The organism is Clostridioides sp. ES-W-0018-02 (assembly GCF_020658175.1).
Classification (GTDB): Bacteria; Bacillota; Clostridia; order Peptostreptococcales; family Peptostreptococcaceae; genus Clostridioides.
In genome coordinates, this window is record NZ_JACVVY010000007.1 from 1 (window position 1) to 57671 (window position 57671).

At 29.1% G+C, this 57671-nt stretch carries 57 protein-coding genes (1 of these 57 running past the window's edge); 9 read left to right on the forward strand and 48 right to left on the reverse strand.

From position 1 onward, the window contains the following. Window positions 1-290 precede the first annotated feature (290 nt). The 29 genes from IC219_RS15015 to IC219_RS15155 form a co-directional block, all read right to left on the reverse strand. Complete coding sequence (locus IC219_RS15015; RefSeq protein ID WP_227483267.1) at window positions 291-485, reverse strand: hypothetical protein; 195 nt, start codon at window positions 483-485, stop codon at window positions 291-293. Between the two features lie 308 nt (window positions 486-793). After that, window positions 794-2326 (reverse strand): lysine--tRNA ligase, encoded by a 1533-nt coding sequence (gene lysS / locus IC219_RS15020; RefSeq protein WP_227437517.1) that lies wholly within the window; start codon window positions 2324-2326, stop codon window positions 794-796. Window positions 2327-2340: 14 nt separating this feature from the next. Then, complete coding sequence (greA, locus tag IC219_RS15025; RefSeq protein ID WP_021386470.1) at window positions 2341-2820, reverse strand: transcription elongation factor GreA; 480 nt, start codon at window positions 2818-2820, stop codon at window positions 2341-2343. Window positions 2821-2928: 108 nt separating this feature from the next. Beyond that, entirely contained in the window at window positions 2929-3897 is a 969-nt protein-coding gene (gene dusB / locus IC219_RS15030; RefSeq protein ID WP_227831462.1) for a tRNA dihydrouridine synthase DusB, read from the reverse strand. 136 nt (window positions 3898-4033) lie between these two features. Next, complete coding sequence (locus IC219_RS15035) at window positions 4034-4804, reverse strand: type III pantothenate kinase (RefSeq protein ID WP_227437521.1); 771 nt, start codon at window positions 4802-4804, stop codon at window positions 4034-4036. An 18-nt stretch (window positions 4805-4822) separates the two neighbouring features. Beyond that, entirely contained in the window at window positions 4823-5413 is a 591-nt protein-coding gene (locus IC219_RS15040; RefSeq protein WP_227483268.1) for an ECF transporter S component, read from the reverse strand. 196 nt (window positions 5414-5609) lie between these two features. Then, the gene (locus tag IC219_RS15045; protein ID WP_227831463.1) at window positions 5610-6569 is read right to left on the reverse strand and encodes a P1 family peptidase; all 960 of its coding nucleotides are present in this window, start codon (window positions 6567-6569) and stop codon (window positions 5610-5612) included. Further along, complete coding sequence (locus tag IC219_RS15050; RefSeq protein WP_227831464.1) at window positions 6562-7539, reverse strand: biotin--[acetyl-CoA-carboxylase] ligase; 978 nt, start codon at window positions 7537-7539, stop codon at window positions 6562-6564. The genes IC219_RS15045 and IC219_RS15050 overlap by 8 nt, the downstream gene beginning before the upstream one ends. A gap of 318 nt (window positions 7540-7857) precedes the next feature. Beyond that, entirely contained in the window at window positions 7858-9828 is a 1971-nt protein-coding gene (gene ftsH / locus IC219_RS15055; RefSeq protein WP_227437529.1) for an ATP-dependent zinc metalloprotease FtsH, read from the reverse strand. Between the two features lie 33 nt (window positions 9829-9861). Continuing rightward, window positions 9862-11250 carry a tRNA lysidine(34) synthetase TilS gene (gene tilS, locus IC219_RS15060; RefSeq protein ID WP_227437532.1) on the reverse strand — a complete coding sequence of 463 codons (1389 nt, stop codon included), beginning with the start codon at window positions 11248-11250 and terminating at the stop codon, window positions 9862-9864. A gap of 182 nt (window positions 11251-11432) precedes the next feature. Then, complete coding sequence (locus IC219_RS15065; RefSeq protein ID WP_413926953.1) at window positions 11433-11861, reverse strand: DUF1934 domain-containing protein; 429 nt, start codon at window positions 11859-11861, stop codon at window positions 11433-11435. Window positions 11862-11878: 17 nt separating this feature from the next. Then, the gene (gene murI, locus IC219_RS15070; RefSeq protein ID WP_227437535.1) at window positions 11879-12685 is read right to left on the reverse strand and encodes a glutamate racemase; all 807 of its coding nucleotides are present in this window, start codon (window positions 12683-12685) and stop codon (window positions 11879-11881) included. A gap of 201 nt (window positions 12686-12886) precedes the next feature. Next, complete coding sequence (locus IC219_RS15075; RefSeq protein ID WP_227483272.1) at window positions 12887-13393, reverse strand: cell wall hydrolase; 507 nt, start codon at window positions 13391-13393, stop codon at window positions 12887-12889. A 31-nt stretch (window positions 13394-13424) separates the two neighbouring features. Continuing rightward, window positions 13425-14084 (reverse strand): stage II sporulation protein R, encoded by a 660-nt coding sequence (gene spoIIR / locus IC219_RS15080; protein ID WP_227437539.1) that lies wholly within the window; start codon window positions 14082-14084, stop codon window positions 13425-13427. 135 nt (window positions 14085-14219) lie between these two features. Continuing rightward, window positions 14220-14900 (reverse strand): GntR family transcriptional regulator, encoded by a 681-nt coding sequence (locus tag IC219_RS15085; RefSeq protein ID WP_227437541.1) that lies wholly within the window; start codon window positions 14898-14900, stop codon window positions 14220-14222. Further along, complete coding sequence (ispE, locus tag IC219_RS15090; RefSeq protein WP_227437544.1) at window positions 14884-15774, reverse strand: 4-(cytidine 5'-diphospho)-2-C-methyl-D-erythritol kinase; 891 nt, start codon at window positions 15772-15774, stop codon at window positions 14884-14886. The genes IC219_RS15085 and ispE overlap by 17 nt, the downstream gene beginning before the upstream one ends. A gap of 117 nt (window positions 15775-15891) precedes the next feature. Beyond that, window positions 15892-17442, reverse strand: a complete 1551-nt coding sequence (locus tag IC219_RS15095; protein ID WP_227437546.1) for a DUF3794 and LysM peptidoglycan-binding domain-containing protein — start codon at window positions 17440-17442, stop codon at window positions 15892-15894. 92 nt (window positions 17443-17534) lie between these two features. Beyond that, the gene (locus tag IC219_RS15100; protein WP_009892135.1) at window positions 17535-17801 is read right to left on the reverse strand and encodes a Veg family protein; all 267 of its coding nucleotides are present in this window, start codon (window positions 17799-17801) and stop codon (window positions 17535-17537) included. A gap of 147 nt (window positions 17802-17948) precedes the next feature. Further along, a complete protein-coding gene (gene yabG, locus IC219_RS15105) occupies window positions 17949-18809 on the reverse strand; it encodes a sporulation peptidase YabG (protein WP_227437548.1) in 861 nt (286 codons plus the stop codon). 83 nt (window positions 18810-18892) lie between these two features. Then, the gene (locus IC219_RS15110; RefSeq protein ID WP_227483273.1) at window positions 18893-19831 is read right to left on the reverse strand and encodes a dipeptidase; all 939 of its coding nucleotides are present in this window, start codon (window positions 19829-19831) and stop codon (window positions 18893-18895) included. Window positions 19832-19940: 109 nt separating this feature from the next. Next, window positions 19941-20102 (reverse strand): hypothetical protein, encoded by a 162-nt coding sequence (locus tag IC219_RS15115; protein WP_227437552.1) that lies wholly within the window; start codon window positions 20100-20102, stop codon window positions 19941-19943. Window positions 20103-20111: 9 nt separating this feature from the next. Beyond that, window positions 20112-20609, reverse strand: a complete 498-nt coding sequence (locus tag IC219_RS15120) for an SEC-C metal-binding domain-containing protein (protein ID WP_227437554.1) — start codon at window positions 20607-20609, stop codon at window positions 20112-20114. Between the two features lie 117 nt (window positions 20610-20726). Next, the gene (locus tag IC219_RS15125; RefSeq protein WP_227437556.1) at window positions 20727-21437 is read right to left on the reverse strand and encodes a UPF0489 family protein; all 711 of its coding nucleotides are present in this window, start codon (window positions 21435-21437) and stop codon (window positions 20727-20729) included. A gap of 159 nt (window positions 21438-21596) precedes the next feature. Continuing rightward, on the reverse strand, window positions 21597-22145 hold the full coding sequence (locus IC219_RS15130; RefSeq protein WP_227483274.1) for a hypothetical protein: 549 nt from the start codon (window positions 22143-22145) through the stop codon (window positions 21597-21599). Then, window positions 22132-22374: a hypothetical protein gene (locus tag IC219_RS15135; protein WP_227483275.1), complete on the reverse strand. Its 243-nt coding sequence runs from the start codon at window positions 22372-22374 to the stop codon at window positions 22132-22134. The genes IC219_RS15130 and IC219_RS15135 overlap by 14 nt, the downstream gene beginning before the upstream one ends. A 16-nt stretch (window positions 22375-22390) precedes the next feature. Then, on the reverse strand, window positions 22391-23785 hold the full coding sequence (locus IC219_RS15140) for a sodium:solute symporter family protein (RefSeq protein WP_227437563.1): 1395 nt from the start codon (window positions 23783-23785) through the stop codon (window positions 22391-22393). Between the two features lie 213 nt (window positions 23786-23998). After that, on the reverse strand, window positions 23999-25252 hold the full coding sequence (locus tag IC219_RS15145; RefSeq protein WP_227437565.1) for an MFS transporter: 1254 nt from the start codon (window positions 25250-25252) through the stop codon (window positions 23999-24001). 48 nt (window positions 25253-25300) lie between these two features. Continuing rightward, a complete protein-coding gene (locus tag IC219_RS15150) occupies window positions 25301-26455 on the reverse strand; it encodes a trans-sulfuration enzyme family protein (protein ID WP_227437567.1) in 1155 nt (384 codons plus the stop codon). Between the two features lie 478 nt (window positions 26456-26933). Then, window positions 26934-27503, reverse strand: coding sequence for a recombinase family protein (locus IC219_RS15155; protein ID WP_227831493.1), 570 nt, complete (start codon window positions 27501-27503; stop codon window positions 26934-26936). Window positions 27504-27704: 201 nt separating this feature from the next. Between IC219_RS15155 and IC219_RS15160 the strand changes: the two genes are divergently transcribed. Further along, complete coding sequence (locus IC219_RS15160; RefSeq protein WP_227437569.1) at window positions 27705-27932, forward strand: single-stranded DNA-binding protein; 228 nt, start codon at window positions 27705-27707, stop codon at window positions 27930-27932. 225 nt (window positions 27933-28157) lie between these two features. On the opposite strand, the gene IC219_RS15165 is transcribed toward IC219_RS15160, so the two are convergent. Continuing rightward, window positions 28158-28901 (reverse strand): RsiV family protein, encoded by a 744-nt coding sequence (locus IC219_RS15165; RefSeq protein WP_227831466.1) that lies wholly within the window; start codon window positions 28899-28901, stop codon window positions 28158-28160. Between the two features lie 168 nt (window positions 28902-29069). Here IC219_RS15165 and IC219_RS15170 point away from each other — a divergent pair, with 168 nt between their 5' ends. The 6 genes from IC219_RS15170 to IC219_RS15195 all read left to right on the forward strand — a co-directional run bounded on the left by IC219_RS15170 (window position 29070) and on the right by IC219_RS15195 (window position 32905). Beyond that, window positions 29070-29942: a class I SAM-dependent methyltransferase gene (locus IC219_RS15170; protein WP_227437573.1), complete on the forward strand. Its 873-nt coding sequence runs from the start codon at window positions 29070-29072 to the stop codon at window positions 29940-29942. Next, on the forward strand, window positions 29942-30607 hold the full coding sequence (locus tag IC219_RS15175) for an RluA family pseudouridine synthase (RefSeq protein ID WP_227437575.1): 666 nt from the start codon (window positions 29942-29944) through the stop codon (window positions 30605-30607). The genes IC219_RS15170 and IC219_RS15175 overlap by 1 nt, the downstream gene beginning before the upstream one ends. A gap of 20 nt (window positions 30608-30627) precedes the next feature. Beyond that, window positions 30628-31485 carry a MerR family transcriptional regulator gene (locus tag IC219_RS15180; RefSeq protein ID WP_227437576.1) on the forward strand — a complete coding sequence of 286 codons (858 nt, stop codon included), beginning with the start codon at window positions 30628-30630 and terminating at the stop codon, window positions 31483-31485. Between the two features lie 175 nt (window positions 31486-31660). Further along, a complete protein-coding gene (locus IC219_RS15185) occupies window positions 31661-31990 on the forward strand; it encodes a PadR family transcriptional regulator (protein ID WP_227437578.1) in 330 nt (109 codons plus the stop codon). Between the two features lie 4 nt (window positions 31991-31994). Continuing rightward, on the forward strand, window positions 31995-32444 hold the full coding sequence (locus tag IC219_RS15190) for a permease prefix domain 1-containing protein (protein ID WP_227825049.1): 450 nt from the start codon (window positions 31995-31997) through the stop codon (window positions 32442-32444). Between the two features lie 83 nt (window positions 32445-32527). Beyond that, entirely contained in the window at window positions 32528-32905 is a 378-nt protein-coding gene (locus tag IC219_RS15195) for a DNA polymerase III subunit delta (RefSeq protein ID WP_227437582.1), read from the forward strand. A gap of 130 nt (window positions 32906-33035) precedes the next feature. Here the strand turns inward: IC219_RS15195 and carB (IC219_RS15200) are convergent, their stop codons facing one another. From carB (IC219_RS15200) to IC219_RS15230, 7 genes are all read right to left on the reverse strand, one after another. Next, a complete protein-coding gene (carB, locus tag IC219_RS15200) occupies window positions 33036-36242 on the reverse strand; it encodes a carbamoyl-phosphate synthase large subunit (RefSeq protein ID WP_227831467.1) in 3207 nt (1068 codons plus the stop codon). 184 nt (window positions 36243-36426) lie between these two features. Continuing rightward, window positions 36427-37476 carry a glutamine-hydrolyzing carbamoyl-phosphate synthase small subunit gene (carA, locus tag IC219_RS15205; protein ID WP_227436401.1) on the reverse strand — a complete coding sequence of 350 codons (1050 nt, stop codon included), beginning with the start codon at window positions 37474-37476 and terminating at the stop codon, window positions 36427-36429. A gap of 257 nt (window positions 37477-37733) precedes the next feature. After that, window positions 37734-40940, reverse strand: coding sequence for a carbamoyl-phosphate synthase large subunit (carB, locus tag IC219_RS15210; RefSeq protein ID WP_227831468.1), 3207 nt, complete (start codon window positions 40938-40940; stop codon window positions 37734-37736). 52 nt (window positions 40941-40992) lie between these two features. Next, the gene (carA, locus tag IC219_RS15215; RefSeq protein WP_227831469.1) at window positions 40993-42036 is read right to left on the reverse strand and encodes a glutamine-hydrolyzing carbamoyl-phosphate synthase small subunit; all 1044 of its coding nucleotides are present in this window, start codon (window positions 42034-42036) and stop codon (window positions 40993-40995) included. A 25-nt stretch (window positions 42037-42061) separates the two neighbouring features. After that, window positions 42062-42778: an orotidine-5'-phosphate decarboxylase gene (gene pyrF / locus IC219_RS15220; protein WP_227436407.1), complete on the reverse strand. Its 717-nt coding sequence runs from the start codon at window positions 42776-42778 to the stop codon at window positions 42062-42064. A 380-nt stretch (window positions 42779-43158) separates the two neighbouring features. Next, on the reverse strand, window positions 43159-43794 hold the full coding sequence (locus IC219_RS15225) for a DUF1847 domain-containing protein (protein WP_227436409.1): 636 nt from the start codon (window positions 43792-43794) through the stop codon (window positions 43159-43161). A 23-nt stretch (window positions 43795-43817) separates the two neighbouring features. Continuing rightward, a complete protein-coding gene (locus IC219_RS15230) occupies window positions 43818-44735 on the reverse strand; it encodes a nitroreductase family protein (protein ID WP_227483284.1) in 918 nt (305 codons plus the stop codon). Between the two features lie 367 nt (window positions 44736-45102). Between IC219_RS15230 and IC219_RS15235 the strand changes: the two genes are divergently transcribed. Next, window positions 45103-46332 (forward strand): aminopeptidase, encoded by a 1230-nt coding sequence (locus tag IC219_RS15235; RefSeq protein WP_227483285.1) that lies wholly within the window; start codon window positions 45103-45105, stop codon window positions 46330-46332. A 203-nt stretch (window positions 46333-46535) separates the two neighbouring features. Here IC219_RS15235 and IC219_RS15240 read toward each other — a convergent pair whose 3' ends face one another. The 6 genes from IC219_RS15240 to IC219_RS15265 form a co-directional block, all read right to left on the reverse strand. Beyond that, on the reverse strand, window positions 46536-48917 hold the full coding sequence (locus tag IC219_RS15240) for a homocysteine S-methyltransferase family protein (RefSeq protein WP_227436415.1): 2382 nt from the start codon (window positions 48915-48917) through the stop codon (window positions 46536-46538). Next, on the reverse strand, window positions 48889-49614 hold the full coding sequence (locus IC219_RS15245; protein ID WP_227436417.1) for a vitamin B12 dependent-methionine synthase activation domain-containing protein: 726 nt from the start codon (window positions 49612-49614) through the stop codon (window positions 48889-48891). Before IC219_RS15245 ends, IC219_RS15240 begins: the two co-directional genes overlap by 29 nt. After that, window positions 49604-50059, reverse strand: coding sequence for an S-ribosylhomocysteine lyase (locus tag IC219_RS15250; protein WP_227436419.1), 456 nt, complete (start codon window positions 50057-50059; stop codon window positions 49604-49606). Before IC219_RS15250 ends, IC219_RS15245 begins: the two co-directional genes overlap by 11 nt. Window positions 50060-50339: 280 nt before the next feature. Then, on the reverse strand, window positions 50340-51524 hold the full coding sequence (locus IC219_RS15255) for an ATP-binding protein (protein WP_227436421.1): 1185 nt from the start codon (window positions 51522-51524) through the stop codon (window positions 50340-50342). Continuing rightward, window positions 51514-52206 (reverse strand): response regulator transcription factor, encoded by a 693-nt coding sequence (locus IC219_RS15260; protein ID WP_227436423.1) that lies wholly within the window; start codon window positions 52204-52206, stop codon window positions 51514-51516. Before IC219_RS15260 ends, IC219_RS15255 begins: the two co-directional genes overlap by 11 nt. A 131-nt stretch (window positions 52207-52337) precedes the next feature. After that, window positions 52338-53054, reverse strand: coding sequence for a M15 family metallopeptidase (locus IC219_RS15265; protein WP_227831470.1), 717 nt, complete (start codon window positions 53052-53054; stop codon window positions 52338-52340). A gap of 124 nt (window positions 53055-53178) precedes the next feature. Here IC219_RS15265 and IC219_RS15270 point away from each other — a divergent pair, with 124 nt between their 5' ends. Further along, window positions 53179-53919, forward strand: a complete 741-nt coding sequence (locus IC219_RS15270) for a tRNA 2-thiocytidine biosynthesis TtcA family protein (RefSeq protein WP_227483290.1) — start codon at window positions 53179-53181, stop codon at window positions 53917-53919. A 292-nt stretch (window positions 53920-54211) separates the two neighbouring features. Here the strand turns inward: IC219_RS15270 and IC219_RS15275 are convergent, their stop codons facing one another. From IC219_RS15275 to IC219_RS15295, 5 genes are all read right to left on the reverse strand, one after another. After that, window positions 54212-55063, reverse strand: a complete 852-nt coding sequence (locus IC219_RS15275) for a metallophosphoesterase (RefSeq protein WP_227483291.1) — start codon at window positions 55061-55063, stop codon at window positions 54212-54214. Between the two features lie 25 nt (window positions 55064-55088). After that, window positions 55089-56027, reverse strand: a complete 939-nt coding sequence (locus IC219_RS15280; protein ID WP_227831471.1) for an SDR family oxidoreductase — start codon at window positions 56025-56027, stop codon at window positions 55089-55091. Between the two features lie 102 nt (window positions 56028-56129). Then, window positions 56130-56780 (reverse strand): HAD family hydrolase, encoded by a 651-nt coding sequence (locus IC219_RS15285; RefSeq protein ID WP_227831472.1) that lies wholly within the window; start codon window positions 56778-56780, stop codon window positions 56130-56132. 150 nt (window positions 56781-56930) lie between these two features. Continuing rightward, entirely contained in the window at window positions 56931-57119 is a 189-nt protein-coding gene (locus tag IC219_RS15290) for a ferredoxin (protein ID WP_227436432.1), read from the reverse strand. A gap of 98 nt (window positions 57120-57217) precedes the next feature. Beyond that, window positions 57218-57671: the 3' portion of an amidohydrolase family protein gene (locus IC219_RS15295; RefSeq protein ID WP_227825060.1), read on the reverse strand. 731 nt of this gene lie beyond the right edge of the window; only the last 454 of its 1185 coding nucleotides appear in the window; its start codon lies off the right edge, out of view — the gene reads right to left on this strand; its stop codon occupies window positions 57218-57220.

Sequence of the window (57671 nt, forward strand, 5' to 3'; positions counted from 1 at the left end):
ATAAAAGTTTATCAGGCTCAGATACTATTGTTATCTAAATATCTGGCTTTATGGTTTGTTTCTTGTTTTTATAAATTAACCTACTGTTTAATTTTCAAAGTTCATTTTTCATGTTTGCCCTTTTCTTGGGGACAAGTAATACTATATCACCTTAAAAATAATTCGTCAATACTTTTTTTGTTTTTTATTTTAAAAAAGGTTATAACTCTTTGTTTTTTTTAATACTTTTAACTAAAACTAACAGATATAACCCTTGATATTACAAGTAACACATGCATATACAGTTTTTCCTATTTTGCAATTTTATTTTCGTAAGAATATGAGTTGGCTCTGACTCTATCTGCCCAAACATTTATACTCTTAACTTTATTAACCTTAGTTGTACTTTCAAATATATCCATTGCATCCTTACAAAAATATACCATAACATCAAGAACTAAAAATCCAATACAAACTAAACATAAAAAATCAATTACTTGAAACATCACACATTCCCCCAATAATTTTTTATATATAGTATTCTCAAAAATTATTCCTTTTTCCTTCCCAAAAATTACTTTAAATATTTTCATAATAAATTACTTTCAATCATATTTTCTAAATATAAAGTTCCAATCAACAAAAACTAATATCAATTTGTAACGTTTGTTGGTAATTTATAAATTAAATACATGAAAACTTCTTTAGAACATATAAAAAGCATTCTACATTGACATTTTAAATAAAATAAAGCTATTTATTGATAATTTAATAGCTCTATTTTATTTAAAACTTAGTAGAATGCTTGTATTTTTTATTTTTCTTCTTCTTCTTTATTTTGATTATTATCAATAGGTTTCATAGTAGGGAATAATAATACATCTCTTATAGATGGAGAATTAGTTAATAGCATAATAACTCTATCTATACCTATTCCTAGTCCACCTGTAGGAGGTAAACCTACTTCTAATGCTTTTAAGAAATCATCATCCATCTCAAAAGCTTCATCATCACCTAATTCTCTTTTTCTCAATTGGTCCATAAATCTTCCTTTTTGGTCAATTGGGTCATTAAGCTCAGAAAATGCATTAGCTAACTCCCATTTATTAGCAAAAGCTTCAAATCTATCAGTTCTTCTTGGGTCTTCAGTATTTCTCTTAGATAATGGAGATACTTCAACTGGATGATGTGTTATAAATGTTGGTTGGATTAATTTATCTTCTCCAAACTCTTCAAAGAAAGCATTTATTACTTCCCCTCTTCTCATTCCAGGCTTTATTTCTATTCCTTTTTCTCTAGCAACTTCTAATGCTTCTTCATCTGTATTTATTGCAGAAAAATCTACGCCAGAATATTCCTTCACACAATCTTCCATAGTCATTCTCTTCCAAGGAGGTGTAAAGTTTATTTCTGTTCCTTGATAGTTGATTATCATGCTTCCTGTAGCAACTTCAGCCATATGTGCAACAACATTTTCTGTTATCTCCATCATATCAGTGTAGTCTGCATATGCTTGATATAATTCTATAGCAGTATATTCAGGATTATGTTTTAAATCCATACCTTCATTTCTAAACATTCTTCCCATTTCATAAACTTTATCAAATCCACCAACAATAAGTCTCTTTAAGTATAATTCGTTTGCTATTCTTAAATACATTGGTATATGTAAAGTGTTATGGTTAGTTATAAAAGGTCTAGCATTCGCTCCACCAGCTATAGTATTTAATATTGGAGTCTCAACTTCTAAAAATCCTCTGTCATCTAAATACGCTCTCAATGCCTTTAATGCTTTCGTTCTAATTAAAAAAGCATTTTTTACTTCTGGGTTCACTATTAAATCAACATATCTTTGTCTATATCTTAATTCTTGATCTTTTAATCCATGATATTTTTCTGGTAAAACTTGTAAAGATTTGCATAATAATACTACACATTTAGCCTTTACAGATATTTCGCCCCTTTTAGTTCTAAATATTTCCCCTTCAATACCAACTATGTCTCCAATATCATATGTTGAAAATACACTATATTCTTCTTCCCCTATAGCATCTAATCTTACATAAGATTGAATTCTTCCTTCTTGGTCTTGAATATCTATAAAACCAGCTTTACCTTGTATTCTCTTGCTCATGATACGTCCTGCTATTTTTGTAGTTTGACCTTCAAGAGTTTCAAAGTTATCTTTTATTTCCATAGAATAATGAGTTCTATCATATCTACTTTCTTTGAAAGGGTCTCTACCTGATTCTTGTAATTTTTTTAGTTTATCTCTTCTTACTTGAAGTACTTCACTAAGGTCTTCTTGAATTTGTGCTTCTTCATTGCTTTGTTGATTATTTTTCATTTTTTTCCTCCAGATTATCTTCTTATTTCTAATATTTCAAACTTAGCAACTCCATCAGGAACTTGCACCTCTACAACCTCTTTAACAGCTCTTCCTAAAAGCGCTTTTCCTACAGGAGATTCGTTTGATATTTTGCCATCATATGGGTCTGCTTCTGTTGAACCAACTATAGTATATTCAACATCTTCATCAAATTCTAAATCTTTAACTTTAACTATTGAACCTATTGTAACAACATTAAGGTCTATTTTGCTTTCATCTATGATAACAGCTTTTCTAACCATATTTTCTAATTTTAAGATTCTTTCTTCAACCTGTGCCTGTTCCTTTTTAGCTTCATCATACTCAGCATTTTCAGATAAATCACCAAAAGATATAGCAACCTTTATTCTCTCTGCAACTTCTTTTCTCTTTACAACCTTTAAATTCTCTAATTCTTCTTCTAATTTATCGTATCCCTCTTGTGTCAATAAAAACTCTTTATTCTCTTCCATTATAAATACAACTCCTTCACAAATTTCTTAGGAATTTTCCTAATTATATTTTAAAATTTTTATAATCTTTTTTTAATTTATGCGCTATATTATAAGTCACTATTATTTTTATGTCAAGGAGTCTTCCATATAGTACTCCAATTTCGACACAACTTCTTGATAGTCTTCTATTTTATTAATTTCATCTCTTAATCTTGCAGAGTTTCTAAGACCTTTTAAATACCAAGCGATGTGTTTTCTCATTTCCCTTACAGCTACATACTCTCCATGTTCTTCTACTGCAAGCTTTAAATGTTTAATGGCAGTACTTATCTTTTCGTTAAGAGTTGGCTCTGGTAAAATCTCGCCTGTATTCATATAATGGTTTATTCTTTTAAATATCCATGGGTTACCCTGAGCACCCCTACCTATCATTATAGCATCACAACCCGTTTTGTCTAACATATTTATTGAATCTTCTATTGTAAATACATCACCATTTCCTATAACAGGTATATTTAAATTTTTCTTAATATCTGCAATTATATTCCAGTCTGCTTTACCTGTATAATATTGCTCTCTCGTTCTTCCATGTATTGCTAAAGCACTTATTCCACAAGCTTCTGCTATCTTTGCTATCTCAACAGCATTTATACTATTATCATCCCATCCTTTTCTTATTTTTAAAGTAACTGGTTTCTTTGAATTCTTCACTACTGCCTTTAATACCTGCTCTGCAAGTTTAGGATTTTTCATAAGTGCTGAACCATCCCCATTTTTAACTACTTTTGGAGCTGGACATCCCATATTTATATCAAGGATTTCATTTGAATATTCGTTCATTATTTCTGCTGCTCTTCCCATAAAATCTGGCTCAGAACCAAATATCTGAACAGCTACAGGATGTTCTTCTTTTTCTATCTTAAGCATTTTTTTAGTATTTTCATCATCATAGCAAAGTGCCTTACCATTTATCATTTCTGTATATAAAAGTCCACATTCTTGTTCTTTACAAATTAATCTAAATGGAAGGTCTGTTACCCCTGCCATAGGTGACAGAAAAACTTTATTTTTTAATTCTAAATTTCCTATTTTCATCGTTTTTCTCCTATTTTTTCCTTTGTTTTTGTGATTTTATTTCTAAATCTGCATTTCCTCATTATAATATACCACATAACACTAAAAAACTATCATAAAAAGGGAACTGGATATATAATCCAATTCCCTGTATTAATTATTCTTGGTTTTTTTCATATATTATTCTTAATCCTTCTAGCGTTAAAAAACCATCTACATAATCTATACTTTTTGTTTCTGAAGCAATTAGTTTAGCTAGCCCACCTGTAGCTATAACTTTAACATCATCACAATTTAATTCTTTTTTCATCATATTTATTATTTTATCAACTAAACCTACATATCCATAAATTATGCCAGATTGCATAGCCGATACAGTACTTTTACAAATAGTCATACCTGGTTTTGCTAATTCTACTCTAGGCAATTTAGATGCACTTTGGAATAATGCCTCACTAGATATCTTTATTCCTGGTGCTATTGTACCCCCTAGATATTCACCTTTTTCAGAAATAGCACAAAATGTAGTTGCTGTTCCAAAATCTACAAGTATACTTGGTGCCCCATATTTTTCTATGCCTGCTACAGCATTAACTATCCTGTCTGCTCCAACTTGTTTTGGATTATCATATTTTATATTTAGACCTGTTTTTATGCCTGGACCTACTATCAATGGATGCTTTTTACAGTATTTTATACAAAAATTTTCAAGAGAATGCATAACGTTTGGAACTACAGATGATATTATTACATCATCAATAGCATTTATATCCACATCATCATACTTAAATAAGCTACTTATTAGAATTCCATATTCATCAGATGTTTTTTCCTTATCTGTTTTAATTCTCCAATAATTAACTAACTTGTCACCTTTATATATACCTAAAACCATATTAGTATTTCCAACATCAAATACTAGAAGCATATGTCATTAACCTTCTTTCTATTTTTTGCTTTTCTTAAGTACAGCAGCAACGGCAGCTACTACTAAAGCTCCTACTATTGCTTCTGGTACTCCATTTGCTGCGGCAAGAGCCATTATAACCTTTCCTGCTGAACCATTTTGACCCATTGCTTGAAGATACTTGTCAGCATATAAAACATATATCATTCCTAAAACACCAGCTGTATTTAACAAAGAACCTACAGCTCCTGTAATTAATCCAGATATGTATACCTTACTTGTAGCATTGATTATTAGTTGATATACATAATAAGCCAATATACCTATCATAACTCTTGGCAATATTGAAACTAATGGATTTATAAAAACAAAAGATGTTACCGTTGGGTTTACTATAGCGTTTAAAAGACTTGATACTCCAAATATAAAGCCTATTGCTGCCCCAACTATTGGTCCTTCCATAATAGCTCCAATAATAACTGGTATATGCATTATAGTTGCTTTTGTAGGTCCAACTGGAATAAATCCCAATGGAGTCATAGATAGCATAATAGAAATAGCTGATAGTACCCCTATTATAGTCATCTTTCTTACATTTACTTTTCTTACTGATGCACTTGTGTTCATCATAAAAAATACACCTCCGTTCCAGCTCACTAACGATGCCGGACTACTTAATTTTTTGATTTTTCTTACTCTTGTTTCTTATCATTATGAGTCAGGCTACTACTTTCAGGATGCCTGCTCTAACAAGAATAATTTTATCAAGATGAGTTGTCATTGTCAACAATTTGACAAGAAAAATATGCTAATTTCATCATATTTCTCATTTTTTTACTATGTCTTTATATGCTATTATATTTTCTACACTATCAGCTTTTTTTACTGCATTTATTATACTTTTTTCCACAGCCTCTACAGCCAATGAACCTAATAACGTTATATCTGCTTCTATTTCACCTTTTGACATTGTGAATATTGTATCTCCATCATGAGGTGTATGGATAGGAAAAATAGCTTTTGCATACCCATCATGACCCATTTGAGATATTTTTTTACATTCAGCTTTAGTCAGTTTAGCATTCGTAGCTATAACTCCAATTGTAGTATTATCTATACTAAATCCACCTTTACTTGCACCTTGTTTCATCAATTTATATGTATCAATTGTTTCTGTTTTTTTATCATTTAAGGCGCCTGCTATAACCTTACCATCCTCATAAACATCTCCAAGAGCATTTACAGCAATTAATGCAGATACAATCAATCCATTATCTAGTTTTATAGAATAACTTCCTATTCCACCTTTCATAGCATATTCTTGCCCTCTTATCTTTCCAACAGTAGCTCCACATCCTGCTCCATAATTACCTTGATTTAAAACAGTTGTATTTGCCACCTCACAAGCTTTATAACCCATTTGTATATCTGGTCTACACTTAAAATCTCCTACTCCTAAATCAAATAAAACTGCTCCAACAACTATAGGAACTTTTCCAACTCCAACATCAAAACCAATTCCTCTTTCTTCTAAGTATCTACTTACTCCACAAGTAGATTCAAGACCATATGCAGAACCTCCTGCTAAAACTATAGCATGAACTTTTTGAACCATATTTACAGGGTCTAATAAATCGGTTTCTCTGGTTCCTGGAGCCGACCCTCTTACATCAACACCACAAACTGCACCTTCTTCACAAATCACTACTGTACATCCAGTCATCCCTATTCTATCCTCAACTTGCCCAACCTTTAAACCTTCTATATCTAAAATATTATCATACATATCCATTTTCTCCTCTTATAGAAACTTCACCCGAAACAATTTCTTTTACACTTCCATCACTACCCTGAACTACTAAGTTACCATCTTCATTTATATCTAAGCATTTAACTAATTCTTTATCATTTCCTTTTAGTACATATATATTCTTATCTATAATAGCAGAATAATCTCTACATATTTTTAAAGTTTCTTCTTTTGAGTTATTTGCAATATAATCTAAATATAACTTTTCAAATTCAGCCAATACATTTCTGACAATATCTACTCTAGACAATTTGTATCCTTCTTTATACAATGAGGTAGCTTTCTCAGCTATTTCTGAATCAAAGTCCATTATTTTAACATTTATTCCAATACCAAGAACAACATAATTTGTTCTTTCAATCTCAGCAGACAATTCTGTTAGTATACCACATATTTTTTTCCCATTTAAAATAACATCATTTGGCCATTTTATCAAAGTCTTTGCCCCTAGATTATTTAAAGCTTGTGTTACACTTGCTCCTGCTATTAAAGTTATAAATGGTGCTTTAAACGGTTCCATATCTGGTTTTAGAATAATACTCATCCAAATCCCTTCATGGGGTTTGGAATCCCAAGTTCTTCCTAATCGACCTTTTCCCATATCTTGATGTTCACTTAAAATCACAGTTCCATCTATACTATTCACAGCCACTCTTTTTGCGTATTCATTGGTTGAATCTATAGTATCAAGATGCTCAATATTCTTACCAATAAACTCTGTATTTAATTTATAGTAGATATTCTGTGGACTTAATAAATCAGTTGGATTTTCTGTTAATCTATAACCTTTTTTATTTACAGATTCTATATTATATCCCTCTTCTTTTAGAGCTTTCATATGTTTCCATATAGCTGCACGTGACACACCTAATTGCTTTGACAACTCTTCACCCGAAATAAACTCAGATTTATTATTTAATATAATTTCTATTATCTTCTCTCGCATACTTCACCTCTAATATGATATGATTTCATGACTTCTTTTCTTCTAATAAGTAATTATACATTATTAATATATTTTTAATACTACTAATTTTAAAATTCCTTTTTAATATATTATCATAAGTAAACTTATATACCCATACCATTAATTCCCATAGCTTAATATTTTGCCTAATCTTTGCTAAAATCACAAAAAAAACTGAAAGTATTAATTAGATTGATATATGCAAATATACTTTGTTTATCAATTTAACATTATACTTTCAGTCTTAATATTTAATCCTTAATAGATAATACTCTTAAAATAATCAATATTTTAAAATTATTTATCTTCATCAGATTTATTTTCTTGATTTTTATTTATATCAACAACATTGTTTCTTTCTTCTCTATCTTTTTCTAGATTTATAGTTAATTGCTCTTCATTTTCTTTAGGAGAATTTTCCTCTGTAATTGCATTTTCAATATCATTTAATGGTAATTCTTTATTAAATGCTTTTATAAATTGATCTGCATCTAAAGTTTCATAGATAAGTAAGGCTTGTGCTACATACTCCAGTCTATCCATGTTTTCTTGTAATATACTTCTTGTCTTATCATATGCACCATCAACTATACGTTTTGTTTCTTGGTCTATCTCAAAAGCAACCTCTTCAGAATAGTTTCTCTTACTTGAAAAACTATTACCTAAAAATACTTCATCATCACTGTCAAATGACATTGGACCAAGTTTAGAACTCATTCCATATTTTGTTACCATACTTCTTGCAGTAGCTGTAACTCTTTCTAAGTCATTTGATGCTCCTGTAGACACATCTTTTAGCACTAACTCTTCTGCTACTCTACCTCCAAGTAAAACTACTATGTTTTCTTTCATCTCATTTTTAGTAGCATAGAACTTATCTTCAACAGGAAGCTGCATTGTAAATCCTCCTGCTCTTCCTCTTGGTACTATTGTAACTTGATGAACAGGACTTACTTCCTCAAGTATATGAGCACAAACTGCATGCCCGCCTTCATGATATGCTGTAAGTCTTCTTTCTTTTTCACTTATTACTCTCGATTTCTTAGCTACACCTGCTATAACCTTTGTTATAGCTTCTTCTATAGTTTCCATCTTAATTTTCTTTTCTCTTTTTCTAGCTGTTAGTATTGCAGCTTCATTCATTAAGTTTTCTATATCAGCAGGAGTAAATCCTGGTGTTCTTCTAGCTAATACATCCATTTTAACATCATCATTTAGCGGTTTATTTCTTGAGTGAACTTTAAATATAGCTTCTCTACCTTTTACATCTGGTGTACCAACAACTACTTGTCTGTCAAATCTTCCTGGTCTAAGTAAAGCTGGGTCAAGTATATCTGGTCTATTTGTTGCTGCCATGATTATTATACCTTGGTTTACTCCAAATCCATCCATCTCAACTAGAAGTTGATTAAGAGTTTGTTCTCTTTCATCATGACCTCCACCAAGACCTGCTCCTCTCTTTCTACCAACTGCATCGATTTCATCTATAAATATTATAGCTGGAGCGCTTTTTTTAGCTTGCTCAAATAAATCTCTTACTCTTGAAGCCCCAACCCCAACAAACATCTCAACGAAATCAGAACCACTTATACTGAAAAATGGAACTCCTGCTTCTCCAGCAACTGCTCTTGATAGATATGTTTTACCAGTTCCAGGAGGTCCTACCATAAGCATTCCTTTTGGTATCCTTGCCCCTAATTCAATATATTTCTTAGGATTCTTCAAGAAGTCTACTACTTCTTGTAAATCTTCTTTTTCTTCATCCAATCCAGCTACATCTTTAAACGTAACTCTAGTTTTTTCATCATCCTTATGAACCTTAGCCTTTGACTTACCAAAGCTCATAACCTTTCCGCCTCCACCTTGAGACTGATTCATAAATACAAACCAAAGAATTACCATAAAGAATATTAACAGTAATGTAGGTAGCATCTCAACAAACCAAGGTGTAGATGGTTTAGCTTCACCACCAAATGTTAATTTTCCAGCCTTAGCTTGATCTAACACTTCATCTGCAAGTTTATCTCCCATTATTTCTGTTGGAACATATGATTTAAACTTTGTATTTGTATCTTTTATAGTACCTTCTACAGAAGTTTGATTTACAAAGTACAATCTTGATATATTCTCATCTGTTAATTCCCTATATACTTGGGAAAATTTTAAATCTTTTATTTTTTCTGTAGGCTTACCTGAGAATTGAACTATACCTACTATAATTATAAAAACAAGTAGATAAAAACCTGCCCCTTTTAGCAACTTATTCAATATAGAAGCCCTCCTTTCATACATTGCTTTGCCCTATAATTTGTTAAAATTAATTTTTAATACTTCTTTTGTGCTTTCATCAATTTTATAATTCTCACTGATTTTATAATCTCCAACACATATTATTCCTTCACTATCTGTGATTATAGGAATTTTACATCTTTCTTCTCTTGGGATTTTTAAATCTATGAATAAATCCTTCACTTTTTTACTTCCCATAGCAAGTTTTATCTTATCACCTTGCCTTCTGCTCCTTATTACTATACCCCCTTTTACCTTATTAAAATCAAACCCTTTAGATGAATTGTCTAATTTCATACTCTTATACCTATCTATACTCATTACTTGGGTCTCAATAATTTGTTTTAATTCTTTTATTTTTATAAACCCATTACTAGGTATATTGTAATAAAATTCAATTTCCTCACTAACAATTTCCTCATTGGTTAATATTATACTGTCTTTTTTTCTATAAACAAATATATTTCTCGGAAGAGTTATCATTTTATTTACTTTTGAATCACTTTCTAAAGACATTATGTCCTCTATATGTTTTTGATCAACAAAATTAGTATCTCCTAGTATATGTTTTATAGAATTTCTAAGAACCCTAACTTTGATAGCATCATGTAAGCAAATAAAATCTTCTAAATTTATCTCTACAAAGCTCTTTTCTTTTATATTTGAAACTTCTCTAAATTTAGCTTCTGCCTCTTTCTCAATATAATCGTTGTCACTTTTTAAGCTATTGCTCATCCTCACTATAGATTCTATTACATTTGAATTAAAATTATCCTTCATATATGGTAAAAGGTCTAACCTTATTTTATTTCTAGTGTATATGTTTTCTAAATTTGTTTTATCTATTCTAGGATTTAAATTATAAGCCTTACAATATTCCTCTATATCTATTCTCTCTACATCCAAGATTGGTCTAATTATACAGTTATCTCTAATATAATCAATTCCTTTTAACCCTTTAAGACCTGTTCCTCTCATAATACGCATCATGACAGTCTCAGCTTGGTCATTGAGATTATGGCCTATAGCTATTTTGTTAGCTTTAATCTTATCCTTAATTTCATAAAACATTTCATATCTTAGCTTCCTTGCTCCTTCTTCTAATGATAACCCCTCATTTTCACAATATTTTGGTACATTAATAGACTTTACAAAGAATACAATTCCCATATCCTCACAAAGCTTAGATACATATAATGCATCTTTTTGAGCTTCTATTCCTCTTATTTGATGATTTAAATGTGCTGCATATATTTCTATATTAAAATCTTTTTTTAATCTATTTAGTACATGCAATAAACAAACTGAATCAGGTCCTCCAGAAAGACCCAAAACTATTTTATCGCCTTTTTGTATTAAATTATGTTTATTTATAGTACTTAGTACCTTATCAAATATCATATTTATCCCTCTTACACTTAGTTTTATTCACTTTTAAGTATACTTTCTATAAAAAAACGCTAAACCCTTGTATCAATTTTAAGAAATTAAAGTTTAATATAAATATAATAATACCAAATAAATTAAATAAAAGGTAGTTTTTTCACTACCTTTATAAAATTTCTGGAAAATAGCTATAGTTATTATTTAATATCTATGTATATATCTATTTTGTTTCTACCTAAAAATAAATCTTGTATCTTTATATTATAGTCTATTTTCAATTTTATGTGTTCCCCTTCTTGTATATTTATATCCAATTCTCTTGTGTCAATATCAATTAATAAGGTACCTTGTGGGGTTACATATTTTGTAGTACTGCTTTCTCCACATTTAAACATCATAGTTGAATTAATAGAACCAAACTTTTTAATACTAACTTCATTTTTAAGTATTTTTATAGTATTAGTTATTTCTATATTGTCTTCTTTTTCCTTGTAAATAACATATATTCCATCATTTTTATAAAAAATTTTACCAAAAGTAGTCATCTCTATGGTGTCCATATTACCTTTTTCATCATATTGTCTAGTATTTATGCTTATTTTTACACTCAACGATTTTTCCTCCATAGACTTCTTCATATAAACTAATATTTTTGTATCTCCACTTTTTGAATTTTATCAATTTTTTTCTTTAAAAATTCTTTCGCTATATCTGAAAATTTTTCATGTATGTCTGATACATAATATTGATAAATTCCATGAGCTTCTTTGCTATTTATAATGTTTCGTTCTTCTAAAATCTTTTTTAAATCTTTAGCTGTCTCTTTAGCTGGATTAACCAATTTTATGTGTTCTCCAACCTCTTCACCTATCGTTCTCTTTAAAATAGGATAATGAGTACATCCTAATACCAAAGAGTCTATATTCTTATCTTTTAATTCTTGTAGATATATCTTTGCTGTTAACTTAGCTACTTCTGTGTTAGCCCATCCTTCTTCAACAATTGGTACAAATAAAGGACATGCTTTATTAACAATTTCTATATTTTTATCTATTTTAGATATTTCTAAATTATATGCCTTTGAACTTATAGTTCCTTCTGTTCCAATTATACCTACAGTCTTGTTTTTAGTGGAACTTACAGCTGTCCTAGCACCGGCTTCTATAACTCCTATTATTGGTATATCATATTTTTCTTGAGCCTCTTTTAAACTTCTCGCAGTAGCAGTATTACAAGCTATAACTATAGCTTTTACATCCTTAGTTTTTAGAAAATTTATAGCTTGAAAAGTATATTTAATTATAGTCTCCTTAGATCTCGAACCATATGGTATTCTAGCAGTATCTCCAAAATATATTATATCCTCATTTGGTAATATCTTCATTATTTCTTTCAAAACCGTCAATCCGCCTAATCCCGAATCAAAAACTCCTATTGGTCTATTGCTCATTTTTATACAACACCTACTTTACATTTTTGTGTTTAACAACATCTTATTTATCGCTAAAATTTATTTTTATATTCACAGTTAATATATTATTACCTAAATGATTATTATAGTTTATTTTAAACAAAAAATAAAGGAGCTATCTCAAATTAGAAAATAATTTCTAGAAAAAGACAACTCCTCTCAGTACTCAAAAATTTAAATTTATTTTGCAAACACATGATTCCCTATTCTCAGATATGGATTTAGTCTATTTATCCATTTGCAAGTGGCTATTTCTGGATTCCAGAAATATACTGCTTTATTTGTTGGGTCAGTTCCATAAAGAGCTTCTTTAGCTGCTTTACATGCTGAATCTGTTGGTGTCTTGTTTATTGAACCATCAAGCACAACTGAGAAAGCATTCTTCTGATATATAACTTCCTCTATTGAATCTGGAAATCTAGGGTCCAATACTCTGTTTATTACTACAGCTGCTACAGCAACCTGTCCCTCATAGCTTTCTCCTCTAGCTTCACCTGCAACCAATTTAGACAGTAACATTAAATCATTATCAGATAAATTTATTACTTCCTTTTTTGCTACATTTTTTTCTTGTTTGTTTACTTTCTTAGCTGTCTCTGTTGGCTCATCTGCATATACCTCTTTAATAGGCATAAATATATAGGTTAAAGCTAGTAATATAGCTATCAGTTTACTCCACCTGTCCATGATTAAAACCACTCCTTATAATTTTATTTTTTTAAAATTTTTCTTCTAAATCCTTTACTACTTCAATTACTTTAAACTTGATTTTTACTCTGCTTGTTTTCTTTGGTGTGTCTTGTTTTATTAGCTTATATTCCTTGTCAGTTAAAACTTCTTTTAACTTATCATCTGTAGATTTGTCTATAACTCCATTAGACTCATCAACAAAACATAATGGAGGAAACATAACACACCACCAGTTTTTTCCTTCACCTTTTCCAATTATAATTTTTAATGCTTTATATTCACCTGCTGGAAGAACTATATTAGAATATTGTTTTGTAGGAAAGTTACTATATTGTATACCTACCTTTACACTGTAATTATATCCATTTTCAAGAATAATATTTTTACTTATTTCTTCCAGAGTACTATATTCTTTTTTTATAATAGCTTCACTTTCCTCTATACTTTTTGAGTTTTGTAGTTTTGGTTGTAAATATTTTACTACTTCATCCCTAACTTTTAATTTAAGTTCTTGATCTTCATCTGTATTACTATTTGCTATGACATGAAATCTTATTAATTTATCTTTATAGTCTTTTGATATATTATCAATTTTTTTTACTTCACCATTTATTACTATCGTCATTATTGATATGACTGATATAAGACTTAATATTAATATTCCCAACCTAACTTTAATTTTTCTCATTGAAAAATCCCCCTCAAGATAAATTTATATCATCAATTATGTCCATTTAAATTTAATTTATTCATAATATTTTCAATATCAATAAAAAAACTACTTTGAAATGTTTATAAACATTTCAAAGTAGTTTTTTTAATTTTATAAGTCTTTATTCATCATAGCCTTATCTATCATAAATTGCTCTGCTTTTTCTATATGCTCTGTAGCATATTTCTTAGACAACTCACTATCACCTTTTATTATGGCATCAAGTAAAAATCTATGTTCTTCAACAATATTAAGCGATGAGTCGTAATCAGACATATAAGTAACTCTAAACCTATACACTTGTTCCCATAAGGAGTTTATCAATTGGATTAACTTTTTATTGTTTGTTGCTTTAAATATACATTCATGAAATTCTACATCTTGTTTCAATAGTGCATCTAAATCTGATTCCAAAATGCTTTTTTTTAACGCTTCTGATATATCCTTAAGTTTTTTTATATCATCATCACCAATTCTTTCAGCAGCAAGAGACGCTGCTAGACCTTCTAAGCTTGCTCTTACCTCTAATACATCTAGAAGATCCTTTAATGACATATTTGCTACATATGCACCTTTTCTAGGCAACATAACAACTAAACCTTCTAATTCAAGCTTTCTTATTGCCTCTCTTACTGGAGTTCTACTTACTCCTAATTGTTCTGCTAGTTGTACTTCCATCAGCCTTTGACCAGGCTTTAATTTCCCTTCTAAGATTGCCTCTCTTAAATTTTCGAAGACTACATCTCTTAATGGCTTGTAATTATCCAAGTTCAGTTTAGTTAAATTCTCCACAAATTTCAACCCCTTTTTGACTGCTGTTAACAACATATACCTGTTTATATTTTTTTAATAATTCTTTTTTTCCAATTAGAGCATCTTCTTTACTTTCAAATAATCCAAAAACTGTAGGACCACTTCCACTCATCATAGAACCTAAAGCATTATTTTTCATCATAACTTGCTTTATATTATTTATCTCTTCATATTTACTTATAGTAACATTTTCAAGAACATTTACCATATTTTCTGATACAGCTTTTATGTCTTCTGAATTTAAACACTCCATCAAATATTTATTATTAGGTCTTTTTTTAATATTATTCAAATCTAACCCTTGATAAACTTCTTTTGTAGAAACAAATAATTCTGGTTTACATATTAAAATACTTATATCACATGGTAAACCTTTAATATCTGTTAGTTTTTCTCCAACACCTTGAGCTAAAGCAGGCCTTCCTGATATACAAAATGGAACATCTGCTCCCAAGTTAAATCCGATGTCTTTTAATTCATCTTCAGATAATTCAAGTTTCCATAATTCATTTAATCCTACTAATACTGCGGCGGCATTGGAACTTCCTCCAGCCATACCTGCTGCTACAGGAATATTTTTTTCTATGAATACTTCTACGCCTTTTTTTATATTAAATCTATTCTTAAGTATTTTGGCAGCTTTATAAACAATATTATCTTCATCTAAAGGGATATCTAAACTAGTGCTTTTTATCTCTATTTCATCTTTATCTAATCCCTTTATTTTTACTATATCGTATAAATCTATCGTTTGCATTATCATTTCAACAAAATGATAACCGTCTTGCCTTTTTCCTAAGACATCAATGGATAAATTTATTTTTGCCCTGCTCTTTAGTTTTATAAAATCCATTCTATCCTCCTTGTTTAAAGAATAATGCATCACTAACAATAATATTATACTACAAAAAATAAAATAATAGGGTATTATAATACCCTATTATACTTAATTACTTTAAATTTTTTAATATTAATCTACTAATACGACTTTTTTTTCTAAAATAAGACACTTGCCAGGCTTAATTGCTTCGTCAAGTTTTATATCATTGAGTTCTGCAATTTCATTTTCTGTTGTATTGTATTTTTTTGCAATATTCCAGAAAGTATCTCCTTCTTTACATATATATACAATTATACTTGGGGCTTTAGATAAATCATACACACCTTGATCTTCACCTTTAACAATAAAGCTTTCTGCCTTTTTATCTAATGCTTCAGTAAATCTTTTGATTTTTATAACCAAATCTATTTGGTCTCTATTCAAATCAACCTCAATTTTATCAATACATGCTGTATTAAACACTGATGCTGTATCAGTTAAGTTATCCATCTCTATATCATGCTCAAATGGAATTTCTTCACTAATTTTATAAACTAATTTTAGCCCTTCAACTGGAATAAATAAAATTTCAACTTTTATAATCCCTTGTATAATACTTTTATTTCCTTCAATGTAGCTATTTTCTATAGACATAGTTGGACAAACGCTTACAATATCTTTTATTTGTATATCATCATTATCATTTCTTATTCCTTCTCTAACCATAAATGTTTCTTCACTATTTCTTAAAGTCTTATTTAATTGAATAGGTTTATGGTCAAATTTTATTATCTTTTGAGGAGAGTATGCATCTTGTAATACCTCTCTTGTTACTTCATCTGTAACTTTTACCTTGCAACAAGCCATACAATCTATTTCTAATAGACCTGTATTACTTTCACTATTTTGTTTAAAAATATGATTAAAGTCTGACATGGACAATAATACTTCCTCTGTCATACCATCACTCACTCCAGGAACTTCTACAAACTGAGTGAACTCTATACCCACTCTATCTAACTCTACAAGTTCACCCTCATATGTACAAGCCAATGGATTTATTTCTAATACTCCACCAATAATAACCTTATTATCAGTTACTCTACTTTCTTTTACTTTAACACAAGGATTTAAGCTTATTATAGATTGAATTTCTTCTGTATTTATAGTTATAGTGTCTCTTATAGAACTTTCTGCTTTTTCTATTCCCACTATATCTTGAAAACAAATTTCCTTTCTATGCTTTTGTATGCCTTCTACTTGAGCTACATCCTTTACAATATCTAATCTCTGTTTTTCAAATAAACTTCCTCTTATATTCATAAGAGCTCCTACTTTAATCTTTCTCTCATTCATTATAGTGCAGTCCATATGCTCTACCTCTGAAAATAACATGTATTCCATATCTTGCATAACATTATCTTTTTCTATTACTTCGTTTATATCTACTTTTCCATCTACATTAGAAACAGTATTTTTATCGTCTGCGATGTAAATTACGTTGTAATTAAAACTTCCTCTACAAAGTATCTTTCCATCTGCTATCTCAATTTTTTTAAGTGATATGTAACCCTCAGTCTTTACAATCTCATATACATCTAGCTTCTTGTCTGGCACTACTGCTTCCGCCTCAATAAATGTTTGAAATTTCCCAAAGTCTATTCTATTGTCAATTTTAATTACATCTTTAATTAATTCCATAGTTTACCTCCTTAAGTATTATAAAAATATCACACTATATTTATATTTAAGGAACAAAAAAAAAATTACACCTATTTTTAATAGGTATAATTTTAACTTATTTGTAATTTATCTTGATCTCTAAAAACTTGCAACTTTACATTAGATGTTAATAAATCTGAGTAACTATAAGATACCCTAGGATATCCATTACTTTCATCATCTAATTTTATAACAAACACGCTTGGATAAACTTTTTCTAGTATACCCTCTTTTGTAATAATCTGCTTTCTTCCTTTATTAGCTTTCAACAATATTTTCTTTCCTATATGTCTTTCTAAGCTTACTCTTATCTTATCTAGAGTTTGAACAGTAGCCACAATATCACCTTCTTTAACGTTTATATGTTTACATAATATCACATATAAACATTTTTGTCAAACGTTTAAACTAATTATTTTATATATTTTTTGCAAAAATGTCAATACTATTTTTGAATATATACAGTATAATTATGTTAATTTTTGTTAGTGCAATATTGTTTTTGGCATTGCCCATCTAAATTTCCCTCTTGTTTCAGAGCCACCAATACCCTTAACACCTGTGATAGTCTGCTCTATAACCTCATCAATAGGTACTACTACATCAATTCTTGAACATGCAATTTTTTCTACTACAAAAACAGGGTCTAAAGCATGTATCATTATTCTACCAGGGGAACTTGCATAATTCGCTCCTGCATTTATTATTTTTTCATAATTTGACTGACATGCTCCTGCAAATATTACAAGATTATCCAAATTTGGTTGCCATTTACGTGCTTCTCTAACTGTTTTCATAAAATTTAAAGAGTTTCTATAGTTATTCATATCTTCTATATCCCCTCTTTTTACTGTCATTGCATCATGTCCTGTAATTACTAGTATATCCGGATTATATTTTTCTAGTAATGCTCTTACTTCTTTATGCTGGTTTTGCTCTGAAACTGCTACTCCTACTGCAGGTATTCCAAGTTGAGCATATACATCCAAACAAATTTTTAAATACTCTTTATCTCCATCTATTTGTAATACTTTTCCAGGCATTCCATATGTGTTAGAATTTAATTGAAGTTTTGGAACTGCCCTTGTCATCTTTTTCTGTCTCTCTTTAGCCTTTCTTACTGACTTATATAATAAATTTTCTACATTTTTATCTATTAATATATCTTTTATATCAGGTGCTTTTACTAATTCAAGGTCATCAATATAAGCATCTGCTATTACTCTAAATGCAATTCCTTTTAGTATAGCTATTTTTTCATTATTTTCATCTACACCAAAAGAGACTATTTTAAATACAATATCTTTGTTATGTGACTTTCTAGCTACAATGTCTCCTACCTTCATAGTTAAACCTCCAATAAATTTTTATCTTAGTTTATACTATGTTCGATATAAAACTTTGTTTCCTAATGTCAAAAAAACATTTCTTATAACACTTCTTTTATTACTCTTAAAGCGTTTTTATAGTATATTTTTTCTATTTCATCTTCACTAAATCCTTCTTTTTTTAGAGGCTCGTATAATTTACCCATTTGAGATATATCCTCAATCTCAACTTTTGAATCTATTCCATCGAAATCTGAGCCTAGAGCTACAACATCAATTCCTCCAACATTTACAATATGTTTTATATGTCTAACCATATCTTCAAGCTTACTTTCGCTTTTATCGCCTAAAAATAAGTGGAAGAAGTTAATGCCTGTAACCCCACCTTTATTAGCCAACACTTTAATCATATCATCAGTTAGGTTTCTAGTATGATTCATCATTGCTCTTGAATTTGAATGTGTAGCTATTATTGGTTTAGAGGATATTTTTGCAATTTCATAAAATCCACCATCTGAAATATGAGAAACATCAACTAGCATACCTAGCTCATTCATCTTATGTACAACTTCTCTACCAAAATCTGTAAGACCTTTTTCTCTATACTCTATATTATTATGAGGAAAGCTTAACTCATTCACATGATTCCAACTTATTGTCATCATTCTAACGCCTAAATCATAAAACTTCTTTAAGTTTTCTATTCTACCTTCAAGCACTGCTCCTTCCTCTATAGATAAAAGTGCTGTAAGCTTATTCTCTGATTGATTTTTCATAATTTCTTCATAGTTAGTAGCTAGAGCTATTACATCACTATTTTTTTTCATTTCTTTATGAAATTTATCTGCCATACTCATACAGTAATCAAAAGGATGTTTTACTTCTTCAGTATCAACAAAAAGAGCAAATGTTTGAGCCAATGAATCCCCTTTTTTCAGCCTGTCTATATCAACAGAATATTTGTTAGTTTTAAGTTCACTTGTTTCTACATTCTCCATTAATTTTGCTATAGTATCACAATGCAAATCAATAAATTTCATATTTATACCCCCTGTATATTTTATATTTATATCTAAAAATAGAAATAGTTGTCCTTATAGACAACTATTGACAACTATTTTTTAATATTCTTTTTAATGTTACTTAATTTTATTCCTCTTTTAGGTTAGGTATTACTTTCTTAACTTCTTCAATTTGATGCCATGTTTTATCTATACTATTTTCACTAATATATTTTTTTAAATCAGTTAAAGATGTAAAATCTTTAACTGATAAATTGTCATCATCATCTGCAAATCTTAAAATAAACATAAGATTACCTTACTTTCCACAACATTTCTTATATTTTTTACCACTTCCACATGGGCATGAATCATTTCTTCCTATTTTTGCTTCTTTAACTACTGTTTTAGATTTTTTGTATGCTTTTATTATTTCTTTTCTTTGGTCTGCTGGTAATATTTCTTCCCAACCTTGTAAATTATATAGCCAATGAGCCTCGACAGTTACCATATTGTTATATAATTTTTCCCAATCTATTTTTATAGAAACTTCTTTATCAGCTTCTACATCTTCTAAAACTATATCTTCTTTTAAACTTTCACTTATTCCATCTATGAATCCCATGAAAAATTCATTAGTAGTTCCAAATTTCTCAGCTAATTCACTTACTTTACCTTCAACAACATCCATTTTACTATTTAATATTTCATTGTATATTCCAGCTTCAACTTTTAAATATTCTTCCCAGAATTTTACCTCTGTTTCTTGACTTTCGTGGTTATCACTTAAATTTCTCCATTCAGTATATAAACTCATACTTTTTTCCTCCTAAGTATATCTATATTTTTTTAGTTTTTTTATAGTATAAAATCTTTTAGTTAGATTGGAAGTTTCTTCTTTTTGATTATACCATATTCTATTTAAAGTTAACTCTTACATTATATCATAATTAAACAATTCTTTTAATACTTTTATAGCATACTCTTGGTTTATAAAGTAAGGACTTGTAGCAATTGTTACAACTTTAGCCTTTTTAATTAGATTTTTTATCTTTTCTAGTTTAAAATCAAATGGTATATAGTCCATATCCTCTGAAAATATATCTAAATCTATGTCAAGAACAAACTCTGGCTCTATATCTAAATCAAAGCCATATGAGCTATCTATTATTATTAATTCTGAAAATATATTATGTTTTAATGCTGGTTTTATAAAACTTCCTACATTTAAAACCTCATTTGTATACCTAAATACGTCCTCCAGATTATTTATATCTACATTGTAGTTTTTAGGCTCTCTAGTATCCTTATGTTGATCTACATGTACTAGTTTACATCCTCTTGTGAATTCATTTGCCATCATAGATTTTATCCAAAAATAAAATGCATGGTTATGATTATCAAAAACATATATTCTTTTATTTCCCAGGACATATTCGACCATATTTTCCAATCCTGTTGCTTTTATCTCTTTATTTTCATCAATTTCATTAAATACGACTTTGTTTCCTAATTTCACATCATCCAATGTTCCACTTATTAGTTTTGGAACATATATACTCTTATTTTTTCTCTCTTCATATGAAAATACATTATTTCCTACTGGCTTTTCTATATAAAATCCTGTATATTTATAGTTTATCATAAGAATTAATTTCCTCCATAATTATAACCTATACACCTTAAACTCACTTATCATAAATTAGGTTATCTAGTATAAAAGATACTTGTATATAACTAGCTATTATATCTTCTCTCAATATGTATTATACAATAAGTGTAAAATATATTTATATAAAATATCCTACATTCCTATAACAAAACCATCTGCTTCAATTGGCAAGTAACTTACTCTTGTATTTAATTCCACTTTTCCAAAGAATACTACCCAGTATGGTCTAAAGATACTTTTAATTTTAACTATCTCTATCTCTGGTATACCCCCCATAAACCTGTGACTTAATCTTATAGCCATTTTATTTGCCTTTGATTTTACTCTCCTTTCATCCTTATCACTATATTGTATGATGTCATTATCTACATTTTTTACAATTTCAGACACTGGTAGTTCTTGTACTATACTGCCAGCACCCGTAGAACCATTTACTAAAATATTTAATTCATTTGTATTACCAGCTTGTTTTTTTTTCATGAAAATAGATTTATTTTGATGAATTTTAAGTGTAACGACTTTAAACTCTATATAATGAAGTCTAACTTCATGAACTTCTTTATTTTTTAATATCAGTCTACTTAGTAATGAATTATTTCCACTTTTTGCTATATCTATAGCTTCATCTTTTGTAATTTTTATAGGCAATGCTCTTATATCCATAAAATCATTCCCTTTCATCTTTTTTTCCTGTCATTTTAAATACTCTATATAGATAATCAAAAAATATTATAACTACTGCTATCATGACTCCATATGGGATTATCTTTCCAACTATAATATCATTTCTAGTTACTATACCATAAAATATAAATCCTGTTATTAAAAAGTATAATAGTACTAAAAAACCATCTATACCAAGCCATTTTATTTCCAAATCTTTTTTTACTTTAGATACCAATTTAGACATAATAACTACTCCCTTTTTATAGATTATTTTGTGTATTTAAATTTTTACCTATTCTATTTCCTATTGTCCATGCAATAAATGAAAGAGGGATGGCTATAACAAGAGGTTCTAATTCAAAACTTTGAACTGGAAACATTTTAAAATAACCAAAAGTTACTCCGCCTACAATCATTCCCAAAATACCACCCATAGATGTTCTTCTTCCATTACCAAGAAGACCTCCTACTATAGGTACAAATGCTGAACCCATCCAAATACTTCCTACAAATATACATGCATCATATACATTTTCAAATCTAAACGCCACACTAAGTCCCATAACTGCTGCTAAACATACACCTATTCTAGTAAATTTAACTAATTGCTTTTGAGATAATTCTTTTTTAGTAATTCTTCCATATATATCATTTGCTAAGGTAGCTCCTGCTGCTAGATAATAACTATCTAGTGTTGATATTATTGAACCTAAAATTCCGATTATAAATATAACTCTTATACCTTCTGGCAATGTATTTAAAACTAAAGTTATATACCCAGCTGCTGGAGCCATTTCTGGATAAGTGGCTCTAACTATAAGACCTGTCATAGTTAATACCATGTCAAAACATATCCATAGAGAAAAACAAGTCAATAAAGCTCTTCTCCCAACTTTTGGAGAATCTGCTGCTGAAAATCTTTGGTAAAACGTTGGGTCTGAATAAGCTCCAAATGAATATACTATTAACATCAATGCTTTCATTGCTGACATACCTTTTGTAGGATGCATTAACTGAGGTGCATCTTTAAGTGCTTCTGTAAGACCTTGAAAACCACCTATTTGGTCAAATTGACCTGGCATAACCATAGTTAGACCAAATACCATGCAGAAAAACAATACCATATCTGTAATGGCAACTCCCATAAGACCACCAAGAACTGTCAATATAACTACTACCACTACCATTATAAACCCTATTAGCTGTTTATCAATTCCCCAAGCTACATTACCTATAGTTCCCATAGCTGTTATTTCTCCAAGTTGTGCACAATATATAAACATTAAAACTGCTCCAATTATAGCAACTTGCTTTCCATAAAAACTTTCTAATAAATCAGGAACTGTTATATTAGTTCTTATATGAATTCTTGGTCCAACCCACAATGCTAAAGGCATTCTTCCAATATGTGCAGCTATTGACCATACTGCCCATGCAGATATCCCATATATAGCTGCATACTCTACACTGCCAACTGTACCAACTCCACCATACCAAGAGGCAACCAAAGTACCTACTATCAAAGACCATGGTAAACTTCGATTTCCTAGGTAATAACTTTCCATATCTTTTACATTTCTAGAAAAATAATAGCCTATCCCTAACAATAGAAATGCAAATATAATTATAATTCCATTTTCCCATAATGCTAACATATCTACTCTCCATATTCTTATTATTGTCTTAATTTTCTATTTTAATATTTAAATAGTTACTGTTATTTTTTAATTAAACTTACTTTATACCACATGTTATAAATTTATTTTATAATCATGAAATCTCTAAACCAAAACTATTATTATTTTAAACATGAACAACTCTACCCATTTTAAAAAAATAGGTAGAGTTATATAAATAATTATAAGTATTTAAGCGATTTTATTATTCAAGTTTTTATTTTCTTTTTTATTTATTTTATTTAAAGCATAAGTGGCAAATATACCTATGACTGCACACACTACAGATAGAATAAATATATACGTATATCCTGTTTGTCCATATTTATCTAACCAGTTACCTGCAACTGTATAGTAAAATGCATCTGGAGAAAATCCTATAAATGAAGCGAATCCAACTACTGCTCCTGTAGTTTCTAAAGATATATTAGACTCTGAAACAGATGCAAAGTATATACCTCTAAATCCAAATAAGATTACACTTAGTATTATCATATTTATTACAGCTATCCATATAAGTGCTGCACTCTTAGGGATTACTAAGTAAGCTGCTGTACTTATTGTCATTAATATAAATCCTACAAACATTACTCTTATAGATGAACCAACTTTATCTGTTATAACACCTGCAATAGGAGATGCTCCCATTTTTATAACATAAGTTCTAATTATTGATAAAGCTGAAACTAAAGTCATTGGCATTACATAAACTTCTGATAAGTATGGGCTTAAATAAGTTAAACTTGAAAATACTAAGTAAGTTGAAAATATTATAAGACCAATCAGCCAAGCTTTTGGCATTGTAACTACTTTTAGTAATGATTTAATGCTTAATCCTTCATCTGATGCTCCAGTATCTTTCTTTTCTTCTACTAAGAAGAATAAAAGTATACCACATATTATAGATGCTGCAGAATATAACCATACTACATATTTAAATCCAATAGTTATTTCAGCAAACTTTCCAAAGAAGTAAAGACCTATAAAAGAAATTAATGTACCTGATACCCCTGATAAACCTTCATAAAATCCAAATATTCTTCCTTGCTCTGATTCACTACCTTGCATTCTAACAACCTTAACAGAAGCTGAGAAGAATGTTAATATTGTTGTAAATCCCCATAATACAAATATTAAAAGAATCATGTTGTATGATGGAAATGTTGAGAAGTAAAACCCTAATGCTCCTGAAGCAATTAAAGAAAAAGTTATCAGTTTTCTAACTGAAAATCTATCAGCAAACCATCCACCTATAAAATAAGATACCATTCCTACTAATCCATATAAACTCAATAAGTTCCCTATTTGCGTATGACTCAATGCTAATGCTTGTTGCATTGGATCATAAAATGATGACTTCATATATGGTAAACTATACATAGCTGTTGTCCCAAATGCCAATATGAATATTACCAAAAATCTCTTAACATTACTTTTGTTTTCCATGATTTTGTCTCCTTAAGATTTTAATTTTCTAGTTTTATTTATATAACTTTATTTTAATTTTTCTATAGCTTGTTTAAAGTCATTTATTATATCATTTGCAGACTCTAATCCTACTGCTATTCTTATTAGATTTTCTCCATTCATTTGAACTAATGTATGTTCTTCTCCTAAACTTGTTGCTATTGTTGCAAGTTCTAAAGAGTTCATTAATTTTCTACTAGCTTGGTCTCTTGTTAATCCATTTATTCCGTCTTTAAGTTTAAATGAAACTACTCCTCCACCTAAACCATTCATTTGAGTTTTACAAAGTTCATACTGAGGATGAGTTTTTAGTGCTGGATATTTTACCAGTTCTACATTTTCTTCTTGCTCTAAAAACTCTGCTACTGCCAATCCATTTTCACAGTGTTTTTTCATTCTCATGTCTAACGTTTTCATACCTCTTAAAATCATCCATGCACTCATTGGTGGTAAAGATGCTCCTGTAAAACAACATAAACTTGGCCATCTAACTAAATCTATTAATTCCTTTGAACCTGCTACTGCTCCCCCTAAAGTATCTCCATGTCCATTTATAAACTTAGTAAGACTATGTATTACTAAGTCTGCGCCTAAGTCTATTGGCCTTTGTATAATTGGAGTACCAAAAGTGCTGTCAACAATAGCTAAACTCTTATTTTCGTGAGCAATTTCTGCTATTGTTTTTATATCTACTAAATCTAATGATGGATTTAATGGACTTTCTATATAAACTATCTTAGTATTTGATTTCATTGCATCTTTTACATTTTGTGGGTTTACTGCATCTACAAATGTAACTTCAACGCCAAATTTGGCTAACAACTCAGACATAAATAATTTAGTATGTGAGAATATTCCATCAGAACTAACTATATGGTCTCCACTTTTTACTAATGCTAATATAGTAGATGTTATTGCTCCCATACCTGATGTACTAGAAATAGCACTTTCTGCATTTTCAAGCATAGCTAATTTAGCCTCTAGCTCTGTAAGTGTCGGATTACACTCTCTTGTATATACATACCCCCATGTCATACATAACTCTTCAAAATGCTCTACTGTCTTTGCAGCAAATGTTGCTGTTTGACATATTGGAGTAGCTAATGCACCTGTTGTTGGGTCTGCACTATGTCCCCAATGTATTATTTTTGTCTCCAAATCTTGATTAATATTATTACTCATTTTAATTCCTCCTATTTTGACCTATTTATACAACGTTTTCCCTGCCAAATTTCACCAATTCAGCTTTAATTAATACAAACTTTTTAAGTATACTTTTATATTTGTTATAATTTCTAAAAATCTGACACTTATTTTGCTTTTTTATAGTTTTAATTATAAACTCTATAGTAACTATAGAGTCAATATGTTTTTGATATTTTTTTTACAATGTTTAAAAAATTTAATATAAAAAGAGATATGTCTTAAAATAAGCTTGTTTTAAGACATATCTCTTTTTATATTAAATTTGATTCAATACATAAAGTATCAATTTTTTGTTCTCTGTATAAATTCTTTTATTGTCATTTTCTCATCAAAAGTCTATAGTAATTATACATTACTATAATTTAACATCTGTAAATAAAATTAATTAGAGGCATAAATATATTCAAATAATCCAATTTATTTATACCTCTAATTTTTTATAAGTAAAATCTCATTAAATTGATTTCTTCGCACGAATAAGTGTGCTTTTAGAGATACCAGTCATCTTCACAACCTCTCTATAAGGCTTAGAATTTAATAATCCCAATGCGTATTGTATCTGCTGATTACTATATTTCTTTGGTCTACCATCCTTAAAATCTTTTTTCTTTCTAGCAAATTCTTTTCCCAACTGAGTTCGTTCTATTATCATATTTCTTTCAAGTTCTGCAACTGCAAGTAATGTAGTTAAAAAGAATTTCCCCATTGAAGTATTTTCTAGGAGACCTATATTTAAAATATGGACACTAACTTCTTTAGCAAATAAACCCTCTATCAGTTGTATCCCTTCTGATGTACTTCTAGCTAGCCTATCAAGTTTAGTCGCAACAAGTAAATCTCCCTTCTTTAAAGAAGATATAATTTTTTCAAATTTAGGTCTATTTGTGGTAGTCCCTGTATAAGTTTCTTTTATTATTTTAGCATTGTTATACTTGCTTAATATCTCTTGCTGTTGTTGATACAAACTATTGTTATCTGTCTGGTTCTTTGTACTGACACGGCAATATCCATATATAATAATAATCACTTCCTAACGTAAATATTTAATGCAGGAATTTGTAGATATCTGTATCTACTTGTCTTTATACATTTTACTAAAACGAATTTTTGGTGTCAATACTGTTAACTTTTGACACCATTATAATTCCTTTATAATTTGTTTGACTATGTCAAAAATTAACAATATAATGAAGTTAATGAAATTATACAAATTGGAGGAAATAATATGAATAGTCTGTTAAATGATGCAATAGATGAGTTAAAAAACATCCATTGCGGAGAAGTTTTTTTATTAAAAGAATTGTTCAAAGGCTATGAATGGAACAGGTTGGAGATGAACATCAGGTTAAAATTAGGAAAACTTTTTTTGTATGAAGTAGTAAGTAATCCCAATTTAAAGGTAGAAGTAATCAATAAAAATTCTGCTTATCAGCAAATGTATAAAAAAAAATAACAACTTAAATATATATAATAATATAATCTTCTTGTTGAGTCAAAAGTTAAAACTTTTAATACAAATTAATTGTACTATATAAATGTTTATCAGTAGGTCTGAGTCTATATAACTAACATATACAAATAGTACTGTTTAAATTATGTTTTTAAGATAGATAAATCTTAACCCTACTCCAGCATAAATCTTGATATACTAAAATAGGGCTCAGAATTATCTATATTTTTATACCATAAAATGCTTAGTTCTTCCTCTTGATTGAACATATATGTCTGGAGAGATACAATAGAAACGTTGATTTATAAAATTTCCAAAATCAGAAAATCTTATCTTGAATTTAGGGATTCCAAAGCTTTCAGGTGCTATCTCATCTACACCAAAATAGATAACAATCCCATCATCTGTAATATAAAATGCCTGATCTTCAGGTATAACTAACTCTACATTAGAGTAATACATTTCTCTGTTTTCATTAATTTCAGCTTTTATATAATCAGTTATTATGTTTATATAGTCAACTCCATCTCTAAAAATATCACCTAGTAAAAGTTCTTTTCCATTTGTTAAGTCTATATTGTAATTATTTAATGTATTGTACTTAGGTCCAGAACTACTAGCAAATCCCATAAGATTTAATATCATACTTAGTACATAGTTTTTACTGAAAGTAACTGCATAATTAGTAGAAACCCAGTAACTTTGTTTTGGAAGTGAATTTTGAGAAGCTGCATTATTATATTCTTGTTCTTCTTCTTGCAACCCAAGCTTAAAATTATTTACAGTCATATTTACAGCAGAATTTATGTTGTTTAAAATAGGCGGATTTACATAGGTGGATTGATTTCTAATATTGTACAGAATAGGATATTTTACATCATATGAAAAGTATTTGCTTCTGCCAAAGTCTTCATTAAACTGCACATATAATATGTTATATGTACAAGTATTTGTAGCTTGATAATTTTCCATTAAAACTCTCCTCCTCTTATTAAAAAAATCAGATACTATATAATATGTTTAAAAGAGTAATAATGTTAACAATAAATGTAAAGAATAGAAAGTATCTAAAACAGCAAAAAATGACTGATTTTGTGGTATAATACATAGGATTGAGAGTTATTTTATAGGAGGAAAGATATGTTATTATTAGCAGATAAATGGAAAGATTATGAACTTATAGATATGGGAAATGGAGAAAAATTAGAGCGTTGGGGTAAGTATGTACTTAGAAGACCAGACCCACAGGTTGTATGGCCAATGGAGTCTGAATGGGCTCTATGGAAAAACCCTCACGGACATTATCATAGAAGTAATAAAGGTGGAGGTCAGTGGGAACACAAAAAAAGATATCCAGAACAATGGACTATAAATTACAAAAACTTAAAATTTCACATTAAACCAACTGGATTTAAACATACTGGATTATTCCCAGAACAAGCAGCCAATTGGGACTGGATGATGGATAAAATCAAAAAAGCTGACAGACCTATAAAAGTATTAAATCTTTTTGCATATACAGGAGGAGCTACAGTAGCATGTGCATCCGCTGGTGCAGAAGTATGTCATGTTGATGCTGCAAAGGGTATGGTCAACTGGGCAAAAGAAAATATAGAGTTATCAGGACTTAAAAATCAAACAGTAAGATTTATAGTAGATGATGTTGTAAAGTTTGTTGAAAGGGAAATAAGAAGAGGTAAGAAATATGATGCAATAATAATGGACCCTCCTTCTTATGGGAGAGGACCTAAAGGAGAAGTATGGCAAATAGAAGAAAAATTATATAGCTTTGTGGATTTATGTATGGGTGTTTTATCTGATAATCCTTTATTCTTTCTAATTAATTCTTATACAACAGGATTTTCTCCAATAGTTCTAGAAAATGTACTGTCTACAACAATAGGTAAAAAGGCAAACAATGGCGAAATCTATGGTGGAGAATTAGGAATACCAGCTTCTAGGGATGGTAAAATACTTCCTTGTGGTATATTTGGAAGATGGGAGAAAAAATAATGATAAAAGTCATATATGAAGATAACCATTTATTAGTTGTAGATAAACCTGTAAATGTATTATCTCAAGGAGATGATACCAATGATAAGGACATGGTAAATCTTTTAAAAGACTATATCAAAACAAAGTACAATAAACCTGGAAATGTATATATTGGTTTGGTACATAGATTGGATAGACCAGTGGGTGGAGTCATGGTTTTTGCCAAAACATCAAAAGCTGCCTCAAGATTGTCTGAACAAGTAAGAAATAAGACATTCAAAAAAACCTATATGGCAGTTGTTCATGGTAAAATGAAATCCGATTCAGACATATTAAAAGATTTTTTATATAAAAATAAAAAAACAAATATGGTGAGTGTTGTGAAAAAAAACCATAAGGATGCTAAAGAAGCTGAACTTAGTTACAAAGTTTTGGGTTTTAAAGAAAATCTAAGCTTAGTTCAAGTAAACTTAAAAACTGGTCGTTCTCATCAGATAAGAGTTCAATTTGCAACTAGAAAACACCCATTATATGGAGACCAAAGATATGGCCAAGAAGTAAATAAAATTGGACAACAGATTTCTCTTTGGTCTAATAAAATAGAAATTTGCCATCCAACAACAAAAGAAAAAATGGAATTTATATGTACTCCACCTGATAAATATCCATGGAATATATTCTAAATCTCAAATGAGGTGATTATATGAGTAAAAAGTTTTCAATAGGCGAAATGTCAAAGCTTCACAAAATAAGCATACAAACGCTAAGATACTATGACCAAATAGATTTATTTAAACCTGTTCATGTTGACCAAGAAAGCAATTACAGATATTACTCAATTGACCAATTTTCACAATTGGATATTATAAAATACTTAAAGTATCTAGGTATGCCATTAAAAGAAATCAAAGAAAAATTAGATGAAAACAATGAAGAAATTCTAAAATTATTAACCAATAAGATTAATATCGTAGATGAAAAAATTAAAGAATTAGAACTTATAAAAAAAGTATTAAGTACAAAAAAAGAAACAATGGAAAAAGGTATGAGAGTAGATGAAGTAGGTAAAATAGTAAGAAAACATATTCCAAGAAGAAGTATTTTATCCATAGAATATGAAGAAGGTTTAAGTAATGAAGAAACTATGGAGCTTTCCAGAAGACAAATAGCAAATATACTAGAAGATAATATCTCTGTGTTTTATGGTGGAGTAAGTGGTCTTGTATCTATAGATAAATTCTTAAAGGAAGATAAAGTCATCTATGAAAATAGCTTTGTAAATGTTGAAAGAGATTTATTTGATGCTAAGTCTCAAAAATATATATCTGAAATTTCAGCTGGTGATTTTATTTGTATGACATATAAAGGCTCTTACAGAGAAAATTATACTGCTTTTAAAAAGTTAGTTGATTATGTTGATTATAAAAGGATACCTATTGAAAATTATATATATGAGATACCTATAATAGACCCTCTATCTACAAACAATGAAGATGAACTTCTAACCGAAATTCAGATACAGGTTAAAAAGAGAGAAATTGATTTAAGATGTCTAGTATAATCAGGTATTATAAAAAGGGCGTTTCCAAATGATTTTTAAATCATAAATGGAATGCCCTTTTTAAATAATAATTAAAATTTTATAGTTTAGACTTGGAAAATAATATGAAATGTTTTATTATATATCTATATACCTTATAATACGAGGTATATGATAAAATAAAGTAGGTGAATTTATGGACTTAAACAAAGAAGTGCTTAAAGGTCATATTGATACTTTAATATTATCAATACTAAGCAAAGGAGATTCATATGGATATGAAATAGCAAAAGTAGTTAGAGATGAAACTACATTTGAATTAAAAGAAAGTACACTCTATGTGTCTCTTAAAAGATTAGAATCTAAGGGCTTGATAAAATCTTATTGGGGAAATGACCAAGGCGTAGGAAGCAGGAGAAAGTATTACAATATAACAGATGATGGAAAGGACAACTTAGAAGTAAAAATTCAAGAGTGGTACTTTATACAAGATATTATGAACAAGTTTCTAAAGAAGGGGGATTAGATTTATGAAAATAATAGAAGAGTATTTAGAAACACTATATAAGAGTGAAAATAACAAAGAAATTCAAGATTTAAAAGAAGAGCTAAGAGAACATCTAACAACATCTGCAAATGAATTTATTGAAAATGGATATAAAATAGATGAAGCACAAAATAAGGCAATTGAAAGATTTGATGGTGATGGTGAGATGTCAGTAGAATTACGCTCAATGTTTAAACAAAAAATAGAACCTAAAAAAGTTTTATTGCGAAGATTATCAAATTCAAGGCTCTTATTTTTAAATTTATTTGGATGGCTTGTTGCAGCTGCTGCATTTACAGCCAATAGAGGTTTTGGTCACATAGTTCCACCTTGGTTGATTATAGCTTTGATAATTGTAGTAGTTATATTGATAATTTTAAGCATTATAATTAATAGATTAAAGAAAGAAATAGAAAATGACTATGTTATGTAGTCACATTAATAAATATAGTTTTGTTTTATTTATACGAGTAAGTACTACGATATTAATAGGTACTATGAAAGGAGTTTTTGTATATGGAGAAAAAAATATTATTAGAAAAAATTCTTGATACGCCAGGCGTTTCATATATTAATGAGAAAGTAAATTTATTTAAAGGTACCAAATGGATTTCATTTGGAACTTATATAATGACTGTTGAAAGCTTCTGCTATAAAGAAGATTCAAAACACTATAATCCAGTAATGGGTACATTTGATTATGAGTCAGAAATTTTTATAGTTAATGCCATATATAAAGATGAGGTCTACTCTATTAAAAATAAAAAACTCTATAGAAATGTATCTAAAGGAGATAAAATAGTTGTTACAATTAAATACTATTATGATAAATATGAAAATCTTATACATGAAGAAATTCATGACTACCACTCTTATCCTCTATCTAATGATTAAAGAAAAAACTGATAGTATCAAGATTGATATTTATTTTAGTTCACATAAGAAAATAATTATAGAGTATTAATTAAAGGCGAAAGCTCCTAGGAACTAACGCCTTTAATTAATCTAAATATTATTTTGTTTTTTATTCTGCTATATTATAAACTTTTAATTTATCTTTATTTATATGCTTTTTCTTAACCTCTACTAAGGCTTTTAATGTATCTAAAGATGTCATTATTTCAGTAGAAAATTCAATAGCTGTTCTTCTCATTTTAAATCCGTCTCTTGTTGAGTCATTACCTTTAGTAGGTGTATTTATTACTATATCAACTTGTTTATTTCTTATAGCATCTAGTATATTTGGTCTAGGCTCTTCAACTCTATTTACTATATCAGCTTCTATTCCATTCTCTCTTAGACTCTTAGCTGTACCTTCTGTAGCAACAAAAGTGTATCCTAACTCTTTCATATCTTTTGCTATTTCTATAAACTCATCTTTATCGTTATTATTAACAGTAGCAAGTACTACTCCTCTTTCGTCAGACATATGTCTACCTGCGGCTAAGAATCCTTTATATAGAGCTTCTTCTAGATTTTCTCCTACACCTAAAACTTCTCCTGTAGATTTCATTTCAGGTCCAAGACTTACTTCAACTTTAGCTAATTTAGACATTGAGAATACTGGCACTTTTACTGATACTAGTTTAGGCTCTTTATAAACTCCTGTACCATATCCTAAATCCTTTAATTTAGCTCCTAACATACATTTAGTAGCTAAGTCAACTATTGGTACCCCACTCACTTTACTTATATATGGTACTGTTCTACTGGCTCTAGGATTAACCTCTATTATATATAATTCATTCTGGAATTCTATAAATTGTATATTAACCATACCAATTACATTAAGGTCTAAAGCTATTTTTTTAGTATATTCTAGAATTTTGTCTTTTATCTTATCAGATATATTTTGGCTTGGATACATTGTCGTACTATCTCCAGAGTGAACTCCAGCTCTTTCTAAATGTTCCATTATTCCAGGTATTAATATATCTTCTTTATCACATATAGCATCTACTTCTATTTCTCTACCAGTTAGATATTTATCTATAAGTACTGGATTCTTATGGTCTCTGGCAAAAGCATCATCTAAATACTGAGTTAATTTTTCCTCGTTATAAGTTATTTCCATACCTTGACCACCAAGTACATAAGATGGTCTAACTAATACTGGATAACCTAATTCATTAGCAACTTCAATACCTTCATTAGTTGTCCACACACCTTTTCCTTTTGGTCTATTTATATCTAATCTCTCTAATAAGTCGTCAAATTTTTCTCTATCTTCTGCTGCATCTATATCATCAAAATCAGTTCCCAATATAGGTATTTTTTTCTCATGTAAGAACTTAGCTAGTTTTATAGCTGTTTGTCCTCCAAATTGTAGTATTACACCTTCTGGTTTTTCTTTTTCAATTATGTTTAAAACTTCTTCTTCTGTTAATGGTTCAAAATATAGTTTATCTGATGTATCAAAATCTGTACTTACTGTTTCAGGGTTATTGTTTACAATTATAGTTTCTATACCCATTTTTCTTAAAGATTTTACACAGTGAACTGAACAATAGTCAAATTCTATACCTTGACCTATTCTTATTGGTCCAGAACCTAATACTACAACTTTTCTCTTATCACTTACAACTACTTCATCATATTGCTCATAAGTTGAGTAGTAATATGGAGATAGAGCTTCAAATTCTCCTCCACATGTATCAACCATTTTATAAACTGGTTGTATATTATATAGACTTCTTAATTCGTATAATTTTTCTGGGCTTATCTTCATTAAGTCAGATATACCTTTATCAGAGAATCCTTTTTTCTTTAATTCATGTAAGTATTCCTTATCTAAATCTTCTATTTTAAGACCTTTTAATTTTTCTTCTTGCTCAACTATCCATTTAAATTTATTTATAAACCACTTATCAACACCAGTGATTTCTTCTATCATTTCTACTTTATAGCCTCTTCTTATCATTTCAGCTAAATCAAACAATCTTTCATCATCAGGTACTACAACTCTTTTCTTTAACTCTTCTAACGTTCTACCTTCTGATGGAGCATGAACTAATGAATATTTTCCTGTTTCTAGTGATCTTATTCCCTTAAGAATAGCAGCTTCAAAGTTGCTTCCTATACTCATTATTTCACCAGTTGCCATCATCTTAGTTCCTAGTTTTCTATTTGCCTTTTTAAATTTATCAAATGGCCATTTTGGTATTTTTACTACTACATAATCTAAAGTTGGCTCAAAACAAGCATAAGTTTTTTTAGTTACTGCATTTTCTATTTCATCCAAAGTATATCCTAAGGCTATCTTAGCTGCCACTTTTGCTATTGGATATCCTGTAGCTTTTGATGCTAGTGCTGATGATCTACTAACTCTTGGATTTATTTCTATTATTGCATATTCTAAGCTATGTGGATTTAAAGCTATTTGAACATTACATCCACCTTGAACCTCTATTGCATTTATTATATCTATTGATGCTTTTCTAAGTAGTTGGTATTCTTCATCACTTAAAGTTTGACTTGGAGCAACAACTATACTATCTCCTGTATGAACTCCAACTGGGTCTACATTTTCCATGTTACATACAGTTATACAGTTTCCATTCCCATCTCTCATTACTTCATATTCTATTTCTTTCCAACCTTTTATACTCTTTTCAAGAAGAACTTGACCTACTGGACTTAATTGCAATCCATGTGAAAGTATCTCTCTTAATTCTTCCTCAGTATCAGCTATACCTCCGCCAGTTCCACCTAGTGTATATGCTGGTCTTACAACCACTGGATATCCTATTTTGCTTGCAAATTCAAGACCTGCTTCTAGGTTTGTAACTATATCACTAACTATTACAGGTTGATTTATTTCTTTCATTACTTCTCTAAATAAATCTCTATCCTCACCCTTTTTTATAGACTCTATAGATGTGCCTATAACTTTTACATTATATTTATCTAGTATACCAGCATCATGCAATTCTACAGCCAAGTTTAGTCCTGTTTGACCACCCATACCTGCAAGTAAGCTATCTGGTCTTTCTTTTTCTATTATTTTTTCTATAAATTCTATTGTTAATGGTTCTATATATATTTTATCTGCAATTTCTTTATCAGTCATTATCGTCGCTGGATTACTATTTACTAATACAACTTCTATTCCCTCTTCTTTTAATGCTTGGCAGGCCTGTGTTCCTGAGTAGTCAAACTCTGCTGCTTGACCTATTATTATTGGCCCTGACCCTAATACTAAAGTTTTCTTTATACTATCTAATTTAGGCATAACTCTTTCTCCTTATCTAAACAATTTTCACAGTTTCTATCTTCATAATCTATACAATCAATTTTAATTATTTTATTCCATATTAAATTTGAGATTATTTATTATATCTATATTAATTAAACCAATATTTTTTTGATTTAAGTTAGTCTTATTTTTAGTTATATATTATATATATTTATATTATTTATTTTACGAACTCTAAAAACTTATCGAAAATATAGTCATTATCTTTTGGCCCTGGACAAGCTTCAGGGTGGTATTGAACACTGTATACATCTAGCTTCTCATGTCTCATTCCCTCAACAGTATTATCATTTAAATTTATATGTGTCACTTTCATTTGTTCAGGAACTTCTGAAACATAATATCCATGATTTTGAGAAGTTATAAATACTTTTCCCTCTTCTAAATCTTTAACTGGATGATTTCCACCTCTATGTCCAAATTTAAGTTTAGCAGTTTTTCCTCCAAGAGCTAGGGCTAAAAGCTGATGCCCTAAGCATATTCCAACTATAGGCTTTTTACCAATTAGAGCTTTTATATTTTCTATAACATCTTCTAAATCCTCTGGGTCTCCAGGCCCATTTGATAAAAATATTAAATCAGGGTTTATACTTAATACATCTTCTGGAGATGTTGTAGCTGGGAATATTGTTATATCACATCCACGAGCTATAAATGATCTTAAGATATTTCTTTTAACTCCAAAATCCATAACAGCTACTTTTGGTCCATTTCCTTCTATATGCTCTACTTCTTTTCTTGTAACCGTTCTAACTGCTTCTGTATTTGAAAACTTATCTAATTTATGTTTAACATCTTCTAACTTGCTATCTTCTAATGTAATTATACCTTTCATTGTCCCATTATTTCTAAGTATCTTAGTTAAAGCTCTTGTATCTATTCCTTCTAGTCCTATCACTTTATTTTGCTTTAAATATTGGTCTATATCAATCTCACATCTAAAATTACTTGGAGAATCACTTTTTTCTCTTACTATAAATCCTTTCACTTGCACTTTTTCAGATTCTGCTGATGATAAATTTATACCATAATTTCCTATAAGAGGATAAGTCATAGTAACTATTTGACCATAGTAAGAAGGGTCTGTTAAAACTTCACCATATCCTATCATCGAAGTGTTAAATACTACTTCTCCTACACTTTCTTCTAAATATCCAAATGCTTTTCCTATAAAAACTGTCCCATCTTCTAATATTAACCTTGCTTTCATATTACAGTACCTCCTATAATTCTCTTTAGGCAAACTAAAGAACATTAACTAAATATAATCTTTTAAATATCTATATCTATTTTTCACTTTTACATTCTAGTTTTATACTTATTTACATTTATTTTTTATCTTTTTCTATTATACTACAAATTTCTTAAAAAAAAGAAGTTATCTCAAAAGTAAAAACTCATAGAAAAAATAACTTCTTCTTTTTAATTTAATGATTAAATTCTTAAACTATACAATCAACTTAATTTCTATTCAGCTATATTGTAAACTTTTAACTTATCTTTGTTTAGGTGTTTTTTCTTAACCTCTACTAGAGCTTTTAGTGTATCTAAAGATGTCATTATTTCAGTAGAAAATTCAATAGCTGTTCTTCTCATTTTAAATCCGTCTCTTGTTGAGTCATTACCTTTAGTAGGTGTATTTATTACTATATCAACTTGTTTATTTCTTATAGCATCTAGTATGTTTGGTCTAGATTCTTCCACTCTATTTACTATATCAGCTTCTATTCCATTTTCTCTTAGACTCTTAGCTGTACCTTCTGTAGCAACAAAAGTGTATCCTAACTCTTTCATATCTTTTGCTATTGCTATAAACTCATCTTTATCGTTATTATTAACAGTAGCAAGTACTACTCCTCTTTCGTCAGACATATGTCTACCTGCAGCCAAGAATCCTTTATATAGAGCTTCTTCTAGGTTTTCTCCTACACCTAAAACTTCTCCTGTAGATTTCATTTCAGGTCCAAGACTTACTTCAACTTTAGCTAATTTAGACATTGAGAATACTGGCACTTTTACTGATACTAGTTTAGGCTCTTTATAAACTCCTGTACCATATCCTAAATCCTTTAATTTAGCTCCTAACATACATTTAGTAGCTAAATCAACTATTGGTACCCCACTCACTTTACTTATATATGGTACTGTTCTACTGGCTCTAGGATTAACCTCTATTATATATAATTCATTCTGGAATTCTATAAATTGTATATTAACCATACCAATTACATTAAGGTCTAAAGCTATTTTTTTAGTGTATTCTACTATCTTTTCTTTTATCTTATCAGATATATTTTGGCTTGGATACATTGTCGTACTATCTCCAGAGTGAACTCCAGCTCTTTCTAAGTGTTCCATTATTCCAGGTATTAATATATCTTCTTTATCACATATGGCATCTACTTCTATTTCTCTACCAGTTAAATACTTGTCTATAAGTACTGGATTCTTATGGTCTCTATCAAATGCATCCTGTAGGTATTGAGATAATTTTTCTTCATTGTAAGTTATTTCCATACCTTGACCACCAAGTACATAAGATGGTCTAACTAATACTGGATAACCTAATTCATTAGCAACTTCAATACCTTCATTAAGTGACCATACACCTTTTCCTTTTGGTCTATTTATATCTAATCTCTCTAATAAATCATCAAATTTTTCTCTATCTTCCGCTGCATCTATATCATCAAAATCAGTTCCCAATATAGGTATATTTTTCTCATGTAAGAACTTAGCTAGTTTTATAGCTGTTTGTCCTCCAAATTGTAGTATTACACCTTCTGGTTTTTCTTTTTCAATTATACTTAAAACTTCTTCTTCTGTTAATGGTTCAAAATATAGTTTATCTGATGTATCAAAATCTGTACTTACTGTTTCAGGGTTATTGTTTATGATTATAGTTTCTATATCCATCTTTCTCAAAGATTTTACACAGTGAACTGAACAATAGTCAAATTCTATACCTTGACCTATTCTTATTGGTCCAGAGCCTAACACTATTACTTTTTTCTTATCACTTACAACTACTTCATCATATTGCTCATAAGTTGAGTAATAATATGGAGATATCGCATCTATTTCTCCTGCACATGTATCAACCATTTTGTATGCTGGTTTTATGTTATATAGACTTCTTAATTCGTATAATTTTTCTGGGCTTATCTTCATTAAGTCAGATATACCTTTATCAGAGAATCCTTTTTTCTTTAACTCAAGAAGATAATCTTTAGTTAAGTCTTCAATCTTCATAACTTTTAATTTTTCTTCTTGTTCAACTATCCATTTAAATTTATTTATAAACCATTTGTCTATTCCTGTGATTTGTTCTATCATTTCTACTTTATAGCCTCTTCTTATCATTTCAGCTAAATCAAACAATCTTTCATCATCAGGTACTACAACTCTTTTCTTCAACGCTTCAATACTTCTCTCTTCTGATGGAGCATGAACTAATGAATATTTTCCTGTTTCTAGTGATCTTATTCCCTTAAGAATAGCAGCTTCAAAGTTACTTCCTATACTCATTATTTCACCAGTTGCCATCATCTTAGTTCCTAATTTTCTATTTGCCTTTTTAAATTTATCAAATGGCCATTTTGGTATCTTAGCAACTACATAGTCTATAGTTGGCTCAAAACAAGCATAAGTTTTTTTAGTTACTGCATTTTCTATTTCATCCAAAGTATATCCTAAAGCTATTTTTGATGAAACTTTTGCTATTGGATATCCTGTAGCTTTTGATGCTAATGCTGATGATCTACTAACTCTTGGATTTATCTCTATAACTGCATATTCAAAACTATGTGGGTTTAATGCAAACTGAACATTGCATCCACCTTGAACTTCTACTGCATTTAATATATCTAAAGATGCTTTTTTAAGCATCGCACATTCTTTATTGCTTAGAGTTTGTGTTGGAGCAACAACTATACTATCTCCTGTATGAACTCCAACTGGGTCTATATTTTCCATGTTACATACAACTATACAGTTTCCTTTTGAATCTCTTATTACTTCATATTCTATTTCTTTCCAACCTTTTATACTTTTTTCAATTAATACTTGTCCAACTGGGCTTAATTGCAATCCATGTGAAAGTATCTCTCTTAATTCTTCCTCAGTATCAGCGATACCTCCACCAGTTCCACCTAATGTATATGCTGGTCTTACAACTACTGGATACCCTATTGTAAGTGCATAATCAAGACCTGCTTGTAAATCTGTAACTATATCACTAACTATTACAGGTTGATTTATTTCTTTCATTACATCTCTAAATATATCTCTGTCTTCACCTTTTTTAATAGATTCTACTGAAGTACCTATTATTTTTACTCCATATTTATCTAGTATGCCTTTTTCATAAAGCTCAACTGCTAAGTTTAATCCTGTTTGTCCACCCATACCTGCAAGTAAGCTATCTGGTCTTTCTTTTTCTATTATTTTTTCTATAAATTCTATTGTTAATGGTTCTATATATATTTTATCTGCCACTTCTTTATCAGTCATTATTGTAGCTGGATTACTATTTATTAATACAACTTCAATACCTTCTTCTTTTAAAGATTGACATGCTTGAGTTCCCGAATAGTCAAATTCTGCCGCTTGACCTATTATTATTGGTCCTGACCCTAATACTAAAGTTTTCTTTATACTATCTAATTTAGGCATAAATTTTTCTCCTTATCTAAATGGTTTTTACTATCTGTAAATAATACTAAATCTATATTAATGCTAAGAATTTATTAAATATACAATCTAAATCTTCTTTTGTTGTGTATTCTGGAATGTACTGAACACTATATATTGGTAATTCCTTATGTCTCATTCCTTCTATAGTATTGTCATTTAAATTTACATGAGTTATCTCTGTATCTTCTGGCATTTCTGAAACATTGTATCCGTGATTTTGAGAAGTTATAAATACTTTTCCTGTTTCTAAACATTTAACTGGATGATTTCCTCCTCTATGTCCAAATGCAAGTTTTGAAGTTTTTCCACCTAATGCTAATGCCAAAATTTGATGTCCTAAACCGATTCCTGCTAGTGGTTTTTTGCCTACTAATTTCTTTATATTTTCAACTATATCATTTATATCTTCTGGATTACCTGGCCCATTAGATAATAATATCAAGTCAGGGTTTATATTTAAAATTTCTTCTGAAGTAGTCATTGCTGGTACTACTACTATGTCACAGTTACAAGCTTTCAGTGAGTCTAATATACTATTTTTAACACCAAAGTCTACAACTACGACTTTAATACCAGTCCCTTTAATATTTTCAATTTCTTTTCTTGTAACACTTTTAACAGAATCTTTATTGCAACACTCTGTTAATTTAGACTGAATTTCTTGTAATGATACATTTTCTAAAGTTATAATACCTTTTTTTGTTCCATTATTTCTAATAATCTTAGTCAATGCTCTTGTATCTATTCCTTCAAGTCCAATTACTTTGTTTTGCTTTAGATATGTGTCTATATCCATTTCACATCTAAAATTATTTGGGTTGTCACTTTTTTCTCTTACTATAAGTCCTTTTACTTGTACTTTATTTGATTCAACATCTTCTAAATTTATTCCATAGTTCCCTATAAGTGGATATGTCATTGTCACTATTTGTCCATAATAAGTTGCATCTGTCAGTAGTTCACCATATCCTGCCATTGAAGTATTAAACACAACTTCACCAACAGCTTCCTTTAAATATCCAAATGCTTTTCCTTCAAATACTGTTCCATCTTCTAAAATTAATTTCCCCTTCATATAAGCTACCTCCCAAATGTTTTATCTAAGCATTTTCTATTTCTTTTACAATATTAATAGCTGATTCTCTTGGACTTTCTGCTTTTGTTATAGGTCTTCCAACAACTAAATAATGAGCTCCTCTTTTTATTGCATCTGATGGAGTAACAACTCTTTTTTGGTCTCCAACTTCTGCTGACTTAGGTCTTATCCCTGGGCAAACTGTTATAAAATCAGTTCCACATGCCTCTACTATCTTATCTACTTCTTGAGCTGAGCAAACAACTCCATCTATTCCTGATTCTTTTGCTAATTTAGCTCTCTTTATAGCCAATTCTTCTGTTGTCATATTACATCCTATATCTTGTAAGTCTTGGTTGCTTAATGAAGTTAAAACTGTTACTCCAACCACCAAAGGTTTTTCTATATTTAATCTCTCTGCTTCTTCTTTAGCAACTAGTGCACATTGTCTCATCCCTTCCATATCTGATACATGAATTGTCATTAACCAAACATTATCTCTTACTGCAGCTCTTACTGCACTTTTCATAGTATTTGGAATATCATGGAATTTAAGGTCTAGAAATATTTTTTTACCTTTTTCTTTTAAATAGTCTATTGTCTTTCCTTTTGTAGCCACATATTGTTCTAGTCCTACTTTAAATATATCTACACTATCTTCCAATTTGTCTATTAGTTCTTTAGCTTTATCAAATTCGTCAGTATCAATTGCAACTATTAGCTTCTCTTTACCATTTATCATTTTTATATCTCCTTTTTAATAAAGCCTAAATCCTCATAAAAAAATCCTTACACCAAAAGAGGCACAAGGATTTTATCTATACATAACTTTGATATTAATTAGCTATGAGATATCTTTCCCAGTCTCTCTGGACTAGTTTAAAAGACTTTATTATATTTAAATTTTTTATTTTATACTCATCAAAAACCTCTAGGTGATTTACTAGAGGTTATATATTAACACTATCTATAACCCTTTAGTCTCTCTGGACTAGTTTAAGGAATTTAGTCATAATATTTTTTCTTTATTTATATAACTTTATGTATCTTAAGGATATTTTAAAGTTTCATCTTTTTTATAATTAAACCACTAATTGCTTTTTATGTCAATAAGTCTTTGAATTATTCTTCATCTTTATCAAATAATTTTTTTTCAAAATAAGACTCTGCATTATATATAGCAGCAGCTGGATTATGCCCAGTTACTCTATCTTTGACAATTAGAGTTGTTATAGGAGCTTCCATATATTTCATGGCTAATGTATCATGACCAACACATAATCCAAGAATTATATTAAGGTCAACTTTAGCCTCATTTAAAAATAAAGCTTGCCCTATTGGATTACACATTATTTCATCTTTACATTTTGATATTGTTTGTGATGGCTTCAATCCAACTGTAGTCTTAGGAATCGCTCCATTTTTACATATAACAGAAAACACTTCAAATCCATGATGTTCAAATACCTTTTGTACTGTTTGCATTTCTCTTTTTAAACCAATACAAAATGCTATACCAATTTTTTTATAGTCACATTTTTTAGCAAACTCTATAATCTCTTTTAACCTAGTATATTGACAGTATCCCTCTGTTTCAATTAATCCAGCATTATAAGCTATTTTTCTATTTTCTTCCTCTTCATAAAGTTTTTTTGCTTTTTCTTGTAACTCAACTTCCCTAGTTGGGCATATCTTCATTAGCTTATCCATATCTCCATCTGAACAGCCTCTAAGATTACATTTCCCACACTTATACATGTCTACTATCCCCTCTCAAAATTTTATTCATTTTGTGATTGTTCTTTTTCCAAACTTAAATTTTCATCTTGAGTTTCTTCTTCTTCTGGTTTTACATGTTCAACTACAGTTATAAAATATGATTTTCCTATTTTATTCTTTATAGGAAGTTTTTCATATGAAACATCTATTTTATTTTTTATACATGCTATATCAAAATGTCTTAAACCTACACCTAAGCTAACCTTATTCATATATTCACAATGTTTCTTAGGTTTCTTTTCAAATAGATGAAGACCTCGTTCATCTTTGTGAAAATACCAAGGTTGAGAGTTTTTCACAGATGGAGCTCTTCTTGTAAATTCTAATATTTCTTTCCATTTTCTATTTCTATTTATTTTATTTATAATATCTTTTACTGGTTTTCTATCAGGTCTAGCATATCTTGTCCTAAATAAATCTTCATTTTTTGCCGGATATCCAAAAGCTATTATTATATATGGATTTTCTATTTTGTTTTCATCTTCTTCTTCTGTTTTTATTCCAGCTAAATAATCTAAATCGTCTTCTTCATCTTCTCTTGGGTCTTTGTTTCCAATATCTACAAATTCCAAGATATCTTCTCTTTTTAATGTGGACTCCAGCCAACAAGTAGCTACTCCTAATGTTGTAAGACGTAATACTATACCTTCAGTAGCAAAACCTATATTTTGTAAATAGTCTTTTCCCTTATCTGATGTGACTACTATATAATGAGGTGCTTTTACTTTACACTCTTTCCCCATTAAAAAGTGTATTATATGACCTCTATCAACAACATGTGCTTTAATATTTAAATCTTCATTTAAGTATTCTAAATTTTTACAACTTCTTTTTATTTCTTCCATTAATGGCTTTTTTAGTTTTGTACTGGAAAAATTTCTTACAGATTTTCTATAAAAAATGGCTTCATAAAGCTCCATTTATGCCCTCCTAACTGAAATCTTCTGTTCATAATATATAAACTACTATATTTAAACATATATAAGCTTTGCCAGAAAATTTTTTATTTCATTATAAATATCTATCTCATTATTATATTATAAGTTTTTTTCGGTATTCTTGTATAGCCTTTCACTAAAAAAGTATTTTTATTTCTACTTTAATACTATTATCAACAAAAAATAACGTCTTAGTTACAATTATATATCTAAACAATCTATTTTAATTAAAATACATATTTTTTATTTCTCAGTCTATTAAGTATAAATATTTTAAATATGACCCAAAATCTAAGTAATGATATAATATTTATAAGTTATTTAATGTTAAAAATACAGGAGGATAGATATGGATTTCAATAAAAATTTAGAAAAATATGCTGAGTTAGCAATTAAGGTCGGAGTTAACATACAGCCAGGTCAAACTTTACTTATAAAATCACCAATCGAATGTGCTGATTTTGCAAGAAATGCACTGAGGGAAGCATATAAATGTGGAGCTAAAAATGTATATATAGAATGGTCTGATGAAGAAAGTACTCTCATTAAATATTTATATGCTCCAAACGAAGCATTTCATGAGTTTCCAAAATGGACAGCAGATCAATATGTAGATATAGCTAAAGAAGGTGGAGCATTTTTATCAGTATATGCTCAAAACCCTGATTTATTAAAAGATGTTGACCCTGAGAAAGTTGCTAACTTTCAAAAAGCTTCTGGAAAGGCTTTAAAAGAGTGGCGTTCTTATACGCTAACAGATAAATGTAAATGGAGTATAGTTTCTGTACCAACAAAAGATTGGGCAAAAAAAGTATTTCCAAGTTTATCAGAAGATGAAGCAATAGATAAATTATGGGATGCCATATTTAAGTGTTCAAGAGTTGATGGACAAGACCCTATAAAAGCATGGAAAGAACATAATGAAAATCTAAAGTCTAAAATGGATTTTTTAAATGAAAGTAATTTTAAAACTTTAAAGTATAAATCTTCAAAAACTGATTTAACTTTAGATTTACCAAAAGGTCATATTTGGTTAAGTGGAGCATCTAAAGACCCTAACGGAGTAAGTTTTAATCCTAACATTCCAACTGAAGAGATTTTTGGAATGCCACACAAGTTTAAAGTCAATGGAACTGTATACAGTACTAAACCCCTTGTTTATGGAGGAAATATAATTGATAATTTCTCTTTGACTTTCAAAGATGGTAAAATAGTAGATTTCTCTGCTGAAAAGGGACTAGAAACATTAAAGAAACTTATTGAAACAGATGAGGGTTCTCATTATCTAGGAGAGGTTGCTCTTGTTCCATATAACTCTCCAATATCTGATACAAATATTATTTTTTATAATACTTTATATGATGAAAATGCTTCTTGCCACTTTGCAATTGGTTCTGCATATAAGACTTGCTTAGATGGTGGAAATGATTTGAAAGATGAAGAATTAGATGAGTATGGGGTAAATGATAGTCTAACACATGTTGACTTTATGGTTGGTTCTTCAGATATGGATATTGTCGGAGAAACTCATGATGGAAAACATATACAGATTTTTAAAGATGGCAATTGGGCTTTTTAAGTGTTTTTATACTAAAAAGGGCTGACGGAAGTTATACCAGACTTCCCAGCCCTTTTTAATGTTGATGATAAATATTTTTTTATATTAATTAATCTCATTATTATAGATTAATTCCTATTATTTTGGACATAAGTTTCTAAAACTTATATTTATATTATATATAAAATATCCTATTTAGTAAAACCTTTATTTCGATTTACATGCTAAAAATTTAGCTTTGCTATCTCAACAGCAGATTTTGCATCCTTTGAATAATAGTCAGCTCCCATTTCCTCAGCATATTCTTCTGTCAAAACAGCACCACCTACAAATACTTTTGCATTTATTTCATTATCTCTTAATGCTTGAATTGTATCTTTCATACTTTGAACAGTTGTAGTCATAAGTGCACTTAACCCTACTAACTTTATATCTCTTTTTTTAGCAACCTCTACTACTTCCTCAATTGGAACATCTTTTCCTAAGTCTATAACTTCATATCCATAATTCTCTAGCATTATTTTTACTATATTTTTTCCAATATCATGAATATCTCCTTTTACTGTAGCAACTATTATTTTTCCTTTAGATACATTATCACTACTTCTACTTATTAAGGTTTCTTTTATTGTATTTAGTGCAGTTTTCACTGTTTCTGCTGATTGAATAAGTTGTGGTAAAAAGATGTCTCCACTATCATATTTCTTTCCTACTCTATCAAGAGCTGGAATTAAAATTTTATCTAATATATAATTTTCATCCTTCTCTTTTAAAAGATTCAACGTTTCATTTTTGGCTTCTTCTTTTAATCCCCTTTCAACTAAAACATCTAGTGATAAGTCTTTATTAGCTTTAATAGTGGAATCAGACTGTTTTGAATTATTCATATTACTATATTGATTTATATAATCTACGCAGCCTTTATCTGTATTATTTAAGATTCTAAAAGAATTAATAGCCTCCATCATACTATATTCGTTTGGATTTATAATTGCTAAGTCAAGCCCTGCTCCTAAAGCTAACGTTAAAAAAGAAGCATTAAGTGCTTTTCTATTTGGAAGTCCAAATGAAATATTTGAAACACCTAGTATAGTTTTTACCCCTAATGTCTTAACCATTGTTATGGCTCTTATAGTTTCTATTGCTTCCTCTTGTTGTGCTGAAACAGTTAGTGATAAACAATCTATAAATATATCTTTTGGTTTTATTCCATAAGAAACTGCTCTATCAACTATTTTTTTTGCTATTTCAAATCTTTCCTCAGCTCTTTTAGGTATACCTTTTTCATCTAATGCAAGACCAACCACACATGCACCATACTTTTTAACTATTGGTAATATGCTTTCTAAGGACTCTTCTTTGCCGTTTACAGAGTTTACAATTGTTCTACCATTATAATATCTAAGACCTTGTTCTAAAGCCTCTACATTGGAAGAATCGACTTGTAATGGTGTATCTACTACTGCTTGAATCTCTTTTATCAACTTTGGCATTAATTTCTTTTCATTTATTTCTGGCAAACCAACATTCACGCCTAATATTTGTGCACCAGCACTTACTTGTTCCAACCCCAAATTTATTGCATAATCTAAATTTTCATTTTTTAAAGCTTCTTGTAAAGATTTTCTACCAGTTGGATTTAATCTTTCTCCGACAACTGTAGGTGATTCTACTTCCACAAATTTTGAGGGCGAACAAACTACACATTTATCAATCTTTTCGGTACTTCCCTTTTTAACAGAACTTATATTTTCAGATATTTCTTTTATAAAGCTTGGATTTGTGCCACAACACCCGCCTATTATAGTTGCTCCAGCTTCAACAAATTTTTTGACTCCCTCAAAAAATTCCTTTGCATCAACATCATAGATAGCTTCTCCATCAACTATATTTGGTAAACCTGCATTTGCTTGAACCATTACAGGTATTGAAGCTCTTGACACAATTTTTTTGACTATTGGCAAAAGCTGTTTAGGACCTAATGAACAGTTTACTCCTATTGCATCAACTCCCAGACCTTCTATTGTGGCAACCATACTTTCTGGCATACATCCAGTAAAACTTCTCCCACTCTCATCAAATGTCATAGTACAGAAAACAGGTAAGTCAGAATTCTCTTTAGCCGCTAAAACGGCTGCTTTAGCTTCATATAAATCCATCATAGTCTCTATTACTATTACATCAGCTCCAGATTTAACTCCCTGTAATACTTGTCTTTTAAATATCTCATATGCTCTGTCAAAGCTTAAAGTTCCCATAGGCTCTAACATTTCTCCTATAGGACCAATATCTAGTGCTACATATCTAGGTTTAGTGTTATCTACATTTTCTATAGCTTTTCTAGCTACTAAAATAGCATTGTCAATAACTTTTTCTACTGTATATTCACTATCTAATTTTAATTCATTACACCCAAAAGTATTTGTAAGAATTACATTTGAGCCTGCTTCTAAATATGATGTATGTATCTCTATAAGTTTTTCTGGATTTTGAAGACCAAATACTTCTGGATTTTCACCTATTTTTAACCCCTTTTGTTGAAGCATTGTTCCCATTGCACCATCAAATATTAATATATTATCCTTTAGATATTGTCTTATTTCCACAAGAATTCGCTCCTTTTCTATATGTACAATTTCTGTAGTTTTTACAATTTTCACACGATTTTTCTTTCTTTGATTTATCTATTTTCAAATTAGAAATGCCTATAATAGCTACTACTGATTTTCTTGGTATCATAATCCCATTTGATGTAATTGTGAGTCCTATTTGTTTTTGAGCATTTAAAACATTTAATATATCTATATTTTTCTCTATTGGTAAGTCCCCATATCCTGGGCTATATCGCATAGTTATAAATTTGTTTTGTTTTAAAAAAACCTTTTCTATATCATTTTGAACAATATCGCATACTTCTTCTATTGCTGTTGTTCCACATGAATCAATTATTAGTCCTCTTGTTAAGTCTGAGTAAGAGTATCTTTTTATTTCCTTTTCTACCTCTATTCCCAAAGTAGCTGCCATAATTACACATTCATCACAGTCTTTTAGAAGTTCATATATATCCTTACTTTTTAAGGTTAAATTTGTTCCCTCTAGTTCTACAATCTTATCTTTATTTATTTTGATAGGATAAATCCTAGATATATATCTAGGATTTATCTTGTTTTTGGCTATTTCTATACATTCATCAATAGTTTCTTTAAGTTCTTTATCTATTTCTTGTCCTTTATATTGTAAATACCTTAGAACCTCACTTTGATTTATGCTTATACGTTCTCTTTCAATTACATTATTCTCCATATATATTAAGAGAAAATCCTTTATCTAAAACATCTTTTGCATATTCTTTTGCTCCAAATAAAGATAAGTCTCTATAATTTCCACATTCTAAAGCTGTAGCAGCTGGCATTTTATCAGATTCAATTACTTTCTTTAATGCCTTTTCTAAGCCATCTTTAACTGTTTTAGCATCTATATCTCCCCATAATATTAAATAAAATCCTGTTCTGCACCCCATTGGAGATAAATCTATCACTCCATCTAATGTCTCTCTTAAATAAGTTGCTAATAAATGTTCTAAACCATGCATAGCAGCAGTTCCAAAGCTTTCTACATTTGGTTGTAAAAATCTCAAGTCAAATTTAGTTATTTTATCTCCTTTAACTCCATCAAGTACACTACACTTTCTCACAAAAGGAGCTTTAACTTTTGTATGATCTAATTTAAAACTTTCTACTTTTTCCATTTTTGAATCCTCCATCATCACTTAAAAATTTATTACTTTAAATCTATAAAAAAACTCCCCCTATCCACTATTGATAAGAAGAGTATATTATTTCCAATCATCTCATCGTTGTTAGCAGGACCACCTAATAAAAGGTTGGTATAGGATCGCTGAGCTAACTCTCTCCCCTAATTCTTGATAAGTATCTTATTAAACTGACTTAAATTATATATTACTTTTTTATTTTTGTAAACACTTTATGCTATAAATATTTGTGTATCTAAATCATACTTTTATCTTATTACACAGTTTCTTGTATTATTGGTAGTTGTACCTCAAATACAGTTTGATGTATATTACTTGAAACAGTAATTTCCCCACCATGTAAATTCACAATATTTTTTGTAATTGCAAGACCTAATCCAGAACCTCCATCATTGCTATTTCTTGATTTTTCAACTCTATAGAATCTATCAAATATATTTGGTAAATCTAATACTGGAATGGGTTCTCCATAATTTATAACTTTTGCAATAGCCATATTTCCTTTTTTTGCTGTTACTATATCCACATAAATTCCTTCTTTTCCATATTTCATAGCATTGGTTATAAGATTTTCAAAAGCTCTCACCAATTTATTTGGGTCAGCATTTATAATTAATTTTTCTTCATTGAAATTAACTCTACTAACCATAAATTCTTTTTTAAAATAAAATCCAAGTTGAGATACTATTTGGCTTAATAGCTCTACCAAGTTTATGTCTATTTTTTTTAATCTTATTGTATTATTTTGCATTTTTGTAAGTTCAAATAAATCATTTATAAGTATATTTAAACTTTTTGATTTCTCATATGCAATATTAACATAATACATCAACTGAACTTCATCTTTATACTTACCATCTTCTATCAATCCTAGATAACCCATTATTGAGGTTAAAGGAGTTCTTAGGTCATGTGAAACATTTGTTATTAAATCTGTCTTAGTTTGTTGAGCCTGTCTTTCTTCAACAGTTATATTTCTAAGTTGATAAACTATACTATTGATTTTATTTGCAAGTTCATCAATCTCATCAATTTTTTTATCACTTAATCCATTTGACTCATACTCAATATCTATACTTTTTTCTAAATCGCCTTCCTCCATTGAGTTTACAGCATCCATGATAATTTCTAGTTTTTTATTTTTGTTATCAGTATCTTTTAGAAAATTTACAAGTTTTTTATTTCTCTTGTATGACATTAATGAATAAATTGATAATGATGCTGTCAGAAATAAAACTGAATATAATGTGCTGTCTCCTATAACAGATCTAATATTTCTTAAACTAAGCATAAAGTAATTAATTGTAGATAAAGTAGTTCTTATATATAATATCTTTATTATATATGCACTTGTTAACATAATAATTAGGGTTATAATACAGCTTATTATAAAGTCTACTATAGGACGAAACATATAATTTAATACACTCTTATTTTTCAATTTTATATCCTACCCCCCATACAGTATGAATTATTTTTTCTCCATCTGTATACTTTTCAATTTTATCTCTTATCCTACTCATATGAACCATTACAGTATTGTTAGATTGGTAGTATTGTTCTTTCCATACTTTTTCAAATATCTCTTCTGTACTATATACTCTACCTTTATTATTTGCTAGTAAATACAAGATATCAAATTCTCTCGATGTCAAAAATATATCCTTTCCAGCTACTGTTACACTATGCTTTTCCTTATCTATTAATACCACTCCAACTTCTATGACATCTTTATTTTCTTTGTTAGTACCACTAAAATAATACGCTCTTCTAAGTAATGCTTTTACTCTCACAGTAAGTTCAAGTGGATTAAATGGCTTTGTTAGATAGTCATCTGCACCTGTCATTATTCCTTGTATCTTATCCATATCCTCTGATTTGGCACTCAACATAAGTATTGGTATATTTAAACTTACTCTAACTCTTCTACAAACTTCTATCCCATCCATCTTTGGCATCATTATATCCAATACCATCAGATGAATATTTTCTTTTTCTAAAATATCTAAAGCTTCTTGTCCATCTTTAGCCTTAATTACATTATATCCATCATTTAAAAGGTATATCTCTACAAGGTCTCTTATTTCCTTTTCATCATCCACAACAAGAATTGTATCTTTCACTTTTTCACATCCTAACTTACTTTAATATAGTTTTTACTCATCTAAAATTATACTATACTTAAAGTAGTCTAGTATCAAATTTATTTATATTACATTTAGTAATATCATACAATTTATGTTATGTTGTTTTATTATTTGTTTTGCAAATATTCTTCCAAAGTTAACCCTTTTGAATAAATTTCCTCAGCAACATCCTTACCCACATATCTAATATGCCATGGCTCATATGCTGTACCTGTTATATCTTCTTTACCTTTAGGATATCTTATTATAAATCCAAATTTATGAGCATTTTCTGCCAACCATATAGCTTCTTTTGTACTTCCAACAAACCATCTCTCTGGATTTGTCAAGTCAATACACAGTCCAGATTGATGTTCACTATGTCCAGGTTTTGCTACATATGCATCAGCTTTTTCCTGACCTTGAGAATTTACTCTTCTTGTATAAGTATCTTGTTGAGTCTCGTAAGACCTATATGCTGAAGACCCTAAAAACTGTATTCCTTCTTCATTAGCTTGTCTAACTAAGTCTTCTACTGCTTTTGCAGGTTCTCCTGCCATTTGTTTTTCCTCTTCAGTAGCTTCTGGAACAAATTCTATATTTACCTTAGTAATGTCTTTCGGCATATAATCTTTACTAAGTTCATTTGTCTTGTTTACCAATAATATATTATCTGCTATACTATTTGAGTGATTTTTTTTCTGAGAATCTGTTTTAACATCTTGAGATGAAGCAAATTGAGCAGCTCCAGTTGGTTCTTCATCTTTCAGAATTTTATCTTTAACTATAAACATACTTATAAATACTACTACTATAATGCCTAACATCAATTTTAATTTTTTCATGGTTGAATCGTCTCCTTCGTTATGTTTATTAACGTTAATTTTAGAGTATAAGTTTTAAGTATTTTATAAGTAAACCTTAAGTTATTCTTAAGTTTATATTTTCAAATAAAGGATGGTGCTAAAAATGTCTATGCAAAAACTTCTTAGTAAAGCCCGTAAGGCTATACAAGACTTTGATATGATACAAGAAAATGATAAAATTGCAGTTGGTCTTTCTGGTGGAAAAGATAGTTTGACATTACTTCATATACTTAAAAATTATCAAAGATTTTCTCCACAAAAGTTTGAATTAATAGCTGTAACACTAAATACTGGTGGAATTGATAACTCACCATTAAACAAATTGTGTGAGGAAATAAATGTACCTTTTTATGAATTTCAAACTAATATAAAAGAAATTGTATTTGATATAAGAAAAGAAAAAAATCCTTGTGCACTATGTGCTAATTTAAGAAGAGGTGCTTTAAATGACAACGCAAAGAAACTTGGGTGCAACAAAGTAGCTCTTGGACACCATAAGGATGATGCTATTGAGACATTTTTAATGTCTATGTTTTATGAAGGAAGAGTTAATTGTTTTTCGCCAAAAACATACTTAGATAGACAAGATTTAACTGTTATAAGACCAATGATTTACATAGAAGAATATATGACTAAGAAGATTTCAAAGGAGTGTAACTATCCTATCATAGCAAACCCATGTCCTGCAAATGGCCATACTAGGAGAGAATACATAAAAAACCTTATTGCGAATTTAAATAAAGAAATGCCAGATTTTAAAAGAAATGTATTTGGAGCTTTAAATAATTCAGAAAAACTTTTTATATGGGATAAGGAAAATATAAAAAATATTTATTTAAAGTAATTTAAATATAACATTAAATCATTTTCATACATTGTATAAAAATTAATATCTTTATATAAAGAAACACAAGATTGTATTAATTATAAATACTCTCTATTTATAATTGACACAATCTTGCTATATTATAATCTTTTATATTTTTATTATTTTTTATATCTATATTTTAATAGTTATTAATATTATTATCAATTCTAATAAATGTATTAACTATAACTTAAACTTTTTATATTCTTAACTCAATTTATTCTTAAAATTTCTATCCCTCTATATTTCATAAAAACAATATTTTATACTAGATTAGAATATTAAATTCGACTATCTCTGGTACATTAAAAAATCTAAATGGCAACTTTGTACTTCCAAGACCAGAACTCACATATAGATGATTTCCCTTTATATCATAAAATCCTTTAGTGTATTTCCTTCCATATGGAGGAGTAACTAAAGCACCCTTGAAAGGCAACCTTATTTGACCACCATGACTATGTCCAGATAAAACTAAATTCATTGTATCTTTACTGAGCATATCTACCAAATCTGGTTCATGTGCTAATAATAAATTAAAACTATTATAATCAGTTTTGCTTTCCAAATCTCGTATATTTGGATTACCATTTAATATCTCATCAGCTCCAAGTATATTAATATACTTATTGTCTTCAAGTCTTATTTTCTTATTTTCATTAACTAAAAGATGAAAGTTAGAGTTTTTCATAATTTGTCTATAATACCTAGGAAGTTTATACATATAATCATGATTACCAAATACTGAAAACTTTCCTAACCTTGCATTCATACTAGATAAAATCTTTGTAATTTCATCTATATCTGGATTTTTATTAGAATAATCAATTAAATCTCCAGTAAATACTAATATATCTGGATTTAAGGCATTCACCTTATTAGCTACTTTTTTAAGTTTATTAGTCGAATAAAAACTGCCTATTTGAGTATCTGAAATCTGAACTACTTTTATAATCTCATTCTCATTTTTTACTATATCTTCTTTAATCATGTTTCCATCTTCATTTATATTATATTTTTTCACAATTAATAGACTCGGTTCTATTGCAACTGAGTATATAAAAATTAAAACAAATATCAATATAAAAAATTTTAAAAAACGCTTTATCTTTAATTTCAAAGTATCTACCTACTTATTTATTATCTTAAACTATTTGCATTACAGACTCAACTTTATCCATTTTTCTATCATGTAATTTTGGTTTATTGGCTAAGAACCATTTATATGTTGTTGTAAGGCCTTCTTTTAATAAAACATTTGGTATATAAAGACCATGTTCAATAAGCTTATTTATATCTAGATTAAAGTCTATATTTCTAAATGGGAAGTAAGTTCTCTCTCTAAACTCAACTTTTTCCATGTCTACATATTTTATAATAGGTTCCTTCCCAATAACTTCTCCACATGTATATATAAGTTCATCCCAAGATATTAACTGTGGATTTGTTACATTATACGCTTCTCTCACATGAGAATTTTTCATTACACTTTCTAACACTTTTACTAAATCCCCAATATATATAAATTGATTGCTTACTTGTTTTCCTTTAGGTACTGGTATTTTTTCGTTTTTTTCTATTTTTTCAAAGAAATAGTATTCTCTATACAAATTATTATTTTCACCATATATATAAGTTGGCCTAATAATTATATATGGTATAGAACTATTTATAACAAAATCTTCTGTTTCTTTTTTGTTAAGTCCATATTTACCCCAGTTTTCATTTTCACCTTTTTCATTATCTTCTTTTACATTTCTTCCACTATCTTTGTATACGGATCCTGCTGACAATACTATGTATTTTTTTAAGCTATCTAAGTTCACAAAATCAATAAGATTACCAACATCCTCTTTTGTATATGCTGTCATATCATATATGTAATCGTACTGTCTTCCATTGATAATGTTTTCCATATCTTTGCGTACTTTTCTATCGCAAATTAAGTGCTCTCTAAATCCTTTATAATCTATTTCCTTTTTACCATTCGTAAGTATATCTATTTGATACCCACATTTAATTAAACGCTTAGCAAGTGCAGAACCTATGAAGTCGCTTCCACCCATGATTAAAATAGATTTCATTTCAAGTGCATCCTCCTCTTTTTTAAATGGCTTCCTTAATTATAATATCATATTTTTAAATATGCTACACCATTTTGTATTGTTTTTGTCTATAAAAGATATTTATAGCAAAATATCTTTTATAGATTTAACACTTTCGACAATATAGGTAGGATTGCTCTTACTAATTTCATCAAAAGAACCATATCCATACAATACCCCTATAGAATCTACACCTATTTTATTAGCTCCAATTATATCGTATTTTCTATCACCAATCATAATGACCTTATCTTTATCTGTTACACCACACAAATCTAACACATATTCTATAACTTCATTTTTATTTACTCTTGTACCATCAAGGTTACTACCTGCGATATATTTAAAATAACTATCTATACCAAAATATTTAAGTATGGTTTCTGCAAAAACTGTTGGTTTAGAAGTAGCTAATAATAATGTTTTCCCATTCTCATAAAGTATTTTTAAAGTCTCCTTTATGTCTTTATAGATTTTATTTTCAAATATTCCTCTGTCAGAAAAGTATTCTCTATATTTTTCAATAGCTTCTGTTGCCTTTTCATCTTCAAATTTATAATAGTCTTTGAAAGTAGCATGTAGGGGGGGCCCTATAAATTGTTCTAAGTTATCCAATTCTTCTTCTATACCAAAACTATTTAAAGAATATTGAATAGACTTTGTTATTCCTTCTTTAGGGTCTGTAAGTGTTCCATCTAGGTCAAACAGCACTATTTCATAATTTTTCTTCATACTTAAGTCCTCCACTTTTTATAAAAATAATACATTATCTTTTGAGTTTATATATTTTAAAAAGCTATAGTAATAGAATCTTAATCTAATACTATAGCTTAAATAATAATCAAATCTTATATGTTGTCTTGAAACTAAATCTAAACAGTCTTATTTAACTGTTATAGCTGAAACTGGACATCCTTCTTCTGCTTCTTTACATAAATCTTGTAATTCTGCTGGTATTTCTCCTTCAATTGCAACTGAATGTCCTTCATCACTCATACTAAAAACGTCTGGACATGTTCCTATACACGCTCCACAAGCTACACATACATCTTTATCAACAAATGCTTTCATACTAAAATACCTCCCCTAAAATTATAATTATTGTTCCATTACATATTTATCCAATATATACTAATTTAAACATATTTTTCCTTTTTTTTCAATATAACTTAATTTATTACAGTGCCATCATACGAATGTCTATAAACTTCACTACTTTTCATCCATGATTTTATAGTATATTGTAAGTTCAATTTTTTATTTAGCATTAGTTCATTATTATTATAATCTGTTATAATTTCTTCACTATCATCTATTGTAAATATTGTAAAATCACCTTCTCCACCAATTTTTATCCTACCTTGACTTCCTTGCAAATTAAAAACTTTTGTTGGATATTCAGTTACTTTTTCTATACATTTTTCTAGAGGTATACCAAGTTCCATGATTTTATTTACAACATTTAAAAGAGAATAATGTATATCTTTCATATTTTTTATATGCATATCTGTACTTATTAAATCTGGCTCTAATCCTTGATTTACTGCTTTTTTAAAGACTTCAAAATCAAACTGCTCTAATCCATGGCATACATCAAATAATACACCTCTATCTTTTGCATTT

What these genes read in the sequence shown, in the direction of transcription:
- IC219_RS15015 (WP_227483267.1), bottom strand. Translation starts at nt 485, where the DNA reads ATGTTTCAAGTAATTGATTTTTTATGTTTAGTTTGTATTGGATTTTTA.
- lysS (WP_227437517.1), bottom strand. Translation starts at nt 2,326, where the DNA reads ATGAAAAATAATCAACAAAGCAATGAAGAAGCACAAATTCAAGAAGAC.
- greA (WP_021386470.1), bottom strand. Translation starts at nt 2,820, where the DNA reads ATGGAAGAGAATAAAGAGTTTTTATTGACACAAGAGGGATACGATAAA.
- dusB (WP_227831462.1), bottom strand. Translation starts at nt 3,897, where the DNA reads ATGAAAATAGGAAATTTAGAATTAAAAAATAAAGTTTTTCTGTCACCT.
- IC219_RS15035 (WP_227437521.1), bottom strand. Translation starts at nt 4,804, where the DNA reads ATGCTTCTAGTATTTGATGTTGGAAATACTAATATGGTTTTAGGTATA.
- IC219_RS15040 (WP_227483268.1), bottom strand. Translation starts at nt 5,413, where the DNA reads ATGATGAACACAAGTGCATCAGTAAGAAAAGTAAATGTAAGAAAGATG.
- IC219_RS15045 (WP_227831463.1), bottom strand. Translation starts at nt 6,569, where the DNA reads ATGTATGATAATATTTTAGATATAGAAGGTTTAAAGGTTGGGCAAGTT.
- IC219_RS15050 (WP_227831464.1), bottom strand. Translation starts at nt 7,539, where the DNA reads ATGCGAGAGAAGATAATAGAAATTATATTAAATAATAAATCTGAGTTT.
- tilS (WP_227437532.1), bottom strand. Translation starts at nt 11,250, where the DNA reads ATGATATTTGATAAGGTACTAAGTACTATAAATAAACATAATTTAATA.
- IC219_RS15065 (WP_413926953.1), bottom strand. Translation starts at nt 11,861, where the DNA reads ATGGAGGAAAAATCGTTGAGTGTAAAAATAAGCATAAATACTAGACAA.
- murI (WP_227437535.1), bottom strand. Translation starts at nt 12,685, where the DNA reads ATGAGCAATAGACCAATAGGAGTTTTTGATTCGGGATTAGGCGGATTG.
- IC219_RS15075 (WP_227483272.1), bottom strand. Translation starts at nt 13,393, where the DNA reads ATGGACAGGTGGAGTAAACTGATAGCTATATTACTAGCTTTAACCTAT.
- spoIIR (WP_227437539.1), bottom strand. Translation starts at nt 14,084, where the DNA reads ATGAGAAAAATTAAAGTTAGGTTGGGAATATTAATATTAAGTCTTATA.
- ispE (WP_227437544.1), bottom strand. Translation starts at nt 15,774, where the DNA reads ATGGATTTTATAAAACTAAAGAGCAGGGCAAAAATAAATTTATCCATT.
- IC219_RS15095 (WP_227437546.1), bottom strand. Translation starts at nt 17,442, where the DNA reads ATGGAATTAATTAAAGATGTAATTAAAATTGACAATAGAATAGACTTT.
- yabG (WP_227437548.1), bottom strand. Translation starts at nt 18,809, where the DNA reads ATGAAGGTAGGAGACATTGTAGCTAGAAAGTCACATAACAAAGATATT.
- IC219_RS15110 (WP_227483273.1), bottom strand. Translation starts at nt 19,831, where the DNA reads ATGAAATTTATTGATTTGCATTGTGATACTATAGCAAAATTAATGGAG.
- IC219_RS15115 (WP_227437552.1), bottom strand. Translation starts at nt 20,102, where the DNA reads ATGTTTATTTTAAGATTTGCAGATGATGATGACAATTTATCAGTTAAA.
- IC219_RS15120 (WP_227437554.1), bottom strand. Translation starts at nt 20,609, where the DNA reads ATGAGTTTATATACTGAATGGAGAAATTTAAGTGATAACCACGAAAGT.
- IC219_RS15125 (WP_227437556.1), bottom strand. Translation starts at nt 21,437, where the DNA reads ATGATAAACTATAAATATACAGGATTTTATATAGAAAAGCCAGTAGGA.
- IC219_RS15130 (WP_227483274.1), bottom strand. Translation starts at nt 22,145, where the DNA reads ATGAAAGGGAATGATTTTATGGATATAAGAGCATTGCCTATAAAAATT.
- IC219_RS15135 (WP_227483275.1), bottom strand. Translation starts at nt 22,374, where the DNA reads ATGTCTAAATTGGTATCTAAAGTAAAAAAAGATTTGGAAATAAAATGG.
- IC219_RS15140 (WP_227437563.1), bottom strand. Translation starts at nt 23,785, where the DNA reads ATGTTAGCATTATGGGAAAATGGAATTATAATTATATTTGCATTTCTA.
- IC219_RS15145 (WP_227437565.1), bottom strand. Translation starts at nt 25,252, where the DNA reads ATGGAAAACAAAAGTAATGTTAAGAGATTTTTGGTAATATTCATATTG.
- IC219_RS15150 (WP_227437567.1), bottom strand. Translation starts at nt 26,455, where the DNA reads ATGAGTAATAATATTAATCAAGATTTGGAGACAAAAATAATACATTGG.
- IC219_RS15160 (WP_227437569.1), top strand. Translation starts at nt 27,705, where the DNA reads ATGAATAGTCTGTTAAATGATGCAATAGATGAGTTAAAAAACATCCAT.
- IC219_RS15165 (WP_227831466.1), bottom strand. Translation starts at nt 28,901, where the DNA reads ATGGAAAATTATCAAGCTACAAATACTTGTACATATAACATATTATAT.
- IC219_RS15170 (WP_227437573.1), top strand. Translation starts at nt 29,070, where the DNA reads ATGTTATTATTAGCAGATAAATGGAAAGATTATGAACTTATAGATATG.
- IC219_RS15175 (WP_227437575.1), top strand. Translation starts at nt 29,942, where the DNA reads ATGATAAAAGTCATATATGAAGATAACCATTTATTAGTTGTAGATAAA.
- IC219_RS15180 (WP_227437576.1), top strand. Translation starts at nt 30,628, where the DNA reads ATGAGTAAAAAGTTTTCAATAGGCGAAATGTCAAAGCTTCACAAAATA.
- IC219_RS15185 (WP_227437578.1), top strand. Translation starts at nt 31,661, where the DNA reads ATGGACTTAAACAAAGAAGTGCTTAAAGGTCATATTGATACTTTAATA.
- IC219_RS15190 (WP_227825049.1), top strand. Translation starts at nt 31,995, where the DNA reads ATGAAAATAATAGAAGAGTATTTAGAAACACTATATAAGAGTGAAAAT.
- IC219_RS15195 (WP_227437582.1), top strand. Translation starts at nt 32,528, where the DNA reads ATGGAGAAAAAAATATTATTAGAAAAAATTCTTGATACGCCAGGCGTT.
- carB (WP_227831467.1), bottom strand. Translation starts at nt 36,242, where the DNA reads ATGCCTAAATTAGATAGTATAAAGAAAACTTTAGTATTAGGGTCAGGG.
- carA (WP_227436401.1), bottom strand. Translation starts at nt 37,476, where the DNA reads ATGAAAGCAAGGTTAATATTAGAAGATGGGACAGTTTTTATAGGAAAA.
- carB (WP_227831468.1), bottom strand. Translation starts at nt 40,940, where the DNA reads ATGCCTAAATTAGATAGTATAAAGAAAACTTTAGTATTAGGGTCAGGA.
- carA (WP_227831469.1), bottom strand. Translation starts at nt 42,036, where the DNA reads ATGAAGGGGAAATTAATTTTAGAAGATGGAACAGTATTTGAAGGAAAA.
- pyrF (WP_227436407.1), bottom strand. Translation starts at nt 42,778, where the DNA reads ATGATAAATGGTAAAGAGAAGCTAATAGTTGCAATTGATACTGACGAA.
- IC219_RS15225 (WP_227436409.1), bottom strand. Translation starts at nt 43,794, where the DNA reads ATGTATAAGTGTGGGAAATGTAATCTTAGAGGCTGTTCAGATGGAGAT.
- IC219_RS15230 (WP_227483284.1), bottom strand. Translation starts at nt 44,735, where the DNA reads ATGGAGCTTTATGAAGCCATTTTTTATAGAAAATCTGTAAGAAATTTT.
- IC219_RS15235 (WP_227483285.1), top strand. Translation starts at nt 45,103, where the DNA reads ATGGATTTCAATAAAAATTTAGAAAAATATGCTGAGTTAGCAATTAAG.
- IC219_RS15245 (WP_227436417.1), bottom strand. Translation starts at nt 49,614, where the DNA reads ATGGAGAATAATGTAATTGAAAGAGAACGTATAAGCATAAATCAAAGT.
- IC219_RS15250 (WP_227436419.1), bottom strand. Translation starts at nt 50,059, where the DNA reads ATGGAAAAAGTAGAAAGTTTTAAATTAGATCATACAAAAGTTAAAGCT.
- IC219_RS15265 (WP_227831470.1), bottom strand. Translation starts at nt 53,054, where the DNA reads ATGAAAAAATTAAAATTGATGTTAGGCATTATAGTAGTAGTATTTATA.
- IC219_RS15270 (WP_227483290.1), top strand. Translation starts at nt 53,179, where the DNA reads ATGTCTATGCAAAAACTTCTTAGTAAAGCCCGTAAGGCTATACAAGAC.
- IC219_RS15280 (WP_227831471.1), bottom strand. Translation starts at nt 56,027, where the DNA reads ATGAAATCTATTTTAATCATGGGTGGAAGCGACTTCATAGGTTCTGCA.
- IC219_RS15285 (WP_227831472.1), bottom strand. Translation starts at nt 56,780, where the DNA reads ATGAAGAAAAATTATGAAATAGTGCTGTTTGACCTAGATGGAACACTT.
- IC219_RS15290 (WP_227436432.1), bottom strand. Translation starts at nt 57,119, where the DNA reads ATGAAAGCATTTGTTGATAAAGATGTATGTGTAGCTTGTGGAGCGTGT.